The 56,700-nt window shown below is 70.6% G+C and carries 52 protein-coding genes, 4 tRNA genes and 1 pseudogene (1 of these 57 only partly in view); 26 read left to right on the plus strand and 31 right to left on the minus strand.

Annotated elements, in window-relative coordinates; genetic code table 11:
- Positions 1-63 precede the first annotated feature (63 nt).
- The 4 genes from BFN33_RS34420 to BFN33_RS34435 all read left to right on the plus strand — a co-directional run bounded on the left by BFN33_RS34420 (position 64) and on the right by BFN33_RS34435 (position 3,092).
- Positions 64-837: a hypothetical protein gene (locus tag BFN33_RS34420; protein WP_069764294.1), complete on the plus strand. Its 774-nt coding sequence runs from the start codon at positions 64-66 to the stop codon at positions 835-837.
- Positions 838-950: 113 nt separating this feature from the next.
- A complete protein-coding gene (locus BFN33_RS34425; protein ID WP_069764113.1) occupies positions 951-1,730 on the plus strand; it encodes an HAD-IIA family hydrolase in 780 nt (259 codons plus the stop codon).
- Positions 1,731-1,838: 108 nt separating this feature from the next.
- A complete protein-coding gene (locus BFN33_RS34430; RefSeq protein WP_069764114.1) occupies positions 1,839-2,384 on the plus strand; it encodes a hypothetical protein in 546 nt (181 codons plus the stop codon).
- 6 nt (positions 2,385-2,390) lie between these two features.
- Positions 2,391-3,092 (plus strand): class F sortase, encoded by a 702-nt coding sequence (locus tag BFN33_RS34435; protein WP_069764115.1) that lies wholly within the window; start codon positions 2,391-2,393, stop codon positions 3,090-3,092.
- Positions 3,093-3,364: 272 nt separating this feature from the next.
- On the opposite strand, the gene BFN33_RS34440 is transcribed toward BFN33_RS34435, so the two are convergent.
- Positions 3,365-4,144 carry an ANTAR domain-containing protein gene (locus tag BFN33_RS34440; RefSeq protein ID WP_069764116.1) on the minus strand — a complete coding sequence of 260 codons (780 nt, stop codon included), beginning with the start codon at positions 4,142-4,144 and terminating at the stop codon, positions 3,365-3,367.
- A 164-nt stretch (positions 4,145-4,308) separates the two neighbouring features.
- Between BFN33_RS34440 and BFN33_RS34445 the strand changes: the two genes are divergently transcribed.
- Positions 4,309-5,349 carry a glycoside hydrolase family 6 protein gene (locus BFN33_RS34445; RefSeq protein ID WP_069764117.1) on the plus strand — a complete coding sequence of 347 codons (1,041 nt, stop codon included), beginning with the start codon at positions 4,309-4,311 and terminating at the stop codon, positions 5,347-5,349.
- A gap of 61 nt (positions 5,350-5,410) precedes the next feature.
- Here the strand turns inward: BFN33_RS34445 and BFN33_RS34450 are convergent, their stop codons facing one another.
- From BFN33_RS34450 to BFN33_RS34460, 3 genes are all read right to left on the minus strand, one after another.
- Positions 5,411-7,348: a kelch motif-containing protein gene (locus BFN33_RS34450; RefSeq protein WP_069764118.1), complete on the minus strand. Its 1,938-nt coding sequence runs from the start codon at positions 7,346-7,348 to the stop codon at positions 5,411-5,413.
- Complete coding sequence (locus tag BFN33_RS34455) at positions 7,345-9,342, minus strand: glycosyltransferase family 2 protein (RefSeq protein WP_069764119.1); 1,998 nt, start codon at positions 9,340-9,342, stop codon at positions 7,345-7,347. Before BFN33_RS34455 ends, BFN33_RS34450 begins: the two co-directional genes overlap by 4 nt.
- Before the next feature lie 787 nt (positions 9,343-10,129).
- Positions 10,130-10,203, minus strand: a tRNA-Lys gene (locus BFN33_RS34460).
- Positions 10,204-10,370: 167 nt separating this feature from the next.
- Here BFN33_RS34460 and BFN33_RS34465 point away from each other — a divergent pair.
- The 5 genes and pseudogenes from BFN33_RS34465 (at position 10,371) to BFN33_RS34485 (ending at position 15,980) form a co-directional block, all read left to right on the plus strand.
- Positions 10,371-11,705 (plus strand): peptidoglycan-binding protein, encoded by a 1,335-nt coding sequence (locus BFN33_RS34465; RefSeq protein WP_069764120.1) that lies wholly within the window; start codon positions 10,371-10,373, stop codon positions 11,703-11,705.
- A gap of 122 nt (positions 11,706-11,827) precedes the next feature.
- The gene (locus BFN33_RS34470; protein WP_069764121.1) at positions 11,828-12,937 is read left to right on the plus strand and encodes an SPFH domain-containing protein; all 1,110 of its coding nucleotides are present in this window, start codon (positions 11,828-11,830) and stop codon (positions 12,935-12,937) included.
- A gap of 96 nt (positions 12,938-13,033) precedes the next feature.
- Positions 13,034-13,639, plus strand: coding sequence for a lytic polysaccharide monooxygenase (locus tag BFN33_RS34475; protein WP_062049695.1), 606 nt, complete (start codon positions 13,034-13,036; stop codon positions 13,637-13,639).
- An 84-nt stretch (positions 13,640-13,723) separates the two neighbouring features.
- Positions 13,724-14,158 (plus strand): hypothetical protein, encoded by a 435-nt coding sequence (locus BFN33_RS34480; protein WP_069764122.1) that lies wholly within the window; start codon positions 13,724-13,726, stop codon positions 14,156-14,158.
- A 41-nt stretch (positions 14,159-14,199) separates the two neighbouring features.
- Positions 14,200-15,980: pseudogene (locus BFN33_RS34485) on the plus strand (long-chain-fatty-acid--CoA ligase).
- A 99-nt stretch (positions 15,981-16,079) separates the two neighbouring features.
- Here the strand turns inward: BFN33_RS34485 and BFN33_RS53350 are convergent.
- The 7 genes from BFN33_RS53350 to ehuB all read right to left on the minus strand — a co-directional run bounded on the left by BFN33_RS53350 (position 16,080) and on the right by ehuB (position 20,467).
- A tRNA-OTHER gene (locus BFN33_RS53350) sits at positions 16,080-16,169 on the minus strand.
- A gap of 49 nt (positions 16,170-16,218) precedes the next feature.
- A tRNA-Lys gene (locus BFN33_RS34490) sits at positions 16,219-16,292 on the minus strand.
- A 161-nt stretch (positions 16,293-16,453) separates the two neighbouring features.
- The gene (locus BFN33_RS34495) at positions 16,454-17,212 is read right to left on the minus strand and encodes an IclR family transcriptional regulator (RefSeq protein ID WP_069764124.1); all 759 of its coding nucleotides are present in this window, start codon (positions 17,210-17,212) and stop codon (positions 16,454-16,456) included.
- A gap of 220 nt (positions 17,213-17,432) precedes the next feature.
- On the minus strand, positions 17,433-18,209 hold the full coding sequence (ehuA, locus tag BFN33_RS34500) for an ectoine/hydroxyectoine ABC transporter ATP-binding protein EhuA (RefSeq protein ID WP_069764125.1): 777 nt from the start codon (positions 18,207-18,209) through the stop codon (positions 17,433-17,435).
- A gap of 10 nt (positions 18,210-18,219) precedes the next feature.
- Entirely contained in the window at positions 18,220-18,870 is a 651-nt protein-coding gene (ehuD, locus tag BFN33_RS34505) for an ectoine/hydroxyectoine ABC transporter permease subunit EhuD (RefSeq protein WP_069764126.1), read from the minus strand.
- Positions 18,867-19,565, minus strand: a complete 699-nt coding sequence (ehuC, locus tag BFN33_RS34510; protein ID WP_069764127.1) for an ectoine/hydroxyectoine ABC transporter permease subunit EhuC — start codon at positions 19,563-19,565, stop codon at positions 18,867-18,869. Before ehuC ends, ehuD begins: the two co-directional genes overlap by 4 nt.
- A complete protein-coding gene (gene ehuB, locus BFN33_RS34515; protein ID WP_069764128.1) occupies positions 19,562-20,467 on the minus strand; it encodes an ectoine/hydroxyectoine ABC transporter substrate-binding protein EhuB in 906 nt (301 codons plus the stop codon). The genes ehuC and ehuB overlap by 4 nt, the downstream gene beginning before the upstream one ends.
- A 97-nt stretch (positions 20,468-20,564) precedes the next feature.
- Here ehuB and BFN33_RS34520 point away from each other — a divergent pair, with 97 nt between their 5' ends.
- Entirely contained in the window at positions 20,565-21,059 is a 495-nt protein-coding gene (locus tag BFN33_RS34520) for a DUF3830 family protein (RefSeq protein ID WP_057610926.1), read from the plus strand.
- Here BFN33_RS34520 and BFN33_RS34525 read toward each other — a convergent pair.
- Positions 21,046-22,473, minus strand: coding sequence for an amidase (locus tag BFN33_RS34525; RefSeq protein ID WP_069764129.1), 1,428 nt, complete (start codon positions 22,471-22,473; stop codon positions 21,046-21,048). The genes BFN33_RS34520 and BFN33_RS34525 overlap by 14 nt on opposite strands.
- Positions 22,474-22,493: 20 nt before the next feature.
- The gene (locus BFN33_RS34530) at positions 22,494-23,441 is read right to left on the minus strand and encodes a D-2-hydroxyacid dehydrogenase (RefSeq protein ID WP_069764130.1); all 948 of its coding nucleotides are present in this window, start codon (positions 23,439-23,441) and stop codon (positions 22,494-22,496) included.
- A gap of 198 nt (positions 23,442-23,639) precedes the next feature.
- On the opposite strand from BFN33_RS34530, the gene BFN33_RS34535 reads away from it, so the two are divergent.
- Positions 23,640-24,464: an aspartate/glutamate racemase family protein gene (locus BFN33_RS34535; RefSeq protein ID WP_069764131.1), complete on the plus strand. Its 825-nt coding sequence runs from the start codon at positions 23,640-23,642 to the stop codon at positions 24,462-24,464.
- A complete protein-coding gene (locus BFN33_RS34540) occupies positions 24,461-25,192 on the plus strand; it encodes an aspartate/glutamate racemase family protein (protein WP_069764132.1) in 732 nt (243 codons plus the stop codon). Before BFN33_RS34535 ends, BFN33_RS34540 begins: the two co-directional genes overlap by 4 nt.
- A 19-nt stretch (positions 25,193-25,211) precedes the next feature.
- Here BFN33_RS34540 and BFN33_RS34545 read toward each other — a convergent pair whose 3' ends face one another.
- Both BFN33_RS34545 and BFN33_RS34550 read right to left on the minus strand, forming a co-directional pair.
- The gene (locus tag BFN33_RS34545; RefSeq protein ID WP_069764133.1) at positions 25,212-25,745 is read right to left on the minus strand and encodes a hypothetical protein; all 534 of its coding nucleotides are present in this window, start codon (positions 25,743-25,745) and stop codon (positions 25,212-25,214) included.
- Between the two features lie 12 nt (positions 25,746-25,757).
- Entirely contained in the window at positions 25,758-26,018 is a 261-nt protein-coding gene (locus tag BFN33_RS34550; protein ID WP_069764134.1) for a hypothetical protein, read from the minus strand.
- 191 nt (positions 26,019-26,209) lie between these two features.
- Here BFN33_RS34550 and BFN33_RS34555 point away from each other — a divergent pair, with 191 nt between their 5' ends.
- Positions 26,210-27,310 (plus strand): LLM class flavin-dependent oxidoreductase, encoded by a 1,101-nt coding sequence (locus BFN33_RS34555; protein WP_069764135.1) that lies wholly within the window; start codon positions 26,210-26,212, stop codon positions 27,308-27,310.
- On the opposite strand, the gene BFN33_RS34560 is transcribed toward BFN33_RS34555, so the two are convergent.
- On the minus strand, positions 27,307-29,121 hold the full coding sequence (locus BFN33_RS34560) for a bifunctional diguanylate cyclase/phosphodiesterase (RefSeq protein WP_069764136.1): 1,815 nt from the start codon (positions 29,119-29,121) through the stop codon (positions 27,307-27,309). The genes BFN33_RS34555 and BFN33_RS34560 overlap by 4 nt on opposite strands.
- Positions 29,122-29,436: 315 nt before the next feature.
- Between BFN33_RS34560 and BFN33_RS34565 the strand changes: the two genes are divergently transcribed.
- Entirely contained in the window at positions 29,437-30,690 is a 1,254-nt protein-coding gene (locus BFN33_RS34565; protein ID WP_069764137.1) for a M6 family metalloprotease domain-containing protein, read from the plus strand.
- A 356-nt stretch (positions 30,691-31,046) separates the two neighbouring features.
- On the opposite strand, the gene BFN33_RS34570 is transcribed toward BFN33_RS34565, so the two are convergent.
- From BFN33_RS34570 to BFN33_RS34600, 9 genes are all read right to left on the minus strand, one after another.
- Positions 31,047-31,120, minus strand: a tRNA-Lys gene (locus tag BFN33_RS34570).
- Positions 31,111-31,701, minus strand: coding sequence for a bifunctional DNA primase/polymerase (locus tag BFN33_RS34575; protein WP_069764138.1), 591 nt, complete (start codon positions 31,699-31,701; stop codon positions 31,111-31,113). Before BFN33_RS34575 ends, BFN33_RS34570 begins: the two co-directional genes overlap by 10 nt.
- Before the next feature lie 119 nt (positions 31,702-31,820).
- The gene (locus BFN33_RS34580; RefSeq protein WP_069764139.1) at positions 31,821-32,189 is read right to left on the minus strand and encodes a hypothetical protein; all 369 of its coding nucleotides are present in this window, start codon (positions 32,187-32,189) and stop codon (positions 31,821-31,823) included.
- 136 nt (positions 32,190-32,325) lie between these two features.
- The gene (locus tag BFN33_RS53355; protein ID WP_176742532.1) at positions 32,326-32,499 is read right to left on the minus strand and encodes a hypothetical protein; all 174 of its coding nucleotides are present in this window, start codon (positions 32,497-32,499) and stop codon (positions 32,326-32,328) included.
- On the minus strand, positions 32,496-32,669 hold the full coding sequence (locus tag BFN33_RS53360) for a hypothetical protein (RefSeq protein WP_176742533.1): 174 nt from the start codon (positions 32,667-32,669) through the stop codon (positions 32,496-32,498). The genes BFN33_RS53355 and BFN33_RS53360 overlap by 4 nt, the downstream gene beginning before the upstream one ends.
- The gene (locus BFN33_RS34585; RefSeq protein ID WP_069764140.1) at positions 32,666-34,003 is read right to left on the minus strand and encodes an AAA domain-containing protein; all 1,338 of its coding nucleotides are present in this window, start codon (positions 34,001-34,003) and stop codon (positions 32,666-32,668) included. The genes BFN33_RS53360 and BFN33_RS34585 overlap by 4 nt, the downstream gene beginning before the upstream one ends.
- Entirely contained in the window at positions 34,000-35,592 is a 1,593-nt protein-coding gene (locus BFN33_RS34590; protein ID WP_069764141.1) for a hypothetical protein, read from the minus strand. The genes BFN33_RS34585 and BFN33_RS34590 overlap by 4 nt, the downstream gene beginning before the upstream one ends.
- Complete coding sequence (locus BFN33_RS34595) at positions 35,583-36,707, minus strand: hypothetical protein (protein WP_069764142.1); 1,125 nt, start codon at positions 36,705-36,707, stop codon at positions 35,583-35,585. Before BFN33_RS34595 ends, BFN33_RS34590 begins: the two co-directional genes overlap by 10 nt.
- Entirely contained in the window at positions 36,658-37,611 is a 954-nt protein-coding gene (locus tag BFN33_RS34600) for a phosphatase PAP2 family protein (RefSeq protein WP_069764143.1), read from the minus strand. The genes BFN33_RS34595 and BFN33_RS34600 overlap by 50 nt, the downstream gene beginning before the upstream one ends.
- Before the next feature lie 209 nt (positions 37,612-37,820).
- Here BFN33_RS34600 and BFN33_RS34605 point away from each other — a divergent pair, with 209 nt between their 5' ends.
- A complete protein-coding gene (locus tag BFN33_RS34605) occupies positions 37,821-38,417 on the plus strand; it encodes a histidine phosphatase family protein (protein ID WP_069764144.1) in 597 nt (198 codons plus the stop codon).
- A gap of 97 nt (positions 38,418-38,514) precedes the next feature.
- Here BFN33_RS34605 and BFN33_RS34610 read toward each other — a convergent pair whose 3' ends face one another.
- A complete protein-coding gene (locus tag BFN33_RS34610; RefSeq protein ID WP_069764145.1) occupies positions 38,515-39,921 on the minus strand; it encodes a tetratricopeptide repeat protein in 1,407 nt (468 codons plus the stop codon).
- 264 nt (positions 39,922-40,185) lie between these two features.
- Between BFN33_RS34610 and BFN33_RS34615 the strand changes: the two genes are divergently transcribed.
- Together BFN33_RS34615 and BFN33_RS34620 are read left to right on the plus strand one after the other, a co-directional pair.
- Positions 40,186-40,566: a hypothetical protein gene (locus BFN33_RS34615; RefSeq protein WP_256122931.1), complete on the plus strand. Its 381-nt coding sequence runs from the start codon at positions 40,186-40,188 to the stop codon at positions 40,564-40,566.
- 70 nt (positions 40,567-40,636) lie between these two features.
- On the plus strand, positions 40,637-41,488 hold the full coding sequence (locus BFN33_RS34620; protein WP_069764146.1) for a spermidine synthase: 852 nt from the start codon (positions 40,637-40,639) through the stop codon (positions 41,486-41,488).
- A 24-nt stretch (positions 41,489-41,512) separates the two neighbouring features.
- Here BFN33_RS34620 and BFN33_RS50425 read toward each other — a convergent pair whose 3' ends face one another.
- The gene (locus tag BFN33_RS50425; protein WP_079141151.1) at positions 41,513-42,013 is read right to left on the minus strand and encodes a hypothetical protein; all 501 of its coding nucleotides are present in this window, start codon (positions 42,011-42,013) and stop codon (positions 41,513-41,515) included.
- A 98-nt stretch (positions 42,014-42,111) separates the two neighbouring features.
- On the opposite strand from BFN33_RS50425, the gene BFN33_RS34630 reads away from it, so the two are divergent.
- From BFN33_RS34630 to BFN33_RS34665, 8 genes are all read left to right on the plus strand, one after another.
- Positions 42,112-42,816 (plus strand): response regulator transcription factor, encoded by a 705-nt coding sequence (locus BFN33_RS34630; RefSeq protein ID WP_069764148.1) that lies wholly within the window; start codon positions 42,112-42,114, stop codon positions 42,814-42,816.
- Positions 42,813-44,222: a HAMP domain-containing sensor histidine kinase gene (locus tag BFN33_RS34635; RefSeq protein ID WP_069764149.1), complete on the plus strand. Its 1,410-nt coding sequence runs from the start codon at positions 42,813-42,815 to the stop codon at positions 44,220-44,222. The genes BFN33_RS34630 and BFN33_RS34635 overlap by 4 nt, the downstream gene beginning before the upstream one ends.
- 74 nt (positions 44,223-44,296) lie before the next feature.
- Complete coding sequence (locus tag BFN33_RS34640; protein ID WP_069764150.1) at positions 44,297-45,709, plus strand: cellulose binding domain-containing protein; 1,413 nt, start codon at positions 44,297-44,299, stop codon at positions 45,707-45,709.
- Between the two features lie 202 nt (positions 45,710-45,911).
- A complete protein-coding gene (locus BFN33_RS34645) occupies positions 45,912-47,216 on the plus strand; it encodes an ABC transporter substrate-binding protein (protein WP_069764151.1) in 1,305 nt (434 codons plus the stop codon).
- A gap of 13 nt (positions 47,217-47,229) precedes the next feature.
- Complete coding sequence (locus BFN33_RS34650; RefSeq protein ID WP_069764152.1) at positions 47,230-48,210, plus strand: carbohydrate ABC transporter permease; 981 nt, start codon at positions 47,230-47,232, stop codon at positions 48,208-48,210.
- Entirely contained in the window at positions 48,207-49,100 is an 894-nt protein-coding gene (locus tag BFN33_RS34655) for a carbohydrate ABC transporter permease (protein ID WP_069764153.1), read from the plus strand. The genes BFN33_RS34650 and BFN33_RS34655 overlap by 4 nt, the downstream gene beginning before the upstream one ends.
- A 26-nt stretch (positions 49,101-49,126) precedes the next feature.
- A complete protein-coding gene (locus BFN33_RS34660) occupies positions 49,127-50,440 on the plus strand; it encodes a glycoside hydrolase family 36 protein (protein WP_069764154.1) in 1,314 nt (437 codons plus the stop codon).
- Positions 50,437-52,425 (plus strand): beta-galactosidase, encoded by a 1,989-nt coding sequence (locus tag BFN33_RS34665; protein ID WP_069764155.1) that lies wholly within the window; start codon positions 50,437-50,439, stop codon positions 52,423-52,425. The genes BFN33_RS34660 and BFN33_RS34665 overlap by 4 nt, the downstream gene beginning before the upstream one ends.
- A gap of 89 nt (positions 52,426-52,514) precedes the next feature.
- Here the strand turns inward: BFN33_RS34665 and BFN33_RS34670 are convergent, their stop codons facing one another.
- From BFN33_RS34670 to BFN33_RS34685, 4 genes are all read right to left on the minus strand, one after another.
- Positions 52,515-53,954 (minus strand): GH1 family beta-glucosidase, encoded by a 1,440-nt coding sequence (locus tag BFN33_RS34670; protein ID WP_069764156.1) that lies wholly within the window; start codon positions 53,952-53,954, stop codon positions 52,515-52,517.
- 100 nt (positions 53,955-54,054) lie between these two features.
- Positions 54,055-54,963 carry a carbohydrate ABC transporter permease gene (locus tag BFN33_RS34675; protein WP_069764157.1) on the minus strand — a complete coding sequence of 303 codons (909 nt, stop codon included), beginning with the start codon at positions 54,961-54,963 and terminating at the stop codon, positions 54,055-54,057.
- Between the two features lie 11 nt (positions 54,964-54,974).
- Entirely contained in the window at positions 54,975-55,991 is a 1,017-nt protein-coding gene (locus BFN33_RS34680) for a carbohydrate ABC transporter permease (protein WP_069764158.1), read from the minus strand.
- 5 nt (positions 55,992-55,996) lie between these two features.
- A protein-coding gene (locus BFN33_RS34685) for an ABC transporter substrate-binding protein (protein ID WP_069764159.1) crosses the window boundary here: on the minus strand, positions 55,997-56,700 show its 3' portion. Its footprint extends 616 nt past the window's final position; only the last 704 of its 1,320 coding nucleotides appear in the window; its start codon lies off the right edge, out of view; it ends in the stop codon at positions 55,997-55,999.

Genomic DNA, 56,700 nt, shown 5'->3' on the forward strand with positions numbered 1-56,700 from the left:
GGGCCCGGGCCCGCGGCGGTGGCCCTCCGAGCCTCAGCGCCCCCGGCGGCAGCCGCGCCCGCGCTGTTCCCCGCACCCACGGCTGCGGCCCTCCGAGCACCCGCACCTCCGGCGGCCGCCGTTCGAGCCCCCGCCGCTCCCGCCACCCCCACCCCCGCGGTCCCCCTCGGTGACCCCTGCGCCCCCACCGGCCGCTCCTTCCCTCTCACCACCCGCATCCACGGCGGTCCCGCCGTCTATGAGGCCGGGGGCGGCTACAGCGTCTGGTACCTGGACCTCACCAACACGACCCGGCACACCTGCGCCGACGTCCACCCCGTCGTCGTCCTCGTCGACGAGCGGCACGTCCTGAAGCCCTCCCAGCCCCGCCTCGAGTTCTACGACGGCCCCCGCACCCGTGCCGTCCGCTTCGAGCGCACCGACGAGGACGAACTCGTCGGGGCCTTCGGAGGAGCCGGACTCACCGTCGGCCCCGGAAAGACCCTCACCGTGAAGGTGCGGCTCGCGCTCACCCAGGACGCCGCGCCGAACGAGGTCACCGTCAACGCGGCCGTCGTCCAGCGGCACGGTGACGACGGCGACTGGGTGGGGCAGTCCAACGCCTACCGCTTCGGCATCGACACCGATCCGAACCCGAACTCGAACCTGAGCCCGAGCCCGAACCCGAACTCAAGCCCGCACCCCGACCCGGCCACCACCCCGGAAGGCCTCCCCTTCACGGACGCGGTCGCGGAACTCGCCAGCACCGGCCCCGGCGTGGCCGCCGCCGTCCTCGCGACCGTCTCCCTCCTCCTGGTCACGGTGGGCGCGATCCTGCGAGCCCGCGGCCGCCGCTGACCCCAAACCTTCCGAGACCTGTCCCGAACCGGCCATTCCCCCAAGATCGGGCCACTGTCTAGGCTGGGGCCGACGCAGCACGGCGTACACGCGTACGGCAGGAGACTCAGCACATGGCAGACCGCAGGCCCATCGATTCGTGGCTCACCGACATGGACGGTGTGCTCATCCACGAGGGCGTGCCGATCCCCGGCGCCGACGCCTTCCTGAAGAAGCTCCGCGAGTCCGGCAAGCCCTTCCTGGTGCTGACCAACAACTCCATCTACACCCCGCGCGACCTGCACGCCCGCCTGCGCCGCATGGGCCTGGACGTCCCGATCCAGAACATCTGGACCTCCGCCCTGGCCACCGCCCAGTTCCTGGACGACCAACGGCCCGAGGGCACGGCGTACGTCATCGGCGAGGCGGGCCTGACCACCGCGCTGCACGACATCGGCTACATCCTCACCGACCACGAGCCCGACTACGTCGTTCTCGGGGAGACCCGCACCTACTCCTTCGAGGCCATGACCAAGGCGGTCCGGCTCATCAACGACGGCGCCCGTTTCATCTGCACCAACCCCGACGAGACCGGCCCCTCCGCCGAGGGCGCGCTGCCGGCCACCGGCGCCGTCGCCGCCCTGATCACCAAGGCGACCGGCAAGCAGCCGTACTTCGCGGGCAAGCCCAACCCGCTGATGATGCGCACCGGACTCAACACCATCGGCGCGCACTCCGAGACCAGCGCGATGATCGGCGACCGCATGGACACCGACGTCCTGGCCGGCATGGAGGCCGGCATGCAGACCTTCCTGGTGCTCACCGGCCTGACCCGCCCCGAGCAGGTCGAGGACTTCCCGTACCGGCCCTCGAAGGTCGTGGACTCCATCGCGGACCTCGTCGACCGGATCTGAGACCGACCCGAGCGGACCTGAGACGGACCCGAACGGAGCAGCGCGGCGCCTCCCCGGGATGCGGACCCGGGCGCCCCGGGAGACCCTCCAGGTATCTGGAGGTTCACGATGGGTTCAGCACGCCTCACTCTCTGTACCGCGGTCCTGGCTGTCGCCGCCCTCGCCCCGGCCGCGCAGGCGGCGGACGGCGGCAGCGTCTCGGTGACCCCGTCGTCCCCCGCCGCCGGCGCCGACCTCACGCTTCGGGTGACCGGCTGTGCGGGGAAGACGGCCACCGCCGCCTCGGCCGCGTTCGTCGCGGACGCCCGGCTGACGGGGGCCGACGGCAGCCTCGCCGGCGAGACCCGCGTCCGCTCCTCGATCGAACCCGGCCCCTACGACGTGGAGATCACCTGCGCCGACCTCCAGGTGAAGGGCCGCATCACGGTCGTAGCAGCGAACGGCGCCACCGCCAACGCGACCGCCACCGCCCTCGCGACCCCCGCCGCCCCGGTGAACGCGGGCGGCGGCTGGACCGCCACCCACCTCTCCGCCATGCAGCCCCAGCCCACCGGACCCGGCACCGGGCAGGCCGTGACCGGGCTGGTGCTCGCCGGGGTCGCGGCGGTGGCCGTGGTGCTGCGCCGCAGCCGCCGGAGTCGCGGGACGGGCTGACCGGAGATGTCCGACCGTTTCTCCGACCAGGAAGGCGGTCCCGCCCACCGCGGACACGTCTCCGGGACCGGACGGCTGCTGGCCGGTGTGACCTGGGCGGTGCTGCTGCTCGGGCTGTGGCTGTGGGGCCGTGCGGTGACCGACGTACGGCACGGTCTGTCCGCGCCGACCAACGGTGACGTGGCCGCGGTCGGCCGCCCGCCCGAGTCCGTCGAACTGCCGCCCACCGCCCGGCCCTTGAAGGGAGCGCGGCCGCAGCGCCTGGACATCCCGGACCTCGGGGTGCAGGCGCCAGTGGTGGCCCGCGGCCTGGACGCGCGGGGCGCCCTCGACCCGCCGCCCTTCGACCAGCCCGGAGTCGTCGGCTGGTACGCGGCCGGGGCGAAACCGGGGGCCGCCGGGACCGCGCTGATGGTGGGACACGTCGACACCGAGACCCGGCCCGCGGTGTTCTACCGGATCAGCTCCCTGAAGCCGGGCGAGACGGTCCGGGTGATCCGCGACGACGGCAGGGTCGCCGAGTTCACCGTCGACGACGTACGGACCCTCACCCGCGAGAGCTTCGACGCCCACCAGGCCTACGGCCCACGGGAGTCGGGCCGTGCCGAACTGCGCCTGATCACCTGCGGCGGCACCTTCGACCGGGCGACCCGCAGCTACACGGCGAACGTGATCGTCTCGGCGTACCTGACGGGCACGGGCCTGTAGGCCCCGGAGGCATCACCTGGCCCGGTCGGCGACCCGCTCCCCCCGAAGTCGCCGACCGGGCTGGTCCTCGACCACGCGCGCTCGGGCTGCGGGAGTAACCCGGCGACGGCGCGGGAGGCCTGGGAGGCGCGGTGGTGCTGACTGCGGCCAGGGGCTGGGGCCGTGTACGTATGAGGAGACTTTAGAACGTATGAGCGCCTGGGCCTAGAGGCCGGTTGACGCCAAGTCCCGTGCTCGTGGCTCTCCGTCATACGGCCTGGTGGTACAGGGTCCTACGCGGGTCCGTCGGCGCTTGTGCCGCTCTCCCGGCGCAGCTCGGCGTCGTCCGCGACGCCCTCGATGACCGCGCTCGCCACCTGGTCCAGGGGCAGCCGGTGTCGTCGCGCGTACTGCCGCAGCGCCATGAAGGCCTGGTCGGCGTGGACGCTCCAGCGTTCGGCGAGCCTCCCCTTGGCCTGCTCGATGCGGACCCTGCTCGAGAGGGCTTTCTGCAACTGCCCGGACAGGGCGCGGTACTCGGCGTAGGTGCCGCGGTTGTGCAGGCCGAGGGCGGCGGCGTCGGCGAGGGCCTGGGCGACATGGAGTTCGGAGGTGACGTCGTCGGCCGCGGTGGCGTCGGGCAGCGTGGGCACGAACACGTTGAGGGCGCCCAGCAGGTTCTCCCGGCGGCGCAGCGGGACTGCGAACGTTGTCACGATGCCGTGCCTGAGCGCCCGTTCGGTGAAGTCCGGCCAGCGGGCGTCCGCGTGGGCGGTCCGTATGGAGACCGGCGGTACGGGCTCTCCCGAGCCGTAGCTGTCCAGACAGGGGCCGCCGCCGTGCTGCGCCTCCAGCAGGTCGAGCGCCACCTGTTCGTGCCGGCTGCTGGTGGCCAGCGACACCGACCGGCCGCCGTCGACGAGCATCACCCCGGCCGCCCGGGCGTTGAGCAGTTCCACGCAGTGGTCGGAGACCCGTTGTAAGTACCGGGGGGCCTCGAAGCCCTCGACGAGGGTGTCCGCCGCCTCCACCAGTGCCGAGGCCAGCCGGATCTCCCTGGTGGCGTCCCGCATCGCTGAGCACTCCCCTTCATCGACGAGCGCCCCCGTACGGCGCGCTCGATACCCCGACCTTCGGGCCTGTAACGGCTCGTGGACAAGGCTCCGGCGACCTCGTGGGCCGCGCGACGGGTGTGTCACGATTGGGACTTGCCACGGTGCACCCAGGGGGGAATTGGATGTACGTCAGCAGGGGGGCCAGGAGGGCGACCCGCGCACGGGTTTCCGCGGCGGTGCTGGGGGCGGCACTGCTGCTCGCCGCGTGTTCGTCCTCGGGAGACGGAGACAAGGAGGGCGAAGGCGCCAAGGCCGGTGCCGCGATCACCCAGCAGCCCAAGGAGGCCGACCCGTTCTGGGTCAACCCGGACAGCAACGCGGGCAGGCAGGTCGCCGCGTACGCGAAGAGCGGCAAGGACGACGAGGCCGAACAGATCCGCAAGATCGCCCAGCAGCCGACCGGCGAGTGGATCGGCCCGGAGAACCCGGAGCAGGAGGCACGCGGTTTCACCGAGGCCGCGGACAAGGCCGGCCGTACGGCCCTTCTGGTCCTGTACAACATCCCGCACCGCGACTGCGGCCAGTACTCCCAGGGCGGCGCCGCCGACGGCAACGCCTACCGGGCCTGGATCGACGGTGTGGCGGCGGGCATCGGCGACCGCTCGGCGACGGTGATCCTCGAACCGGACGCGGTTCTGCACCTGGTCGACGGCTGCACCAAGGACGAGTTCCACGAGGAGCGCTACGACCTGCTCACCGGCGCCATCGAGAAGCTCAAGTCCCTGAAGAACACGAAGGTCTACCTGGACGCGGGCAACGCGGGCTGGGGCCACCCGGACGAGATCTTCGAGCCCCTGAAGTGGGCCGGCATCGCCAAGGCCGACGGTTTCTCGGTGAACGTCTCCAACTTCTACTCCACCCAGGACTCCATCGCCTACGGCAGGCAGCTCTCCGCCAAGGTCGGCAACAAACACTTCGTCATCGACACCAGCCGCAACGGCAACGGCCCGTACAAGGACGGCGACGAGAACGAACGCTGGTGCAACCCACCGGGCCGGGCCCTGGGGGAGACGCCGACGACCAAGACGGCAGACCCCTTGGTGGACGCCTACCTGTGGGTCAAGCGCCCAGGCGAGTCGGACGGCGAGTGCAAGGGCGGCCCGAAGGCGGGCGAGTGGTGGCCGACCTACGCATTGAAGCTGGCGCGAGGTTCGGACACCTAAGGGCCAGGCCCGCCAAAACGCTCCCGCACCCAAAAGCAAAGGTGCGGGAGCGTCTTTGGTACTACGGCACTCGAACCCACTGCGCCTTCGACGGCGTCCCTTGGTCATCGTCGACGAACAGCATGTACCACCCCGACTGCACCAGGTTCTTGTTCTCCGGCACAGTCACCTTCACCTTGTCCCCGGAGACCGTGTACTTCAGCTCGATGGACCGCTGATCCACATCGGTCACATGAGTTGACGCACTCGGCCGGATCAACCGCACCTTCTTGATCGCAGAAGCCTGCGGAGACGTGAACGTCCCCGAAGCCCCCCGGGCGATCGTCTGCGGCCCCCCGGACAGTGACGGCCGGGAATCCCGGTACAGATACGGCGGGGTGTAGATCTCGATCCGCTGCTCGAAGACACCCGGCTTGGTGTTCGCCTTGTCCCCGTACAGCGAGTCCGACCCGAAGAACATCACCCGCCCGTCCGGCAACAGCAGTGACCCTGAGTGGTAGTTGCGCCCCACCAGAGGATCGGCCACCGACTCGAAGCTGTTCGTGTCGGGGTGGTACAGCCGCGCCTGAAGGATGTTGGAGTCACCGCGCCCGCGATAGTCCTCCGACCCGCCGGACACCAGCACGCTGTCGTCGGGAAGGATCGACGCCTGCGGATACCGCGTCCCCTTCTCCAGCGTCGGCCCGTCCACGAACTTCGGGCTGTCCGTCTTCATGTCCACGATCCGTGTCCTGTTGCTGGACAGCTTGGACTCGCCGACCCCGCCTCCTCCGATCACCATGAACTTCTCGCTCTGCGCCGGCGGCAGCAGAACGGTCCCGGAGGTCTCCATCTTGTTGGCGTCGCTGAGCCCCGGGATCTTCGTGAACTTGTTGCTGTCCACGTCCCAGATGCCCGGCACCCGGCCCACGTTGTCCGGCCCGTACCCCGCGTTCGACCCCGAGTAGAAGACCTTGCCGTTCTGCATGAGGAACAGCGCCGGATAGGTCGGGAACTGACGGGTCTTCGACAGGTACGTCCACTTCTTGGTCTTCGGGTCGAAGACCTCGTTCTTGCCCGGCACCAGCTGCCCGATGTCGTCGAGCCCGGAGACACTGAGGACCTTCCCGTCGCTCAGGGTCGTGAGCGTCGGGTACCAGCGGGCCTCCTTCATCGGGTCGACCTTGATGTACTTCTCCGCGATCGGATCGAACTCGAAGGCGTCCCGGATCCCCTGGAAGTCCTTCTTGTCGAGCGCGAGCTTCTGCGCGATGCCGTAGGTGTTACGGGCATCAGTACCGGTCAGACCCTGGATCCGGTAGTTGTCCTGCGTACCCGTCTCGTACTTGGCGCCGCTCTTCTGCGCCTCGACGTAGATACGCCCGAGGCCGGGATCGTTGCGCAGGAACTTCCCGGTCTTCTTGTCGAAGACCTTCGTGGCCCGCTCCACGACGACCGGGTCCTTGGAGACGAAGGTCTTGCCGTTCTCCTTGCCGGTGAACTTGGTGCCCGCCGGCAGGGTGATCGGCTGGTCCGGGTTCTCGTTGTGGACGATCATCAGGCCGCCGGCCTTGGTGACGTCACCCTTGAGCTTCTCGTACCGCTTGGTGCCACCCGCGATCAGCAGATTGCCGTTCGCGAGCTGCGTGTGCCCCGTGCAGAACAGGTCCTTGGGCGTCGGGATCTTCTTGATGGTGCCCTTGACCGGGTCCCAGATCCGGGTGTCGAACTTCTTCGCGTCGAAGTTGTCCTGGTTGTTGCCCGAACCCGCCACCAGGAGCACCTTCCCGGTGCGCAGCAGCGCCGCGTGGATGGTGTTCTGCCGGTACTTCTCGGGGAACTGGACGATCTCCCACTTGCCGTTCTCGGCTTTGTACTCCGGTCTGTTGATCTGGTACTGGTGGTATTTCTCGGTCCCGAAGCGGTACAGCCACGGCCCGTTCATCCCGGCCAGCGCGAGCACCACCGCCGTACCGATCGCGAGTCGACGGGCGCGGCGGCGGCCTGCACGGTCGTTCATTCCTTACGTCCCCCAAGTCCACCAAGGGCGATCTGCATGGTCTGGTCGTTGCCCCCGTCGCCTGCGGTGCCCGGGTTCGAGGCAGCGGCCCAGGTCGGCTTGTGGGCCGGGGCGTGCGGCGCCTGGGTGTGCTGGGCAGGCAGCGGCTGCGGCTGGTACTGAGCCGGGATCACCGGCCCCCGGGGCTCCTCGGCCACCGCGGCGGGCTTCTTCTTCGCCTGGCGCAGCATGTGCCGCCAGGTGATGATCGGTGTCGCGGTGATCAGCAGGGCGAACGTCGCCCAGATGATCATCGCGGGGTGCGAGTGCCCGAGGGCGACGCCGGCACCGATCGAGCCACCGAAGATCAGGATGAAGTACCAGTGGTAGCGGAAGGTCGCGAACCACCTGTCCGGGCTGGCCGAGTCGCCCTTGGGCGTCACCACGAACTTGCTCTTGCGCCGCAGCAGCGAGTCCACCAGCGCCTTCGCGTACAGCGGGGCGGACAGCGCCGACATCACCATGCCCGCGACCCCGCCGGAGCCCTCGGGCTCGTGCGGTGAGACGTTGTGCCGGCGGTTCCAGATGTACAGGCCGATCTGGAGCGCGGAGGCGTTGCCGTAGAGCATCAGCCACACGGTCGGGTCGATGTTCACACCCGAGGCGCCCAGGCCCAGGAACAGCGCGCAGCTCAGGGCCGCGAGGATCCAGTTGAGGGCGGACATCGGGTAGAAGATGATCATCATCGTGTAGTTGAAGAGCTTGCTCGGCGGCAGCGAGTACCAGCCCTTCCAGTACTGCTTGAGGATCGTCTCGTACGTCCCTCGCGACCAGCGCATCTGCTGGGTGAAGAAGTCGGTCCAGGCGCTGGGGCCCTCACCGACCGCGAGCACGTCCGGGGTGTAGACCGAGCGCCACTTCCTGCCGGTGGCAGGGTTCTTGGCGCGGTGGATCTCGAAGCCGGTGGCCATGTCCTCGGTGATCGAGTCGTACAGCCCGCCGATCTGCTTCAGCGCCTTGATCCGTACGGCGTTGGAGGTGCCCACGAACATCGGGGCGCCGTACTTGTTGCCGGCGCGCTGGATCAGCGCGTGGAAGAGGAACTGCTGGGACTCGGCGGCCTTGGTGACGAAGTTGTCGTAGTTGCCGTAGACCTGCGGGCCGATCACGAAGCCGATGTCCGGGTCGCGGAAGTAGCCGAGCATCCGCTCCAGGTAGTTGGGCAGCGGCACGTGGTCGGTGTCCACGGAGGCGAAGTAGTCGTACTGGTCGCCGTGCGCGTCGAGCCAGGCGTTGTAGTTGCCGTGCTTGGTCTTGGCGCGGTGCGGGCCCTTGGGCCGGTTCCACTTCTCGACGCCCTTGCGGGAGAAGTGGTGCACGCCGAGCCGGGCGCACACCTCCTTGACCGCCGGGTCGTCGCCCTCGTCCAGGAGCCAGACATGCATGAGGCCGCGGTGGCGGATCTTCACCGCGGCTTCCAGGGTCTTCGTCACCATCTCCAGCGGTTCCTTGCCGGGCACGAAGGAGGTGAGGAAGGCGACTCTGGTGCCGGTCTCGGGAACCACCGGGATCGGGTCGCGGGCGACCAGGGTGGCGTGCGCGTTGGACAGGACGTTCATGCAGCGGAAGAACTCGATCAGGCCGATCGAGACGAGCATGACGATGTCCAGCGCCGGCAGCCAGGAGAAGGCCGGGTAGTCCCGCTCGGTCCAGTGCTCGGGCTGCAGCAGCCAGGCCAGCAGGACCAGCGAGAGCAGCGGCGCCGCGGCGAGCATCAGGGCGACCCGGATGCGATGCGGTTCCTGCGAGATCAGCGAGCGGTACTGCACCTTGTAGGGCTGGCCCGGGTCGGGCTGCGTGAGGGGACCGGCCAGTCTGCTGTAGTGCTCGTAGTCGTACTTCGGAAGCGTCTTCTGTATCCGGCGAAGTGCGCCGGTCCGATGCGAAGGCAGCCTGAGCTGAGTGGTGTCGGACGGGTCGAAGTTCTGCCGGGCGCCCGTCGGCGTCGACGTCATGAGTCATCCCCCCACACGCGAACGAGCCGCGTGTCGTCGTTTCCTTACGGCTGCTCCGGTCCCCCTCGACCTTCACAGACGTATCAGTGGTGGGCCGCAGTCACCACAATCTTCATAACATTAGACAGGTAACAGCGGCCTTCCGGTTGCAGACGCCCCCCTCGGCGTCCTCCGAAGCGGGGCCCCTTTCCCCGCAACACCGGCAACCGGATCCTTGCCCCCCAACTGCCGCGTATCCGCAGCATCTTGAAGAACCAGGGTTCTACGGTGCACATCATGATCGCAAGATGCGAAACGCGGTGTTTACCGGTCATACGCGTTCAATGTGGCGCCTGTCATACAAGAAGACCCTCCGCCTTGGCGAGGGGCCTTCCGTGTTTCAACTGTGAAGACACCTCACTGTCGCGGCGAGGTTTTCGATCGTCTGTGCGCCGGAATTGCCCGGCTCAACAGCGAAGGCCCCCCACTTTGGCGGGAGGCCTTCGATCGTCTGTGCGCCGCCAGGGACTCGAACCCCGGACCCGCTGATGCTGTGTCTTCCCGGGGGCGACCCCCGGACCCCCGGCCGCCGCCGTGCGCCGGAGCAACTCGCCTCAACGTCGAAGGCCCCCCACTTTCGCGGGAGGCCTTCGATCGTCTGTGCGCCGCCAGGGACTCGAACCCCGGACCCGCTGATGCTGTGTCTTCCCGGGGGCGACCCCCGGACCCCCGGCCGCCGCCGTGCGCCGGAGCAACTCGCCTCAACGCCGAAGGCCCCCCACTGTCGCGGGAGGCCTTCGATCGTCTGTGCGCCGCCAGGGACTCGAACCCCGGACCCGCTGATTAAGAGTCAGCTGCTCTAACCAACTGAGCTAGCGGCGCCTGACTGACCTGCACGACTCTACCGGACGCGGGAGGGTGCTCCGGACCGCTCCCGGGGGGTGCCGTACATCATTCGGACCGTCAGCATGCGCGTGCGGGCGACAGTTGAGAAACTGACGGATGTGCACACTTGTGGACATATCTACCTGGAGCGTGAGGGGCGTCGCATGGAGACTCCGGTATTCGAGGAAATCGATCCCGCGAGCGACTGCGACTGCCCCGGATGCGTCCACTGGCGTCGCGTTCTCCCACGATCGACCGGAGGTCACCCGGCGGCCACCCGAGTCGTGATCGTGGCCGCCGCAGCAGCCGCCTCCACCGCATTCGGCGCGGCCCACGCGGCCCCCGCCTTCGCCGCCCCCCAAGCCCCCGCCCGTCCCGGCGTTCCCGGCGTTCCCGCGGGTGACGAGCCCGACACCCCGCAAGGCCGCAGGGCCCCGCTGCACGGCCCCGGCGGCAGGCCGGTGGTCGCCAAGGCGCCGACGACGACCCGCGCCGACATCATCAGCCGGGCCAAGCAGTGGATCGCCGCGAAAGTGCCGTACAGCATGTCCGATTACTGGAGCGACGGCTACCGGCAGGACTGCTCGGGCTTCGTGTCCATGGCCTGGAACCTGCCGGGCAACGAGTGGACAGGCAGCCTCGGCCAGTACGGGATCAAGATCGCCAAGGACGACCTGCAGCCCGGCGACATCCTGCTCTTCCACAACCCGGACAACCCCGAGCAGGGCTCTCACGTCGTCATCTTCGGCGGCTGGACGGACGACACGCGCACCTACTACGTCGCCTACGAGGAGACCCGCCCGCACGCCCGCGAGCTGGCCACCCCGTACGCCTACTGGAGCAACTCGGACCGGTACGTCCCCTACCGGTACAAGGGGCTCATGGGCGGCACCGCGGGCGCCGTGGCGGACCCCGCCGAGCCCGACAACGACAAGCCCAGAACACCGGACCCGACGCCCTATCCGGGGAGCGCGTACTTCGGGCCCGGGGCCAACAACAAGTACGTCACCCAGCTCGGCCGGATGCTCGCCGCACGCGGCGCCGGGCGCTACTACCCCTCCGGTCCCGGCCCTCGCTGGACGGACGCGGACCGCAGGGCCACCCGGGCGTTCCAGCAGGCGCAGGGGTGGCGGGGCAAGGACGCGGACGGGCTGCCCAGGGCGCGGACCTGGAAGCTGCTGGTGACCGGCGGCGGCAAGGACGTCGAGGCGGGCGGTCGGACGGGGGCGGCGGGTCCGCCGGTGCCCTCCTCGCACGGCGTTCACGGTTACCCGGGGCGCGCGATGTTCCGGCCCGGCGCCACCAACGAGTACGTCACCCAGCTCGGCAGACAGTTGGTGAAGAAAGGGTTCGGCAAGCACTACACGACCGGGCCGGGGCCGCGCTGGGGCGAGCCGGACCGGCGGGGCGTCGAGGCCTTCCAGCGTGCCCAGGGCTGGCGGGGCGGCGCGGCGGACGGCTACCCGGGCCCGGAGACCTGGCGGCGGCTCTTCTCGTAACCACCCGCGCGTCATCACCGGGCGCGTCATCTCGTCATCCCTGGCTCGTCATCCCTGGCTTGTCATCACCTGGCTCGTCATCACCCGTTGTGACGCATCTGGCGCGGAGGCTGGAGGCACTCATGAGTACGACCACTTCACATACCCCCGAGTCCGAGGGGCCGGCACGGCCCGCCCGGCTCATCCAGAACGAGGCGACCACCGAGATCCCCGTCCATCTGCTCTTCCGTGACGACCCGGACCCGGTGTCGGTCCCGCTGAAGCCCGCGGTGGTGGCCCGCCGGCAGGGCACCGGGGAGCAGCCCCGCCTGCGCAGAACCGGCCAGGTCACCCCGCGCCCCGCCCTCGACGTCGACCCCGAGTTGTCCGAACGCCCCGCGCGCGTGCTGCCGGGCTCGGCGGGCGTCCTCGCCGGCGCCTGCGGACTGGCCGGGTGCGCGGTCACCTCGTGGTGGGCGGGAGTGCTGCCGCCGCTCGCCCTGAAGGCCCTCAGGGTCCCGGAGTTCGCGGGAGCGGGCCTCGGCCCGGCGCAGTGGGCGGCGTACGCCGGAGCCGGTGCCCTCGGCCTGTTCGGATTCGGCGGACTGGCCCGCGGCCGTACCGGACGCGCCTGGGTGCTCGGGCTGTTCGGCCGCTACCGGGGGACCGTCCGGCGCACCGGCCTGATGTGGGTCAACCCACTGCTGCTGCGCCGCCGGGTCGACGTACGGCTGCGGCACTGGCGCGGCGAGCCGATGCCGGCCGCCGACGCGAGCGGGGTCGCGCTCCGGGTCGTCGTCCTCGTGGTGTGGCGGGTGCGGGACACCGCGCGGGCCACGCTGGGCGTCGACGACCACGAGACGTTTCTGCGCGAGTGCGTCGAGGCCGCGCTCGCCCGGGTCCCGGTGGAGGCGCCGGGCTCAGGTCGCGGCTCGGTCGACGCGGCGGGGGAGGCGCTGACCCGGCTGGTGGCCGCGGAGACCGCGCCCGTCGGCGTCGAGGTCTTCTCGGTCCAGCCGCTGCGCGTCGAGTACGCCCCCGAGGTCGCCGCCGCGATGCACCGCCGCCGCATCGCCGCGCTGGACGCCCAGCACCGGGCCACTGTGCTCACCTCGGTCGTGGACTCGGTGGAGGACACCGTGACTCGGCTGACCATGCGGGGCCTGGTGGAACTGGACGACTACGAACGCAAGGCACTGGTGAAGGACTTGACGGTGGCGTTCTGCGCGGGGCGTGGAGAACAGGGCGCGTGACTGGTATGGACACGGTCAACACACGGTAATAATCTGGGACTTGGTCTAGACCTGCAAGCTCACTGAACTTCCCCCACGTTCTCCAGGAGCGGCAGCATGCGCAAAAAGACCAAGTGGTACGCCGCCGTGGTGGGCCTCGCCACCACCGGAGCCGTCGTGCTCTCCTCCGGCGGCGCCAGCAGCCACGGCTACACCGACCTCCCCATCAGCAGGCAGAAGCTCTGCCAGAACGGCACGGTGGCGAACTGCGGCTCGATCCAGTGGGAGCCGCAGAGCGTCGAGGGTCCTAAGGGCTTCCCGGCCTCAGGCCCTGCCGACGGGCAGATATGCAACGCCGGCCTGAGCCAGTTCAGCCAGCTCAGCGCGCCGAAGACCCCGTCGGGCAGCGCCTGGCCGGCGACCAAGGTGACGGGCGGCCAGAGCTACACCTTCCGCTGGCAGTTCACCGCCATGCACGCCACGACCGACTTCAAGTACTACGTCACCAAGGCGGGCTGGAACCAGAACCACAACCTGGCCCGCTCCGACCTCAACCTGACCCCGTTCCTGACCGTCCCCTACAACGGCCAGCGGCCCCCCTCCACCCTCTCGCACAGCGGCACCCTGCCGTCCGGGCTCAGCGGACGGCATGTGATCGTCGCGGTGTGGACGATCGCCGACACGGCGAACGCGTTCTACGCCTGCTCGGACGTCACGTTCTGAGCATCGCTTGAGACAGTCCAGGCGTCCCCCGGGGTAGCTTCCCCACACGATCACACGATCGGCGCTGACCTCGGGGGATCTGTCATGAACGCCTTCTTCTACATCATTCCCGTCCAGATCATGGCCGTGGTCCTCTTGGCCGCGTACGTCGTGGTGCGGCGCTGGCTGCGGATGCGCAGCGCCTGGCGGAGCGGGCTGACCGCCGAGGGGCGGTGCCTGCGGGTGTACGCGGTGGCCCACGGGGGCGGCGACTCACGGGTGCGCACCGCGCTGCGCCATGTGTACGAGTTCAGGGCCCGTGACGGCCGGGTCGTCCGTTTCGAGGAGGAGGGCGGTCCGGGGACGGTACTCGAGGGCGACATCGTCACCGTCCACTACGCCGACGGCCCGGACGTCGTGGCGACGGCCCGCCCCGGCCGTGGCGGGAACGGGTGCGCCGCCTGCGCGGTGCTCGCCATGGCCGTCGTGGTCGTGCTCGTCTGCGCGGTCGTCATGGTCGCCCTCACCGCGACGTCCTAGCCCCTCCACATCTGACGGTCCGTCAACTACCGTACGCCTCCATGGACTCCAGGAGGCGTACCGTCGCCGAGCTCGTCGCCGGGCGGTGGGGCGACCACCGGCCCGGGCTGTGGTTCGAGGGGCGGGCGCTCACCCACCACGAGGTCGTCGCCGGCGCCGCCGCCCGGGCGGCACTGCTGACCGACCTGCTGCCGAGCGCCGGGGCCCACATCGGTGTGCTGCTCGACAACACCCCCGAGTACCCGCTGTGGCTGAGTGCCGCCGCCCTCGCCCGTGCCGCCGTCGCCGGCATCAACCCCACCCGGCGGGGCCCCGAACTGGCCCGCGACATCCTGCACACCGAGTGTCGGCTGCTGATCACCGAGGCGTCCCACCTGCCGTTGCTGCGGGGCCTCGACCTCCCCGGCGTCCGGCTGCTGGTGACCGGCACCGAGGAGTACGACACCCTGCTCGCGCCCTACGCCGACGCCGAACCCGACGCCTCCCGCGCGACGCCCGACGACCGGCTGCTCCTCTACTTCACCTCCGGCTCGACGGGTGCCCCCAAGGCCGCGCTCTGCTCCCAGGGGCGCCTGGCCGCGGCGGGGAGGTCGCTGGCCGACCAGTTCCGGCTCGGTCCCGACGGCGTGCACTACCTCTGCATGCCGATGTTCCACGGCAACGCGGTGATCGCCGACTGGGCGCCCGCGCTGGTGAGCGGGGCGGGGGTGGCGCTGAGGCGGCGGTTCTCGGCGTCGGGGTTCCTCGCGGACGTACGCGCGTACGGGGCGACGTACTTCACCTATGTAGGCCGGGCGATCCAGTACGTCCTGGCCACCGAGCCCCGCGAGGACGACCGGGACAACCCGCTGCGGCTCGGCTTCGGCACCGAGGCGGGGGCGGTGGACGCGGCGGCGTTCGAGCGGCGGTTCGGGGTGCGGCTGGTCGAGGGGTACGGGTCCTCCGAGGGCGGCGCGGCGATCCAGTGGGCGCCCGGCACGCCGGAGGGCGCGGTCGGTCGGGCGGGGCCCGGGCTCGTCGTACTCGATCAGGAGACGGGGGAGGAGTGTCCGTCGGCGCGATTCGACACGGCCGGGCGGCTGCTCAACGGGGACGAGGCGATAGGCGAGCTGGTGAACCGGGCTCCGAACCCCTTCGAGGGGTACTGGCGCAACGCCGAGGCGGAGGCCGAGCGCCGCCGGGGTGGCTGGTACTGGACCGGGGACCTCTTCTACCGGGACACCGACGGCTACCTCTACTTCGCGGGCCGTACCGACGACCGGCTGCGCGTCGACAGCGAGAACCTGGCCGCCGCGATGATCGAGAACATCCTCGCGCGCTACGAGGGGGCGGTGGCCGTCGCCGTGTACGCGGTGCCGGATCCGGTGACCGGGGACCAGGTGATGGCGACCGTCGCGGGGACCTTCGATCCGGAGACCTTCGCGGACTTCCTGGAGGCCCAGCCCGATCTCGGGACGAAGATGGCGCCCCGGTTCGTGCGGGTGGTCGAGCGGATGCCGGTCACCGCGACGAACAAGATCCACCGGGCGCGGCTCAGGAAAGAGGGCGTGCGCTGCGCGGACCCGGTGTGGTGGCGCCCACCCGGGACGCGGACGTACCGAACACTGGAAAACACCGAAGGATCCCTCGCGGGGGCGACTCCAGGCCCCCCAGCCGCAACCGCCCTTCGCGGCACCGTGGAAACGCCGAAGGATCCCTCGCGGGGGTGACCCCCAGCCGCAGCCGCCCTTCGCGGCACCGTGGAAACCTCGAAGGGCCCCTCGCTCCCACGAGAGGCCCTTCATTGGTGCGCCGCCAGGGACTCGAACCCCGGACCCGCTGATGCTGCATCTTCTGGGGGATAACCCCCAGACCCCCAGCCGCCCTTTGCGCCACCGTGGAAACCTCGAAGGGCCCCTCGCTCCCACGAGAGGCCCTTCATTGGTGCGCCGCCAGGGACTCGAACCCCGGACCCGCTGATGCTGCATCCCCTGGGGGATAACCCCCAGACCCCCAGCCGTCTTCGCGGCACCGTGGAAACCTCGAAGGGCCCCTCGCTCCCACGAGAGGCCCTTCATCGGTGCGCCGCCAGGGACTCGAACCCCGGACCCGCTGATTAAGAGTCAGCTGCTCTAACCAACTGAGCTAGCGGCGCATGACCCTCGCCGTCCGCCTTTCGGCGGCTGGCGACGAGAAAATACTACCCGGTCCGCAGGGGTGCTTCTGACCACCACGAGCTGGACCCACTCAGGGGCGCGGGGCTGTATCGATGTGCCCCGCGGACCCGCGGGCGACCGACGACCTCCTGCTCCGCTCCTAGATCGCCAGGGACAGCAGTACCGGTGCCGCCCCCCTGTTCAAGCGGTCCGTCGCCTGGCGGAGTCGATGTGCCTGGTCGAGCGGCAGGGACAGGGCAAGGCATCCCACCGACGAACCCGCCGTGATCGGCACCGCCGCGCACACCGTGCCCACCGCGTACTCCTGAAGGTCGAGATGGGGGACCGTGGGCGGCTGGGCCTCCAGGCGGGAGAGCAGCAGCTTGTCGTTGGTGATGGTCCGCGAGGTGAGCCGGGTCATACGGTGCCGGGAGAGGTGGTCACGGCGGCCGTTGTGGTCGAGCTGGCTGAGCAGGCTCTTGCCGAGGGCGGTGGCGTGGGCGGAGGAGCGGAAGTCCACCCACTCGTTCACCGCCGGGGTCGCGGGACCGTCGGCGTACTGGGCGATGGTGACCTCGCCGTCGACGTACCGGCTGATGTAGACGGCCGCGCCGATCGAGTCGCGCAGTTCGTCGAGAGTGTCCTGGAGCTTGTCGCGCAGGGCCTCGTCACGGTCGTGCGCGGAGCTCAGCCTGGTCAGGGCGGCTCCCGTCACATACGCGCCGTCGGCGATCTGCTCGACGTACCCCTCGCGGCGCAGCATCCTCAGGAGGGTGGTCAGCCGCTCCGGGTCGAGGCCGGTGGGACGGGCGAGTTCTACGTCGGTGACTCCGGCTGTGTGCCGCGCCACTGTCTCCAGGACGCGCAGTGCGTCCTGGGCCGAGTGGTACGGCGCGGTCGGCTCGTGCTTCAGCGCCACGGTTTTCCCCCTGCGCTCGCTCGGTCGCACTACTACTGGGCCGTAATCCAGACAGCGATCCCCTCCACGATAACCGGCAAAGGGCTTGTAGTGAGCGGCTGTTGACGAGATTCCGTCCCCGGGCCGGGCCTCTCAGCAGGGGCGCTGGCACCCTGGCATATGCCAGAGACATGACCCGGGTCCGGGACCTCGAAGGTTGAACGCTGTTCATCTTTTGGAGTCAGAGAACCGCGCTGAGAAATTCCCGGGTGCGGTCCTGCTCGGGGTCGCTGAAGATCTTCTCCGGTGCGCCCGACTCGATGATGCGGCCCGAGTCGAACATCAGGACCTGGTCGGAGATGTCCCGGGCGAAGTTCATCTCGTGGGTCACACAGAGCATCGTGATGTCGGTGGTGCGGGCGATGTCCCGCAGCACGTCGAGGACACCGGCGACCAGCTCCGGGTCGAGCGCCGAGGTCACCTCGTCGAGCAGCAGCACCCGCGGCCGCATGGCCAGCGCCCGCGCGATCGCCACCCGCTGCTGCTGGCCGCCGGAGAGCTGGGTCGGCCGGGAGTCGGCCTTGTCGGCGAGGCCCACCAGGTCGAGCAGCTCACGCGCGCGTGCCTCCGCCTCGTCCTTGGACATGCCGAGCACGGTGACCGGCGCCTCGGTGATGTTGCGCAGGACCGTCATGTTCGGGAACAGGTTGAACTGCTGGAAGACCATCCCGATCTTCTTGCGCACCTCGCGCAGCTGCTTCTCCGGTGCCGGGAACAGCTTCTCCCCGTCCACCGTGACCGTGCCCTCGTCGGGCTTGGTCAGCGTCATCAGCATGCGCAGGATCGTGGTCTTGCCGGACCCGGAGGGACCGATCAACGTCACGTGCTTGCCGGAGTCCACGGAGAAGTTCAGCCGGTCCAGGACGGTGTTCGACCCGAAGCGCTTGGTCACGTTCTCGAAGCGGATCAGCTCGCTGCCGTCCACCGGCGGGTTGGTGTTCGCGTCGGGTTCTTTCATGAGGGGAGTGTCAGCGGACAAGACGTCGCTCCAGGGATCGCAGAAGAAGGGAGGCCAGATAGGAGATGACGATGAAGGCCACGCCGATGACGGTCAGGGGCTCGGTGAACTGGAAGTGCTCCTGGGCGAACAGCCGCGCCTCGCCGAGCATCTCCAGCACCGTGATGACCATCAGCATCGGTGTGTCCTTGAGCATCGAGATCACGTAGTTGCCGAGAGCCGGCACGACCCGGCGGATCGCCTGCGGCAGGATCACCACCTGCCAGGTCCGCACCCGCGGCAGGTTCAGCGCCGTCGCCGCCTCCCACTGGCCGGTCGGCACCGCCTCGATCCCGGCCCGGTAGACCTGCATGGTGTACGTCGAGTAGTGCAGCCCGATCCCGATGACACCGGTGGCCAGTGCGGACAGGGTCACGCCCCACTCGGGCAGCACATAGAAGAGGAAGAACAGCTGGACCAGCAGCGGGGTGTTGCGCACGAACTCCGTGACCACCCCGACCGGCCAGCGCACGAACCGTGAGGGCGCGCGCATCAGCAGCGCCCACACCAGGCCGAGTACGAAGGAGATCAGCGAGCCGAGCGCGAGGGCCTGCAGGGTGACCAGCAGCCCGTCCCAGAACTGCGGCATGAAGTCGCTTACGGCACTCCAGTCCCATGTCATCCGACACCACCTCCGACGGGCTCGGGCACCTGGACCTCACGCGTGGGTTCCTTGCCGACCCCCGCCTTGAGTTTCTTCTCGAGGCCGCGCATCAACCGGGTGAGCAGGAAGGCGATCACGAAGTAGATGAGCAGCAGATACGTGTAGATGCCGGCGCTCTCCTGGAGCGCGAGCCGTACCAGGTTGCCGCTGAACGCCAGATCGCCCATGCCCATCACGGACACCAGCGCGGTGCCCTTGAGCAGTTCGATCAGCAGGTTGGAGAACGGCGGGATCATCTCCGGCACCGCCTGCGGCAGCAGGATCAGCCGGAGCCGCTGCCAGGGCGTGAAGCTCAGCGCGATCCCGCCCTCCTGCTGGGCCGGGTCGACCGCCTTGAGCGCTCCGCGCACGATCTCGGAGCCGTACGCCCCGTAGGTCAGTCCGAGGGCGAGCGTGCCCGCCCACATCGGCACCAGCTGCCAGCCGAAGGCCGGGGGCAGCACGAAGAACACCCAGAAGATCATCACCAGCGCCGAGGTCCCGCGGAACACCTCGGTGTAGAAGCCCGCGAGGAAGCGGACGATCCACAGCCGGTGGGTGCGCAGGACGCCGACCACGAAGGACACGGCGGCGGCGAGGATCGCGCTGAAGAACAGCAGCTGGACGGTGGTCCAGATGCCCTTGAGTACCAGTTCCCAGAGTCCGGAGGTCATCCGCCGCAGAGCTCCTTCGCGGTCAGGTCCGTCATCTCGGCCTGCGTGAACCCGAAGGGCTTGAGGACCCGGAACAGCTCCCCGCTCTTCTTCAGCTTCCGCAGCTCGGCGTTGAAGGCGTCCCGCAGGTTCGTCTCGGTCCGGCGGAACGCGAAGGCGCCCCCGTCGACGTGCGGCTTGCCGCCGACGGTCGGGGTGAAGGCCTTCGTGGCCTCGGCCTTGGCCGATTTCTTCACCACCTCGCGGGTGGTGAGCGCGGTCCCGGCGAACACGTCGACGCGTCCGGCCTCCACGGCGTTCAGCCCGGCGACCTGGTCCGGCACGATCAGGATGTCACTTTCCTTGTATCCCGCCTCGACGGCGTACCCGATCTCCGCGTAGCCGGTCCCGGTGGCGAACTTCGCCTTCTTCGCGACGACGTCCTTGTAGTTGTGAAGACCTTTGGGATTTCCCTTGCGCACGATGAAGGAATCGAGCATCTGGTAGTCGGGATCGGCGAAGATCACCTGTTCACAGCGTTCCGGGGTGACGTACATCCCGGCCGCCACGACATCGAACTGCTGAGAATTCAGCCCGGGAATGAGCGAGCCGAACTCGGTGGGCACGGGCTGCACCTTGTCCACCCCGAGCCGCTTGAATATGACCTTCGCGAGTTCCGGCGCCTCACCGGTCAGGTCGCCGTTCTTGTCGATGTATCCGAAGGGGATCTCACCTGCGATTCCCAGCCGTACGACGCCTGCCGCCCTGATCCGGTCGAGCAGTTCGCCGCCGCCCGTGGTCGAGGCGGTGGCCACGCGTGAGCAGCCCGCCGCGCCCAGCGCACCGAGCGCCGCTACACCCGCGAGCAGCGACCGGCGGGTGGTCCCGGATATGTGTTCGCCATGTTCCAGTGGTGGAGCCATGGCGGCGCGGCTACCCGACCGGATGCGACTTATGCCGATCGATTTGAGCCCCGTTCCGTACCGAGGCCCTCTTGACCGGCGGGGGACCATGGAATGCATGGCTGACCGCTACATCGAAGTCTCGCTGGTCAAGCGGGGAATCACCGCCACGGCAAAGCTCCTTGACGATCGGGCGCCGATCACCTGCGCGGCCGTATGGGACGCCCTCCCGCTCGCCGGTGACGTCTATCACGCGAAGTACGCACGTAACGAGATCTACGCCCTTTTCCCGCCGTTCGCGGAATCGGAACCACCCCTGGAAAATCCGACAGTTACCCCGATTCCCGGAGATCTCTGCTATTTCTCCTTCGCGGGCACCGAACTCGGCACCAAGTCCTACGGCTACGACCGCGAGGTCCGCGCGGGCACGACCGTCGTCGACCTGGCCCTGTTCTACGAGCGCAACAACCTGCTTCTGAACGCCGACGTGGGCTGGGTGCCGGGGATCGTCTGGGGTCAGGTGGTGGACGGGCTGGACGCTCTGGCCGAGGGCTGCAACGACCTCTGGCGCGCGGGCGCCCTCGGCGAGAGCCTCCGGTTCAGCCGGGCGTGACGCTCCTCGCGCGGGCCGGGGCGGGTGGCCGGATGCCCGCCGTCTCCGCCTCGTAGAGGGCGTGGGCCGCCCGCAGCACCAGGTCGTCCCGGTGCCGGGCCGCCACGATCTGCAGTCCCACCGGCAGCCCGTCGGCGTCGGTCCCCACCGGGACCGACGCGGCGGGCTGCTGGGTCATGTTGAAGGGGTACGTGAAGGGCGTCCAGCCCGTCCAGCGTTGGTGCCCCGAGCCCTTCGGGACCTCCGTGCCCGCCTCGAACGCGGTGATCGGAAGGGCCGGGGTGACCAACAGGTCGTAGGAGTCGTGGAAGCGGCCCATCCGGCGCCCGAGTTCCATCCGGACGTCCACCGCGGCGAGGTAGTCGAGCGCGCTCATGCGCGACCCCAGGCCGCGGATCGCCCGGAGCCCGGGGTCCAGCAACTCCCGCTGGTGCGGCCCGAGATGCTGGGTCACCCGGGCCGCCCCGCTGAACCACAGGGTGTGGAAGGCGTCCACCGGGTCGGCGAAGTCGGGATCGGACTCGGTGACGTACGCGCCGAGTCCGGCCAGGCTCTCCACGGCCCGCCGTACCGCCGCGGCGACCCCGGGCTGTACGGCCACCTGGCCGCCGAGGGACGGCGAGTACGCGACCCGCAGCCCGCGCACCCCGCCCGACAGCGCCGCCGTGTACGGGCCGGCCGCCGGGCCCAGCGCCGACCAGTCGCGGGAGTCGGGCACCCCGATGACGTCGAGGAGCAGTGCCGCGTCGGCCGCGTCGCGGGTCATCGGGCCCACGTGGGCGAGGGTGCCGAAGGCGCTCGCCGGGTAGAGCGGGACGCGGCCGTACGTCGGCTTGAGGGCGAAGATCCCGCAGAACGCGGCCGGGATACGGACGCTGCCCCCGCCGTCCGTGCCGAGCGCGAGCGGCCCCGCGCCGAGCGCCACGGCCGCCGCGGCGCCCCCGCTGGAACCGCCTGCGGTGCGCGTCGGGTCGTAGGGATTGCGCGTGACGCCCGACAGCGGCGAGTCCGTGACGCCCTTCCAGCCGAACTCCGGGGTCGTGGTCTTGCCGAGGAAGACCGCGCCCTGCTCGCGCAGCCGGGCGACGGACGGCGCGTCCTCGTCCCAGGCGCCGCTCTCCGGGATCGTCCTGGAGCCCTTCAGCGTCGGGGCGCCGCGCAGCAGCAGGATGTCCTTCACCGTGACCGGGACGCCGTCCACCGCGCCGAACGGCTCCCCGCGTCGCCAGCGGTCGGCCGAGGCGCGGGCCTGCGCCAGGGCCTCCTCGCCGGTCAGCCGCACGAACGCGTTCACGTCCGGCTGGATCCGTTCGGCCCGGTCGAGAGCCGCCCGGGTCGCCTCCACGGGGCTGAACTCGCCCTTGCGGTAGCCCTCCACGAGTTGTACGGCGGTCAGTTCGGTGAGGTCCTGCATGGTGCCCCTCCGCTCGACGTTCAGTGCCCCGGTACGTACCCGCGTTGCTTGTCGACCACGTTGGTGAGTGCTCTGCCGGCCTCCCAGCGGTCGTACATCTCCACGAACTGCGTGCCGAGTTCATCGCGCCAGCCGACCGTGTCACCACTCATGTGCGGGGACACGATCAGACCCGGGATGCGCCACAACGGGCTCTCGGGCGGCAGCGGTTCGGTCTCGAAGACATCGAGGGCGGCACCGGCGATCCACCGCTTGGACACCGCCTCCGCCAGCGCCTCCTCGACGACCAGCTGACCCCGGCCGATGTTGATGAACCGGGCCGAGGGCTGCATCATCCCGAAGCGGCGGGCGTCGAACATGCCCTGTGTCTCCGCGGTGAGCGGGGCGGCCGCGATCACCCAGTCGGCGCGCGCCATCAGCCGGTCCAGGTCGTCGGGACCGTGGATCCCGGTGCGGGAACGGCGGCCGACCAGGGCGGTGGTGATGCCGAGCGCCTTGAGGGTGGCGACGATCGCCCGCCCGATGGGCCCGGAACCCACCACACAGGCACGGGTTCCGGCCACCCGCTGGGACTCCCGGTGCCGCCACACGCCCTCCCGCTGCAGCTCCAGGGTCCGGGGCAGGTCCTTGGCCATCGTCAGGACCAGCGCGGCGACGTACTCGGCGATCGGCTGGTCGAAGACACCGCGCGCGTTGGTCACCCGGGTGTCGGAGTCGGCGAGTTCGGGGCACATCAGGTGGTCCACGCCCGCGCTCGCCGTGTGCACCCAGCGCGGCCGCGGTCCCTCACCCGGCCACGCCTCGCGCACCGCGGTCGAGGTGAAGTCCCAGACCAGCAGCACGTCGGCGGACGGCAGCCGCTCGGCGAGCGTGGACGCGTCCGCGTGCACGATCCGGGCCCGCCCGGTGAGGCTGCCGAGGCGCGGCGGTGGGTCGGCGTCGAGGACGAGAAGGGTGGGGACGGACATCGAGGCACCGTTTCTACGGATTATCGCGAGCGCTGCCGGGCGTCTGACATGGGCGGAAACGCCGGCGGTGACACCGGTGTGACGTGAGCGTGACATGGGCGGATTGACCACGCTCGCACCCGAACCTACCTTCGTCAACACGGGCGTTGTGTACGGTCCGCTGTCCCCCCGTCTCTCACCGTGAGGCCGGTCTCTGCCATGGACGTTTCTTTTCTGGGTGGGCCGCGCCCCCAGCGCGGTGTCGGTGTCGTCGCCCCCTTCGACTTCGCGCTGGACCGCGAGCTGTGGCGGTGGGTCCCCGACGAGATCTCGCTCCATCTGACCCGCACCCCGTACGTCCCCGTCGAGGTCAGCCTCGACCTGGCCCGGCTGGTCAGCGAGCACGAGACCCTGCACGACGCGGTGCGCACGCTCAACGCCATCACCCCCGAGGTCGTCGCCTACGCCTGCACCTCCGGCAGCTTCGTCGGCGGGATCGCCGGGGAACGCGCCATGTGCGCGGCCATGACCGTGGCGGGCGCGGTCCCGTCCCTGACCACGTCCGGCGCCCTCCTGGACGCCCTCGCCGAACTCGGCGTCCGCCGGGTGGCGCTGGTGACGCCGTACACGGTGTCGGTGACGAGGTCGCTGGAGGAGTATGTCGCCGAGGCGGGCGTCTCGGTCAGCGGGTGCGCCTACATGGGCCTGACCCGGCACATCTGGAAGGTGCCCTACCGCCAGGTCTCCGAGATGGCCCACAAGGCCGTACGGGCCGACGCCCAGGCGCTGTTCATCAGCTGCACCAACCTGCCGACGTACGACGTCATCCCGCAACTGGAGGCGGAACTGCGCATACCGGTGATCTCGGCCAACCAGGTGACGATGTGGGCCGCGCTGCGCCGACTGGGTACCCGAGCCGTGGGACCGTACCAGGCGCTGATCGATCCGGCGGCGCGGTTCGGCCCCGTGCGCCCGGAGATTCCGGGACTGCCGGAAGTCCGGGGCCTGCCGGACGAAGAGCAGCAGCAGGAAGGCTGGACATGACCGCTCTCGGATTCCTCTACCCGGGCCACTCCGCCGAGGACGACTATCCGCGCATCGAACAGCTCCTGGGCAGCGACATCCGCCTGGACGTCGTCCACACCGACATCGGCACCGACGCGCACCGCGTGGACGCCCTCCTGGAGATGGGCTCGGCCGAAAGGCTCGCCGCGGGCGTCGAGGAACTGCGCATGTCGGGCGCCGAGTCCGTCGTCTGGGCCTGCACCAGCGGCAGTTTCGTCCACGGCTGGGAGGGCGCCCACGAGCAGGTGCGCAACCTCGCGGTCACGGCCGGCATGCCCGCCTCGTCCACGTCGTTCGCCTTCGTGCACGCGGTCAAGGAGATCGGGGCCGGTCGGGTGGCGGTCGCGGCGACCTACCCGGACGACGTGGCGGGCCTGTTCGCGGAGTTCCTGCGGGCGGGCGGAGTCGAGGTCGTCCAGGTCCGCGGCGCCGGGATCATCACCGCCGCGGAGGTCGGCACCTGGGGCGAGGAGCAGGTCCTCGCGCTGGCCCGGGAGGCCGACTCGCCGGACGCCGAGGCGGTGCTCCTCCCGGACACCGCCCTCCACACGGCCACCCACATCCCGGCCCTGGAGAAGGAGCTCGGCAAGCCGGTCCTCACCGCGAACCAGGTCACCGTCTGGGAGGCCCTGCGGCTCACGGACCGCCGGGTGAACGCTCCGGCCATGGGGGAGCTGTTCACCAGGGAGCCGATCGTCCAGGTGTGAGACGCGCCTGTTCAGGGGCTCACCGCCGCCGGTCCTGGGCGGCCTCGGCGGTGAGTTCCGTGTGCATGGCGCGCAGTCGCCGGTGCTGACGGTTTCCGTACAGGACGAGCCAGCCCAGGAAGACCCCGGCGAACAGGAACATGCCGAGGGTCTGCGGCAGGCTCGCGGTCAGGGCCGTCAGCACCACACCCGCGCAGAACAGGACGGCGAGAACGATCTGGGCCGCGACCCGGTGGCGGGTGCGGTGCAGACGCTGTTCGACCAGGTCGCGCATCGCCTGCCGCTCCTGCGGCGCAGTCGGGATCTCGCCCCGGCGGAGCTTCCGGTCCAGCGACACGAGGCTGTCCACTGAGCCTCCGGCGGCCCGCTTCTCCCGGCGCCGCACGGCGAGCATGACACCGACCCCGCCGACCGAGGCGAACACCACGTACAGCAGGGCCGAGGCGATCGAGCGCTCCGGGGACAGCAGCAGGACCACGGCGCACGCGACCAGGAGGGACAGGGCGACCCGGACCCACAGGTGCCTGCCGAGAAAGGAGTTGACGCGTTCCACGGCCTGCCTCCCTCACATCCGGTCGCGGCGGCGGACGGCGCGTAACCGCATCGTCAGGCCGACGGCCAGCAGCACCAGGGCCACCGCGCAGTAGGCCCACGAGCCGGTGCCGCGCACGGCGTCGACGGTGGCCAGGATCGCCCACAGGGCGGCGACGACACTCAGCGCGGTCCACGCGATGTCGGCGATACGGATGGATAACTGGGCGCGCTGTCTGGTGCCGGGTTCGAGTGGTCCGAGTTCCGACGGCCGGGACGGGTTCTGTCGCGTCATGGCGATCCCTCCGGATGGTGGATTTGTGCGTTCTGAGTACCCGGAGCCCGGTGCGACAAGCCGTCGACGCAGGTCGGGATGCGGAAGGCGGCGCTCCAGGAATCCTCGATCCCGCCCGGGAATAAACGGAGACAGTCTCCTGTTATTACCTGACTGACAGCGCACGGCTCTTGAGCAGGAGGCACCCCACCGTGGCGGAAGACGAGATCCGAGGTACCGCACAGGGCACCGCCCCCGTACCTCTCTCGGTACTCGACCTGGTCACCGTCGGCGCCGGACGCACGGCCTCCGACGCCCTGCGCACCAGCGTCGCCATCGCCAAGCTCACCGAGTCCCGGGGCTTCCACCGCTACTGGATCGCCGAGCACCACTCCATGCCGGGCGTGGCGTCCTCGTCCCCTGCGGTGATCCTGGCCCACCTCGCCGCCCACACCACCCGTATCCGGCTCGGCTCGGGCGGTGTCATGCTCCCCAACCACGCTCCGCTGGTGATCGCGGAGCAGTTCGGCACGCTGGAGGCGATGGCCCCGGGACGGGTCGACCTGGGCCTCGGCCGGGCCCCCGGCACGGACGGCGCCACCGCGGCCGCCCTGCGCCGCAGCGACCGGCTGAACGAGGGCGCCGACGACTTCCCCCAGCAGCTCGCCGAACTCACCCGCTTCCTGGACGACGACTTCCCCGACGGCCACCCCTACCGCCGTATCCACGCCGTACCCGGCCCCGTCCAGGCGACCTCACCCGGCGGCGTCCAGTCCCCGCACCGCCCGCCGATCTGGCTGCTCGGCTCCTCCGGCTTCAGCGCCCAGCTGGCCGGCTCCCTCGGCCTGCCGTTCGCCTTCGCGCACCACTTCTCGGCGCAGAACACCGTCCCGGCCCTGGACCTGTATCGCGAGTCCTTCCGGCCCTCCGCGGTCCTCGACGAGCCGTACGCCCTCATCGGCGTCTCCGCCCTCGCCACCGACGACGAGAAGGAGGCCCGCCGCCAGGTCCGCGCCGCCGCGCTCAACATGATCCGGCTGCGCACCGGCCGCCCCGGCCTGGTCCCCACCCCGGAAGAGGCGGAGGCCTACGAGTTCAGCCCCATGGAGGAGGAGTTCGCGAACTCCTGGAACGCCAACGTCATCCACGGCACCGCCGACGAGGTCCGCTCCGGCCTCGACGAACTCCACAAGCGCACCGGCGCCGACGAGTTGATGCTCACGGGCAACGCGCACAGCGGTGACATACGCCTGCGCTCCTACGAACTCGTCGCGGACGCCTACGGACTGCCCACGGCCCCTGCGGTCTCCTAGGCCTTCACGCCCATCAGCCCGGAGATACGATCAGGCGACACCGGCCGCGAGTACAGCCAGCCCTGCCCGGTGTCGCAGCCGATCCGGCGCAGGCGGCTGGCCTGTGCCGAGGTCTCGACGCACTCCGCGGTGACGGTGAGGCCGAGACGGTGGGCGAGCTGGATCATCGCCTCGACGACGACCTCGTCGGCCGGGTTCGGGGGAACGCCCTCGCCCTCGTACTGGAAGCCGCGCACGAAGGAGCCGTCCAGTTTCAGGACGGAGACCGGGAGGCGGCTGAGGTAGGCGAGGTTCGAGTAGCCCGTGCCGAAGTCGTCGATCGCGATGCCGACGCCCATGTCGCTCAGCGCCTGGAGGGCCTGCAACGGGCGGCCCGCCGAGCCCATCACCGCCGACTCGGTGAGCTCGAGCTGGAGGAGGTGGGGCGCCAGACCGGTCTCCGCAAGGGTCTTGGCCACGTCCGCGACCAGGTCGGAGTCCCATACCTGACGGACCGCCACATTGACGCTGACGAAGATCGGCGGCTCGTCGGGGTGGTCGAGCTGCCACTGACGGGCCTGGCGGCAGGCGGTGACGAGGATCCAGCGGCCCAGCGGGACGATCGAGCCGTCCTCCTCGGCCAGTGCGATGAACCGATTCGGCGTCAGCATCCCGAACTGCGGGTGATTCCAGCGCACCAGCGCCTCGACCCCGCGCAGCCGGCCGTCCTCCATGCCCACCAGCGGCTGGTACTCCAGCTGGAACTCGCCGCGCTCGATGGCCGGGCGGAGCGTGGAGGCGAGGGCCTGGCGGGTCATGCGGTGGGCGTTGCGCTCGGGGTCGAAGAGCGTCCAGCGGTCCCGGCCGTCCGCCTTGGCCCAGTACAGCGTGGTGTCGGCGGCCTGCATCAGACCCGTCGCCGAGGTGCCCTCCGCCTGCCGCTCGACGACCCCGATCGACGCCGACACCGACATCCGGTGGCCGGAGACGTCGAAGGGCGCCTGGACGGCCTTCAGCAGGGACTCGGCGAGATCGGCGAGCTGTTCGGTGCCCGTGGAGTCCTCGACGAGCAGCGCGAACTCGTCGCCGCCCAGCCTCGCCACCAGGGGAGCGGTCGCCCGCCCCTGGCCGGCCGCGTCCGCGCAGCGCGTGAGCCGCTCGGCGACGGCGGCCAGCAGCCGGTCGCCGACCCGGTGGCCGAGGGTGTCGTTGACGGCCTGGAACCCGTCGAGGTCCAGATAGCACAGCCCGATCCTGCCCGTGCCGCCCTGCTCGTACGACTCCGGCTCCAGCGCGGCCGTCAGCCGTTCGAAGAACAGTGTGCGGTTGGGCAGCCGGGTCACCGGGTCGTGCATCTGCAAGTGCCGCAGCCGAGCCTGGAGTTCACGGCGGGCGGTGATGTCGGCGACGGACAGCAGGACGCCGGGGGAGCCCTGGGAGTCTTCGGCCAGGGGAGTGATGGTGATCTGCGCCCACATCGAGTGTCCGTCGGGATGCTTGAGCCGCCGCTTGCAGCGCAGTTTCGCCTGCCGGCCGCGCAGCACCTCGCGGTAGGAGTGCCAGGTGCGGGCGTCCGAGGCCAGATCCACCAGGTCGGCGGCCTGGGCCCCGGCCAGCTCCTCCGGCACGGCGCCGAGCAGCTCGCCGAAGGCAGGGTTGGCGTCGACGACCGTGCCCTCGCGGTCCACCACGGCCATGGCCAGCGGCGCCGCCGCGAACGCGGCACGGTGCGTCGGGGGCTCGGTACGAGCAGGTGTCGTGATGTCACTCTCTGTTACGGCCGACCCGTCGAGGTCTGCCGCGGGCGCCGGCCCTTCGGACGTTCCGTTCACCGCTAGCTCCCGCAGTGCACTCGATCGCTGTCCGCGCAGGAAAGTGTGCCGATCATAGAGGCTGCCTTCGGGCCCTTCCAGCCATTGCCCAGTCTGGAGGACCGGCAACCCCTTCTGGCAGATCGTTTCTGCCCGCAGCTGGACGGGTTCTTGGGGCCTGGGACCGGTTGTGACGTTCCGTGAGCGATTCGGGGGTGTCGGCCGGTCCGGCAGGTCACGCCGTCTCACTCGTCCGGTGCAGATAAACAGGGCGTACCCCTGCAAAACCACACAGGCTGGGTGCGGTATCCCGTGAAACCGCTCCCGGAGGTCCCGTTGCCGCGCCCGTTTCCGCGCACACTCCCGCGCCCCCGACTGCGCAGCTCCGCCGCCGTGTTCACCACCATGGCGGCCCTCGCCTCCACCTCCCTCGTCACCGGCCCCTCGGCCGCCGAACCCTTCCTGTCGGCGCCCTGCACCCTGGAACGCACCGAGGCCCACCACTCGGAGGGCCTCGACACCTGGAACACCGCCTATCCGCGCCCGGCCCGCGCCCTCGACGCGGTCATGGTCTTCCTGTCCTTCCCGGACGCCAGGCCGACGACCGCCCCCGCCCAGCTGGCCGCCGATCACTTCCCCGCCACCACCCGCTTCTTCCAGCACGCCTCCTACGGCCGCTTCACCCTGCGCCCGCACCCGCTGCGGCACTGGATCCGGATGCCACGCCCGTCGACGGCCTACGCCATACAGCGCGACTGGAGCGCCGCGGACCGGGGTGCCTATCTGCGCGACGCGCTCGCCGCGGCCGACGGGCAGGTCGACTTCTCGCGCTACGACGTCGTCTACTTCGTCGCCGACCCGGACGCGCCCGGCGTCGACTCGGACGCCACGAAGGTCGTCAACCTGGACACACCGCTGCGCGCCGACGGCACGGACATCCGCCGGGTGGTCACCGTCTTCGAGAAGCACCCGCCGGACCGGCTGGTGCTGGCCCATGAGACAGGGCACGTGTTCGACCTGCCGGATCTCTACCACCGGCCGATGGACGGCAAGGGCGACTGGGACACCTATGTCGGCGACTGGGACCTGATGGGCAGCCAGTTCGGGCTCGCTCCCGATCTGTTCGCCTGGCACAAGTGGAAGCTGGGCTGGCTGGAGCGGCGGCAGGTGGTGTGCGTACGGGGGCCGAAACCGACGCGGCTGACGCTGGAGCCGCTGGGGACCGGTCCCGGCAACGCGGGGATCTTCGGGCCGGGTCGCGGCACCAAGCTCGCGGTCGTGCGCACCGGGGCCGACAGTGCGCTCGCCTTCGAGGCCCGTGCGGCGACGGGCGACGACGACGCGGCCTGCCGGCAGGGCGTGCTGATCTACCGCGTCCACAGCGGCGCCGCGTCCGGCGGCGGCCCGATCCAGGTGATCGACGCCCACCCCCGCACCGAGGCCTGCTGGGAGAACTCCGTCTACCCACCCCTCGCGGACGCCCCCGTCGACACCGGCGAGACCTTCACGGTCCCGGGCGAACACGTACGCGTAACGGTGACGGGACGAACGGCGTCGGGGGCGTGGAATGTGGAGATCGCGCTCGGGTGACTTCCCGGCCGACGGTTCGGTGGGCCAGGGGGTGTGGGTGGCGGAGCCCCCGCAACGCGCGGCGCAGCCGCGCAGAAACGACGGTGGCGAGGCCGGTTCGCGCTCGGGTGACTTCCCGGCCGACGGCCCGGTGGGCCAGGGGGTATGGGTGGCGGAGCCCCCGCAACGCGCGGCGCGGCCGCGCAGATGCGACGGTGGCGAGGCCGGTTCGCGCTCGGGTGACTTCCCGGCCGACGGCCCGGTGGGTCAGGGGGTGTGGGTGGCGGAGCCCCTACAACGCGCGGCGCAGCCGCGCAGAAACGACGATGGCGAGGCCGGTTCGCGCTTTCCGCGAACACGCCTCGCCATCGACATCGTGCGCCGCCAGGGACTCGAACCCCGGACCCGCTGATTAAGAGTCAGCTGCTCTAACCAACTGAGCTAGCGGCGCTTGCTGACGTCGTAGACCTTAGCATCCTGATCGGCGGGGGGAAAAATCGATATCCGCACGGCGGCGCGAGCCGCCCGTACCGCCGCCCAGAGCAGGATTTCCGGGCCCGGCAGCCAGGGATGGCGGGTGTCGGGGGCGACCAGCCAGCGGGAGGCCGACGCGGATTTCGGGGTGCTCAGCGGGGCCGGAACGGTGACCGCGTCGCCGATGCCGTGGCACAGCAGCGGCGGGATCGCGGCCGTACGGCCCATCTCCTCCCACCGCAGCAGCGACGGCAGCCGCTGAGCCGTGCCGGGCGCCGCGAACAGCAGCATCCGGGCCCGGAGCATCGCCACCGGTCCCGAGCCCGGCCCCTCCTCCCACAGCCGGTCGAGCATCCGGCGCCCGAAGATCGCGGGGGCGCTGACCACGTCGAAGGCCGTGCCGCACGGCAGTACCACCGGGGCCGCGGGGCGCTCCTCCCAGAACGCCAGGGTGCTGCGCGGGTACGTCCCCGCCGAGGCGAGCCAGGCGGCCCCGTCCGCGGTGACGCCCGAGACGTCGAAGCGTGTGTCGGAGAACGGTTCCTCGCGAGTGCTCATGACGCCTACATCTACCCGGCGTGAGCAGGCAGTTCCGCAGAGTTGCGGGAAATCGGGACAGGAGGGACCGAGGAGGGGTATCTTGCCCGCCTGGCATATGCCTCTGATTGTTTACGGGCTCACACCGGGTCGGCGTGCCCCGCCCCGCCCTCCACGCCACGCAGCAGATCCCGGCCGAACTCGACCATCTTCTTGGCGTAGTCCTCGGTCCACTCGGCGCGCTCGGCGATGTCGGCCGTCGTGAGCCGGTCGAAGCGCCTGGGGTCGGCCAACTGGGCCGCGGCCATCGCCTGGAACTCCACGGCGCGGTCCGCCGCCGCACGGAAGGCCTGCGCCAGCTCGGTGGACCGGCTCAGCAGCGCGCCAGGGTCGTCGATCGACTCGAGGTCGAAGAAGTGCTCCGGGTCGTCGGCCACCTGTGCGGGCTCGAACAGCAAGGGCGCGGGGCGCAGCCGCGGTTCGTTCCGACGCGGCGTGGGCTCCGCCATGTCTTCATCCTCCTCGTACGTCGTCCGTAGCGACGGCCCATCTGTGCATGGGCCACCGTCCATTGTCCCGCGCCCGTGCAAGAGGGCGGGGCGCCTGCGGCGGTACCAAGTTCTACGGCCCGCGCGATGTTCCCGCTCACGGTCTCCAGGCCACCCGGTGCTCCGCCAGCCGTGCCAGTACCGCGTGGTTCGCCTCCCAGCCGTCCGGGCTGTTTCCATCGGCCGCCTCCGGCGGCGTGCCGGACTCCGTCCGGCGAGGGGCGGCGCTGAGCCGGATGCCCGCCGACCAGGTGCCCGGTGTGTCGATCACGACCGCAAGACCACCCGGTGCTCCGCCAGCCGTGCCAGTACCGCGTGGTTCGCCTCCCAGCCGTCCGGGCTGTTTCCATCGGCCGCCTCCGGCTGCGTGCCGGACTCCGTCCGGCGAGGGGCGGCGCTGAGCCGGATGCCCGCCGACCAGGTGCCCGGTGTGTCGATCACGACCGCAAGACCACCCGGTGCTCCGCCAGCCGTGCCAGTACAGCGTGGTTCGCCTCCCAGCCGTCCGGAAACTTCACCAGGGTCCCCAGCTGGACCGGTTCCGTCGACGGGTAGTCGTCCAGGAGCTCGCTCACGCCCGCCCGGCACACCACGACGCACGCGTGGCGGTGCCGGGAGGTCAGGACGCACAGGCGGCCCGTCTCCAGGTGGAAGGCGGTGGCGTCGGGGCGGCCGGAGAGGGGGTGGAGCACGACCGTGACGTCGTACTCGCGGCCCTGGAGCCGGTTCGCGGTGTCGACGGTGACGTCCATGACGCCGAGGTCGGCGAGCGCCGCGCGGACGGCCGCCGCCTGGTCGCGGTGGGCCGTGCCCACGGCGATGCGGTCGGCGGTGAGGGGCGCGGGGTCCGGTGAGCGCTCCGACACGGCCGCCCCGCCCCGGTCCAGCAGCCGCCGTACGACGGTCGCGACGGCCCGTACCGCCTCGGGGTCCGTGCGCGGAGTGTGCCGAGCGGACAGCTCCAGCAGGCCCCAGCCGGACTCCGCCGCCGCGTCGATCACCCGGTCGGGGCCCGAGCCGTCCGAGGGGACGCCGAAGGTGAGCCGACGGTCGCCGTGGTCCGTGCCGCTGCGGAAGGGCGTGTACGGGTAGAAGGCGTCCGAGACCAGGGGCGCGGCCGAGGCGGGCAGCCGCCAGGACACCGGCAGGCGGTGCTGCGGCAGCTGCGGGTTGTGGGCCAGCAGGGTCGTGACCGCCGAGGCCGAGGGGTCGTACGACAGCCCCGCCCACTGCTCGCTGCCCACGATCGCGAACGGATCCAGCTGTCCCGGGTCGCCCACGAACAGCGCCCGCTCGAACAGCCCCGCCACCGCCAGCAGCGCGTCCGAGCGCATCTGGTACGCCTCGTCCACGATCGCGTGCGCCCACGGCTCGTCGACCTTCACATGACCCCACTTGGCGGCCGTGGAGATCACCACGGGCAGCCCGGTCAGGTCACCCGCCTTCGCCGACTTCCGTACGTTCGCCAGCGCGTCCAGCGCCTTGTCGTACGGGTCGGCGTCACTGCTGTGCAGGCGCCCGACCGGCAGTTCGGGGTTCTTCTCGGCGAGCCGCAGGACCAGGTCGTCCACCTGGGCGTTCGTCTGCGCCACGACCATCAGCGAGCGCCCCGCGTCGGCCAGTTCCAGCGCGGCACGCACGACGAGGGTGGACTTGCCGGCGCCGGGCGGGGAGTCGACGACGACACCGCGGTGGGTGCCGCGCAGGGTGTCGTGGAGGATCGCGTCGGTGGCCCGCGCGGCTTCGGCACCGGGGTCGAAGGTCCGGGTGGTCACAGGATGTCCTCCGGGGTCAGGGGATCGGCGGTCTCCTGCACGGCCTCACCGGGCGGCCCGCCGTGCGTCCACGGCGTGTCCTCCGGGTCGGGCAGCTTCGCGCCGCCGCGCTGCTCGTGCTCGAAGAGCGTGAAGCACACCCGGTCGCCCTTCTCCGGCACGGACCCGGTCTCGGGCTCCTTGCCGCGGCCCATCTTGTCGAGGATCTTGAGGACGACGAGGGCGCCCTCCTCCTCGTACCCCACGAACTCGGCCGACTGCGGCTTCCCGCCCAGCGCGCGGTACACCTTGGCCCGCTCGCCCAGATGCGGTCGGTCGTCGGTCCGTACGGTCACCAGCGGGCGCGGGCTCGGCCGCTTGCCCTCGCCGTACGTCATCACGACGTCCGTGACCTCCCCGGCGAACGCCTCACCGGCCAGCCGCCGTCCCGCCATCACCAGCGGGTCGTCGAGCGCCTCCTGCGCCTCCAGACGGGCCTGTTCGCGCTCGCGCGCGGCGAGCTTGTTGGCGGCGGTGACCGCGTCGTCGCGGCGCGGCTGCGGGGGCTCGCCCGCCACGACCCGGTCGCGGTGGCTCGTGAACGACCAGCGGTCGCGCGTCCACCGCTCCTCGGCGTGCGCGCCCTCGGGCAGCGCCCGCAGCAGGTCGATACCCCGCCACACCGCGTCCCAGGTGGGCCGGGTACGACTCGCGGCCAGGGCGCGGATCTCCTGCTCGGCGGCCGTGAGCGCGCCGAGCCGGTCGTCGGCCTCCAGGCCGTCCTCGGCGGCGGCGAGGGCGGTACGCGCGCGGTCGTAGCGCAGGAGGGCCGGGGCGAGCAGCTTGTTGTCGAAGGCCGGGTCGGTGGCGGGCCCCGCGGGCGGGTGCAGCAGCTGGCCCTGGTCGTCCCGGGCGAGCTCGGCCTCCAGCGCGGCGTCGGCGCCCGAGCGGCCCTGCGGCGGGTCGATCCACGCGAGCAGCGCGCCCAGGTGCTGGTCCTCCAGCGTGGACTGGCCGGTGGACCAGTGCCGGCCCAGTACGTCCGTCATCGCCAGCAGCAGCGAGGAACCGGGCACCCGGGCCCGCTCCCCGAAGTGGGTCAGCCACCGGCCCAGCAGCGGCACCCGGGGCGGGGCCGGATACGGGGTCTCCGGGTCCTGCTCCGCCGTACGCCGAAAACGCATGGAGCGCCCGAGCAGCCGTACGAAATCGACACCCGCGCGGCTCGGCAGGATCAGCTGCGGGGCGTCCGCGCACAACTCGACCTCGACCTTGACCCGCTTGCCGGTCTCCGGATCGGTCTCGTTGCGCTCGGCGGCCTCCACGGCCTCGGCGTACCCGTCGACGTACGGCAGCACGACGTCCGCCAGCTCGGCCAGGAACGCGAACCTGAGGTCCCGGTCCCGCGGCTGCGCCACGACCAGGAGACGCGGCGCGTCCCGGTCGGTGCCCACGAGCGCGCCCAGCGGGGCACCGGCCTCGCCCGCGGTGGTGAGCGGGACGAGGACGAGGGGGCGGTCGGACAGGTGCCGGTGAAGGACGGTCGCGGCGGGCTGTGCGCGGCCGGTGCTGACGGCTTCGAGGCGGGCGAGGCTGGCGATCAGCGACATGCGGTCACCCCCAGCGCTTCCGCGCGCAGTTCGGCCGCCCTGCGCAGGGCGGCCACCGCCGGATCGTCCGGATCGCCGGCCTCGCCGCGGGCCGCGGCGAGGACTTCCTCGACCGTCGTCAGGCCGCCCAGTTCCGCGCGTACCGAGCGGCCCAGGGAGGTCACCGCGCCGGCCGCGCGGGAGCGGTCCCGGCAGTGGAAGGCCAGTTCGCACGCGGACAGGCATTCGGGGGCGTAGGTCGCCGGGACCGACTCGACCGCGGCGGTCAGTTCGGCGGCGGGCTGGTCGGGGGCGAAGCAGGTGCCGTCGGGAAGTGCCTCGGCGATGTCCTGGATGCGGGTGAGACGGGCCAGTTGGCGGGCGGTGACCGCGCGCTGCTTGCGGATGTCGACGGCCGAGGCGGTGGGCAGGTTGGAGAAGTCCTTGGGGCAGACCAGCAGGATCCGGTGGCGGACCTTCGGAGCCGGTTCCAGGCGGGCGGCGACCGCCTCCAGCGCCAGGACGTACACCGCGGCCTGGCGGGCGGCCGCGCCCACCTTCGACGGGTCCGCCGAACCGTCCAGCATCGGGAAGGACTTGATCTCCACGACCGTCCAGCTGCCGTCCGGGTGCACGACCACCGCGTCCGGCTCCAGGAAGGCGGGGGAGCCGGCGACGTCGAGGGCGAGCATCGGGTGGTCGAGCAGCGTCCAGGTGCCCGCTGCCGCCGTGGCCTCGCGCAGGGCCAGTGCCGTACGCGCGGTACGGCCCTCGGGGCCGATCGCGGTGAGGTCGGGGACCCGGGCGTCGGCGGGGGGCGGCGCGGTGCGGTCCAGCCGCTCGTGCACCAGCCGCAGCAGCTCCGCGCCGCCGTCCGCCTTGACCTTCGCCTCGAAGGCGTTGCCCCGCGTCAGGGCGAACTGCGACTGCCCGAACGCGGACGGCGCACCCAGCGCGCTCGCCACCGCCGTCTTGTCCACCCCGGCGCCGTCGAGGATCGCGCGCCGCTTGCACCCGGGGTTCGCGGCGAGGGCCGCGAGGGCGCGCGCGTCCAGTGCCTTGGCCGGTACCTCGGGCCCGCGCAGCTCAGCGAGCCGCTGCCGGAGCGCCGTCCCCCGCGTCCGCGGGAGAGGCACTGGGCTCGGTTCCGCTTCCGAAGCGTGACTCGCGCTGCCGTGGAATGTGCTCACCCGCGGAAGTCTGGCATCCGGCACTGACAATTGAGGGCTCTGCGTCCCGCGAGACGGCGGTGACGGGAGCTATCCGCGCCCGGATGCCCACCGTGGCACGCTCCGCGGCCCGTGTGACATACGGGGCGAGCAGGAACCCGACGCCCATCACGGCCGCGCCCGCGACCGCGTCGAGGAAGTAGTGGTTCGCGGTGCCCATGACCACGATCGTGGTGATCAGCGGGTAGGCGACGGCCGCGACCTTCGTCGTACGCGTCCTGCCGTAGCGCCACAGCATCACTCCGCACCACAGGGCCCAGCCGACATGCAGGCTCGGCATGGCCGCGTACTGGTTCGTCATGCCGCCCATACCCCGCGGGGCGCTCGCCTCGCCGCCCCACCAGCCGTACGAGCTGTACTGGGCCATCGTGTCGACGAAGCCGTGGCTCGCGGACAGGAGACGGGGCGGGCAGGTCGGCAGCAGGGTGAAGCCGATCAGGCCCATGAACGTCGACGTCATCAGCCAGGTGCGCGCCGCGCGGTAGTGCAGGGCGCGGGAGCGGAAGAGCCAGACGAGGATGGCCGGTGTGACCAGGTAGTGCAGCGAGGCGTACCAGAAGTCGGCCGGTACGCCGATCCAGGTCTGGCTGGTGAACAGCCGGTTGAGCGGATGCTCGGCGTTGAGGTAGAGGACCTTCTCGACCTTGAGGATCGCCAGGCCGTGGTCGACGGCGCCCGTCACGTCGCCCCTGGCGAGGAGCCGGCCGGCGCTGTAGCAGGCGTACACCAACAGGATCAGGGGCAGCTCGGTCCACCAGCGCAGCCGCGTCTCCGGGACTGCCTCGGTGCCTGGTGTCTCGGTCAGCGGCATCCGATCCTGTCCCCCTTCGTTTCGCGCGGCGTCCGGCGGTCGTTGTCCGGTCGTGCCACTTTACGGCGTATGTGCGGGCCCATGTGGAGTGCCCCCACGCAGCGCCTTCGGCCCTCAAAGACGCTGAGATCGCCCGTCGGGTTGCCCCTGCACAGCGTGCGCGATGATGGAGGGGTTCCGCCTCCGCTTTCCCCCGGAAAGGTCTTTTCATGGCTCCGCGCATCCTGCTGGCCCGGCACGGACAGACCGAGTGGTCGCTGTCCGGCAAGCACACCGGCAGGACCGACGTGCCGCTCCTGGAGGAGGGACGCAGCGGCGCCAAGCTGCTCGGCGAGCGGCTGCACCGGGTTCCGTACGACGGTCTTCCCGGGGTGGAGATACGCACCAGCCCGTTGACACGCGCGCGGGAGACCTGCGAACTCGCCGGGTTCGGGGAGCGGGCGGCCACCTGGGACACGCTCATGGAGTGGGACTACGGGGCGTACGAGGGCATGACCCCGGACGAGATCCAGGCCGTCCGGCCGGGGTGGCTGATCTGGCGGGACGGGGTGCCCGAGGGGGAGTCCCTGGCGGAGGTCACCTCGCGCGCGGACGAGGTCGTCGCCTGGGCGCGTTCCGCCGACCGGGATGTGCTGGTGTTCGCCCACGGGCACATTCTGCGGTCGATCGGGGCGCGGTGGCTGGGGTTGCCGATCGACTTCGCGGCGCGGGTGCGGCTGAATCCGACGTCCCTTTCGGTGCTGGGCTGGGCTTATGACGAGCCGGCGATCGAGAGCTGGAACGACTTGGGGCATCTGGGTTCGTAGTCGGGTGCCGGCCAGGCATGCCGTCACTGCACCCACTCAGGGGCGCGGGGAACTGCGCGACCAGCCCCCACCGGCCCGCAGCCGAACAACAACCCGCTCACGCCGTCCTCGGCGTCGACGCATGGCGTTCCAGGAAGGCCGAGACCCCCGCAGCCCGCCGGTGCGGCAGCAGCACCCTCGCCGTTCCCGCCAGCATCGTCTGGATCCGGGACGACTGGACCTCACCCAGCAGCTCCAGCACCCGCAGTCCCGCCGCCGCACTCTCGTCGGGGTGGCCGCCGCGGGCCAGGTCGTCGGCCAGTTCGGCCGTGTACAGCGCGATGTTGCGGGTGAAGTGCGGATCCTGGAGATCCGCCGCCCGGCCCGCGTGCCGGGCGGCCCGGCGCCAGTCGCCCAGCGTCGACCAGCACTGCGCCTCAAGACCCTCCAGCTCGGCCTCGCCGTAGAAACTCATCCACTCGGGGTCGGCATCCGAGAGGCCTCGTTCGAAGAAGGCCTGCGCGCGGGCGAGCGCCTGCTCGCATCCCGTGCGGTCGGCGAGTCCCGCCCAGCCGCCCGCCTCGCGCAGCGCGAGCAGCGACATCAGGCGGGGCGAGCCCAGGGGCCGGGCCACCCGCTGCGCGGCCTGCGCGGCCCGCACCGCCTCACGCGGCCGTCCCGCGTCGCGCGCGAGGAAGGCCGTGTTGCAGAAGGCATGCGCCTCCAGGGCGTCGTCACCGGTCACCCGGGCCGTCGCGAGCGCCTCCGCGTAGTGCGAGCGGGCGTCGTCGAAGCGTCCCGAGTCGTGCGCCAGCCAGCCCACCGAGATGGCGAGTTCGCCCGCGCCCGAGTGCAGCCGGTCCGCGGTCGTCTGCCGGGTCGCACCGGCGTCCAGCAGCGCGTAGGCGGCGCGCAGGGGAGCAGCCGCGCGTCGGTACAGACCGTCCGCGCCGTGCCGGTCGTCGAGCAACCGGATCCTGCGCACGGCCTCTTCCAGGGCGCCCGCCTCGCCCGTCCCGGCGCGGCGGACCGGCCGTCCGGCGGCCGTGGCGTCGGCGGCGAGCCCGAGGGGGCCCAGTGAGACGGCGGCCACCGTGGCGCCCCCGCCGGTCATGAATGCGCGACGCAGCACGTCGCTCTCCTCGTAGTTGTCGTACGTCTCGTCAGGGTCTTGCGTGTCTTGCGTGTCATACGGCTCGTACGTCCCCTCTGTCTCACTCGCCGGACGCGCCCGGCGTCCACGTACGGATGCGCGCGGCGCGAAGCCCAGGTCGGTGAGCGTGCGGCCGGGGAACATGTGCAGGAACACCCGTTCGTACGCGTAGTTGGGGCAGCGGATCTCGCCCGCCTCGACGCGGCCCACATAGCGTGCGTCGCAGCTGACCCGCTCGCCGATCTCGCGCGCGGCCCGCCGCACCGCCGCGGCGAACTCGGCCGGCGAGCGCTGTCCGCGCAGGTGCCGGAACGCGAGGTTGGGCTGCGGTGGGGTGGGGGACTGGGACGAGGTCACCATTGACGACGCCATGGCGGGTCCTCTCGTGCGAACCGTCGAACCATGCCGGAGGTGGGACGAGTTGACTGGTTTGTCAGTGTGACGCCCTGTTTCCGGCGGGCAAGAACGTACCTGCTGTGTCCCGGTCGCCATGCGGGGTTTGGCTACAAACCGGATATCTCATCCGGGATCTGCCATGAACTGCCATCCTTTGCGGCGTACTTCTGCCGTAGCCGTTGACGCGGGCGCGCGTTGAAATCCTCGGAGTCGGACGAGGGTTCCTTGATGGAGGCCGCGATGGAGATCAGCCAGAGCGTCGATCCTTGTACGCCGGTGTCCTGTGACGTGGTCACGGTGCCGACGCGTCACGGCCTGGAGGCCGTCGACATCCTGCGGCGGGGGGTGGGGGACGGGGTCGGGCCGGTGCTGCACGACGACGGCGGGCAGACGTTGGGGTTCCTGGTGCCGCCGGGGACCGCGGCGGGGTGGGACATGCCGGGGAGTACCTGCACGGAGACGGACGGCCGGGGTCTGCGGCTGGCTCCGGAGCCCCCGGTGGCGGGATCGGACTGGCTGCTGCCACCGGGAGACGCCGACCTGGCCACGGACCCGGCGGTGCTCCGGGCGGCACTGGGCGAGGCGGCGAGACTGATCGAGGCCGCGGACAACTGCCGGTGAGTTCACCGGCCTGAGGGGCCCCACCGGCCCGCGGACGCGTGACCCCCCGCTGACCGCGGATAATGGCGGGGTGGGAAAGTCCAGAAGGTCCGCCGAAGCCGTCGTAGAACCAGTGGACGGCGGTCTCGCCGAGCTCATCCCCGACCGCGAACGCGCACACGCGTGGACGCTGCTCATCGACGGCGCCCCCCAGTCCCACGTCGACCTGGACGACCCGACCTACCTCTCCTTCGAGTACCAGCGCCGGCTCGGCCACGTCATCGACCTCGTCGCGCCGCCCGGCAAGCCCGTGCACGCCGTGCACCTCGGCGGAGGCGCCTTCACCCTCGCCCGGTATCTCGCCGCCACCCGCCCCCGCTCCACCCAGCAGGTCGTCGAGCGGGACGCCGCTCTGGTCCGACTGGTCCGGCAGAGGCTTCCGTTGGAGTCGAACGCGCGGATACGGGTGCGGTCGCTCGACGCGCGCGAGGGTCTCGCCAAGGTGGCCGACGGGTGGGCCGACCTCGTGATCGCCGATGTGTTCAGCGGAGCCAGGACCCCGGCCCATCTCACGTCCACCGAGTTCCTCGACGAGGTCCGCCGGACCCTCAAGCCCGGCGGGTGCTACGCCGCCAACCTCGCGGACGGACCGCCGCTCGCCCATCTCCGCGGCCAGATCGCCACCGCCGCCGCCCGCTTCTCCGAACTCGCCCTCGTGGCTGACCCGACGGTCCTGCGCGGCAAACGCTTCGGCAACGCCGTCCTGGTCGCCTCCGGCACCCCGCTGCCGCTCGCGGAACTGACCCGCCGCGCGGCCTCCGACCCGCACCCGGGGCGCGTCGAACACGGCAAGGCACTCCTCGACTTCACCGGAGGGGCCGCGGCCGTGACGGACGCCGGAGCGGTGGCCTCACCCGCCCCGCCGGCCTCCGTCTTCAGATGACCGATGACCCGGTGACCCGGTGACTCAGTACGTACCGATCTCCACCCGCGGCGGCCCGTCGTGCCAGGTGCAGAACACCGACACCCGGTCCGTGCCCGAGGTGAACTCCACCCGGATCCACGACTCCGTCTTCCACACCTGCATCGACCAGCCCGTGCCCGGCGTCGCGGACACCAGGGTCGCCGACTTCTCGCCGAGGTCGAAGACCGCGCGGCCACCGTCGGTGTCGTAGCTCCTGACCTGACCGGAAGCCGTGGGCGAAGGGCTGTTGGAGGGCGTCGGCCTCGCGGACGTGACACTCGGCGTCGGTGCCGGGCTCCTCGACGGCGCCGGCGGCTTCGACGGGCTCGGTGAGGCCAGCGGCTTCGACTCCTGTGTCGTCGCCTCGGCCGCCGTGATGGGCAGGGCGCGCGGCGGATCGTAGGCCGTGCCCGCCATGACCGTGTGGACGCCCCACCACGACAGCGTGACCGCCGCGCCCGTGGCGAGCGTCCAAGCCAGTACGTGTACGAGTCCTCTGCGCATCGCGGGCCATACTGCCTCAGGCACCTCACCGGGCGCACCCGGACTGAGTTGTCCACAGGCGCCGAACGAGGTCCGCCGCATGGCGTACGGTGCGGCGCATGGCAAGTGTGCTCGTGGTCGAGGACGACCAGTTCGTCCGCTCGGCGCTCATCCGGCACCTGACCGACGCGGCACACACCGTGCGCAGTGTCGGCACGGCACTGGAGGCGCTGCGCGAGGTCGCCCATTTCCGTTTCGACGTGGTGATCCTGGACCTCGGACTGCCCGATCTGGACGGGTCCGAGGCGCTGAAGATGCTGCGCGGGATCACCGACGTCCCGGTCATCATCGCCACCGCGCGGGACGACGAGACGGAGATCGTCCGCCTGCTGAACGCCGGGGCGGACGACTACCTCACCAAGCCCTTCTCGGTCGAGCACCTCTCCGCCCGTATGGCCGCCGTCCTGAGACGGTCCCGTGCCGCCGGTGGTGACGGACCGCCGGAGACCGTCCTGCGCGTCGGCGGCCTGAGCGTCGACCCGCTGCGCCGCCAGGCCGAGCTGGACGGCGTCCGACTCGACCTCACCCGACGCGAGTTCGACCTGCTCGCCTTCCTGGCCGCCCGCCCCGGGGTGGTCGTGCCCCGCAAGGAACTCCTCGCGGAGGTGTGGCAGCAGTCCTACGGCGACGACCAGACGATCGACGTCCATCTGTCGTGGCTCAGGCGCAAGTTGGGGGAGACGGCCGCGCAACCCCGCTATCTGCACACCCTGCGGGGCGTCGGCGTGAAGCTGGAACCACCGGGCGGGGGGCTGCCGCTGTGAGATGGGCGCTGGTCAAGGTCTGCCTGGCGGTCACCACCATGGTCGTGGTCGCCTTCGCCATCCCGCTCGGCCTGGTCATCAGGGAGATGGCCCGGGACCGCGCGTTCTCCAACGCCGAGCGGCAGGCCGCCGCCGTCGCGCCGGCGCTGTCCATCACCACCGACCGCGACCAGCTGGAGCGGGTCGTCGCCTCCGCGGGCTCGGACTCCGGGATGGCCGTCCACATACCGGCCGACGGCGACCGGAAAAGCGGTCAGAAGGCGGTCGACATCGGACGGCAGCGGGCCGCCGCCGAAGACATCGCGACCGTGCGGAAGCTGGGCCGAGCCTCCACCACCGAGGTGCCCGGCGGCTCCACCCTGCTCCAGCCGGTAGCGCTCAGCTCCGGCGAGATAGCCGTCGTCGAGGTGTACGTCCCCGAGTCCGAGGTGAGCAACGGCGTCGCGACCGCCTGGGCGGTACTCGCGGGCGTCGGCGCCGCACTCGTCGTCGGCTCGGTCGCGGTCGCCGACCGGCTCGGCGTCCGGATGGTGCAGCCCGCCCAGAAACTCGTCGAGGGCGCCCATGAACTGGGGGAGGGGAAGCTGGGGTCGAGGGTGCCGGAGGAGGGGCCGACCGAACTGCGGCTGGCGGCGGTCGCGTTCAACTCCATGGCCGACCAGGTCGTACAACTGCTGGCGAACGAGCGGGAGCTGGCCGCCGATCTGTCCCACCGGCTGCGCACCCCGCTGACCGTGCTGCGGCTCAACGCGGCCTCGCTCGGGGACGGGCCCGCCGCGGAGCAGACCCGGGCCGCGGTCGCGCAGCTGGAGCGCGAGGTCGACACCATCATCCGGACCGCCCGGGAGGCCAAGCCGCAGACGGCGGCCGCCGGGCCCGGCGCCGGGTGCGACGCGGCCGAAGTGGTCCGGGAGCGGATGGGGTTCTGGTCCGCGCTCGCGGAGGACGAGGGCCGCAAGTGGCGGGTGGCCGGCACCGAGCGGCCGGTGCGCATACCCGTGGCCCGGGCGGATCTCGCCGCCGCGCTGGACGCCCTGCTCGGCAACGTCTTCCGGCACACCCCGGAGGGCACCGCCTTCGCGGTCGACGTGCACAACGGCGAGGACGCGGTGATCGTGCTCGTCTCCGACGCCGGGCCCGGCATCCGCGACCCCGAGGCCGCGATGGCGCGCGGGCGGGGTTCGGGCAGCGCCGGGTCGACCGGGCTGGGGCTGGACATCGTGCGGCGGCTCGCCGAGTCGACCGGCGGGGACGTACGGATCGGGTCGTCGGTCCTCGGCGGCACCGAGGTGCGGATCTGGATCCAGCTGGACGGGCGGGAACCGGTGCGCCGGGGACACCGGGTGCGCCGGCGCCGAACGGGCAGATTGGTCTCGACCTTTAACCGACCCCGATCCCTTCCTTAAGGGCGCCCTAAGATCCTCAACCCCCGTCCTGATCAGGCTATTTGCCCGATTCCGGCTCGCTAGCGTGCCGCGTCATGAGCATCCATCGGCGCAAGGTGAGTGGCAGGAACAAGCTGATCGGCGGGGCGGTGGCCGCCGCCGTGGTCGGAGGTGGCGCGGTCCTGGTCACCGGTACCGCCCAGGCGGCCGGGGTCGGCGTCGCGTACAGCAAGACCAGTGACTGGTCGACGGGTTACTCCGCGCAGTACGTCGTCACGAACAACAGCGGTGCGGCGGACAAGGACTGGAAGCTGGAGTTCGACCTGCCGAGCGGATCCACGCTCGGCTCCCTGTGGAACGGGGAGTCCGGAGTGAGCGGGCGGCACGTCACGGTGAAGCCGCCCCGCTGGGACACCGACGGTCTGGCCCCAGGCGAGTCGGTCACGGTCGGGTTCGTGGTCAACGGCACCGGCGATCCCACGGGTTGTCGCATGGACGACGCCGACTGCGCGACCGGCGGCAACGACACACCCACCCCCACGGCCACTCCCACCCCCACGGCCACTCCCACTCCCACGCCCACTCCCACTCCCACCTCCACCGCTTCCCCCACGGCGGGCGCCGGCTTCGCCCCGTACGTCGACACCTCCCTCTACCCCGCCTTCGACCTCCTCGCGAGCGCCGCGTCCACCGGCGTCAAGAACTACAACCTCGCCTTCGTCACCGACGGTGGCGGCTGCACGCCCAAGTGGGGCGGGGTCACCGACCTGGCGAGCGACGCGGTGGCCCAGCAGATCGGCGCACTGCGGGCGAAGGGCGGGGACGTCCGGGTCTCCTTCGGCGGCGCCTCCGGCTCCGAGCTGGCCACGACCTGCTCCTCGGCGGACGCGCTGGCGGCGGCGTACGGGAAGGCCGTGGACGCGTACGGCCTCACCAAGGTCGACTTCGACGTGGAGGGCGGGGCGCTGCCGAACACGGCCGCGAACACCCGGCGGGCGCAGGCGATCGCGAAGCTCCAGTCGCTCCACCCCGGCCTGGACGTCTCCTACACCCTCCCGGTCATGCCCGAGGGCCTCACCCAGGACGGCGTGGACCTGCTCGCGAACGCCAAGTCCAACGGCGTGAAGATCGACACCGTCAACATCATGGCGATGGACTACGGGCCCTCGTACAGCGCAGACATGGGCACCTACGCCGAGCAGGCCGCCACCGCCACCCAGGCTCAGGTCAAGGGCGTCCTCGGGCTGTCCGACAGCGCGGCCTGGAAAGCGGTCGCCGTGACGCCCATGATCGGGGTCAACGACGTGGCCACGGAGATCTTCAAGGTCGACGACGCCTCCCAGCTCGTCACCTTCGCCAAGGCGAAGGGCCTGGGCGGGCTGTCGATGTGGTCCGCCACCCGGGACAAGCAGTGCTCCGGCGGTGCGAAGCCCACCGCCGACGCCACCTGCAGCTCGATCGTCCAGGACGCGTTCGCGTTCTCGAAGGCCTTCGCCGCCTACAACTGAGCCCCTCGGCGACGCGGCTCCCGGGTCACCGGTAGGCAGGGATGTCGGTCACGTTTCGACAAATCGGGTCGATAGCTATTGACGCATGACCTGACATAACGCTGTCATTGCGCCACCGTGTTCGGTCAAGTTGGTTTCTGGTCGATTACGACTGGTCTCCGAATCCCTCCATGATCCGAACCCCTGCCTTCAGGAGCCGTCCATGCGTGATCTCTCGTCTTCCCTTCCCTCGCCCAGCCGTCGTGGTCTGCTCAAGGGGGTGGGTGGCGCCGCCCTCCTCGGCGCGGGTATCCCGTTGCTGTCCGCCTGTGGCAGCAGCGGCAGCTCCAGCGACCCGAAGACCGTGAGTCTGGGGTCGAACGCGTCGGACGCGGTGCCGAAGAAGGCGTTCGCCGAGATCTACGCGGCCTTCAAGAAGCAGTCCGGGATCACGGTGGACGTGAACACCAAGGACCACAACACGTTCCAGGAGCAGATCAACTCGTACCTCCAGGGCACGCCGGACGACGTGTTCAACTGGTTCGCCGGGTACCGGATGCAGTTCTTCGCCGCGAAGAACCTCGCCTCCCCGATCGACGACGTGTGGGAGAAGATCGGGGGCAACTTCCCGGACGCCATGAAGAAGCTGTCCAAGGGCGCGGACGGCAAGTACTACTTCGTGCCGCTGTACACGTACCCCTGGGCGATCTTCTACCGGAAGAGCGTCTTCGCGCAGCACGGCTACGAGGTGCCCACCACGTGGGACGCCTTCGTCACCCTGTGCAAGCAGATGAAGAAGGACGGCCTGGTCCCGATAGCGTTCGGCGACAAGGACGCCTGGCCGGCGATGGGCACCTTCGACCAGATCAACTTCCGCCTCAACGGTTACGACTTCCACGTCGAGCTGATGGCGGGCAAGGCCGCGTGGACCGACGCCAAGGTCAAGGCCGTCTTCGACCACTGGGCCGAGCTGCTGCCCTACCACCAGGACGGTTTCATGGGCCGCACCTGGCAGGACGCCGCCCAGACGCTGGTGTCCAAGAAGGCCGGCATGTACGTGCTGGGCTCGTTCGTGGGGCAGCAGTTCACCAACAAGGCGGACCTGGACGACCTGGACTTCTTCGCCTTCCCGGAGATCAACTCCGCGTACGGGCAGGACACCGTCGAGGCTCCGACCGACGGCTTCATGGTCTCCAAGGCGCCGAAGAACAAGGCCGGTGTCAGCAAGCTGCTCGAGTACCTGGGCACCCCGGCGGCTGAGCAGATCTACCTCAAGGCCGACTCCAGTGTGGTGGCCGCCTCCAGCAAGGCCGACACCTCCTCCTACACGCCGCTGCAGAAGAAGGCGTACGAGATGATCTCCGGCGCCAAGAGCCTGACCCAGTTCATGGACCGCGACTCGCGCCCCGACTTCACCTCGACGGTGATGCAGCCCGCGCTGCAGAAGTTCCTCCAGAACCCCAAGGGCGTCGACAGTCTGCTGTCCTCGATCGAACGCCAGAAGAAGACGATCTTCGCGTCCTCCTGAGCTGAGCGGCTAAATGACTACCGACACGAACATGAAGAGCCCGGAGGCGGCCGCCGTGCCGCCTTCGGGCCCTGCCCCTGTCAACAAGCGGGTCCCGCGGGGGCACAAGCGCCTGCTGACCCGCCGTGACCGCATCACGCTCGGCTTCATGGCCGGCGTGCCCACGATCCTGCACGTGGCCCTGGTCTGGGTCACCGCCCTCGCGTCGATCGCGCTGGCCTTCACCAGCTGGGACGGCATCGGCTTCGGCTCCATCAAGTGGGTCGGCCTGGACAACTTCCGTCAGCTGTTCACCGACAACCCGCAGTTCTGGCCCGCGGTCGAGCACAACGTCATCTGGTTCGTGGTGCTCATCCTGATCCCGACGCCGTTCGGCCTGTTCCTGGCCGTGCAGCTGGACAAGAACATCCGCTTCTCCCGGGTCTACCAGACGGCGTTCTTCCTGCCCGTGGTGGTCTCGCTCGCGGTCACCGGGTTTGTCTGGCAGCTGGTCTACAACCCGGACACGGGCCTGATCAACAGCCTGATCGGGGCGAACAAGCCCGGCCACTACATCGACTGGATCGGCGACCCGCACCTGAACCTGTGGGCCGTGCTGATCGCCGCGTCCTGGCGGCACACCGGCTACATGATGATCCTCTACCTGGCCGGGCTGAAGGGCGTGGACCCCTCCCTCAGGGAGGCCTCGTCACTGGACGGCGCGAACGAGTGGCAGACGTTCAAGAACGTCATCTTCCCGACGCTGCGCCCGACCAACACCGTCGTCCTGGTCGTCACGATCATCGAGGCGCTGCGCGCCTTCGACCTGGTGTTCGTCTTCAACAAGGGCGCCCAGGGCACCGAGCTGCTGTCGATCCTGATCACCAACAACATCATCGGTGAGTCCAGCCGGATCGGTTACGGCTCGGCGATCGCGGTGGTCCTGCTGGTCATCTCCCTCGCGGTCATCATCCCGTACCTGATCTCGACCTTCCGCAAGGAGCGCAGCGCATGAGCACCCCCACCGTCGCGCTCGGCGCCAAGCAGCGCACCCCCCTGCGCCCGGCCCGGATCCTGCTCCACGTGTTCCTGGCCGGCACCGCACTGGCCTGGCTCGCCCCGCTGCTGTGGGCGGTCTTCGCGGCCCTGCGCCCCTACAGCGAGACCAGCACCAAGGGCTATGTCTCCTGGCCCGACACCCTCAACTTCGACAACTTCAAGAACGCCTTCACGCAGTCCGACATGTTGCACTACTTCGGCAACACGCTGCTGATCGCGGTGCCGGCCGTGCTGGTCACCCTGTTGCTGTCGTCGATGGTCGCCTTCTACGTCGCGCGCTTCGACTTCCGCCTCAACATCGCGCTGCTGCTCGTCTTCACCGCCGGCAACCTGCTGCCCCAGCAGGTCATCATCACCCCGCTGTACCGGATGTACCTGCTCATCGACCTGCCCGGCATCACCATGAGCGGCAAGCTCTACGACTCCGCGCTCGGCCTGGTCCTCATCCACATCGCCTTCCAGTCCGGCTTCTGCGCCTTCGTGCTCAGCAACTACATGCGGATGCTGCCGCACGAGCTCACCGAGGCCGCGCTGGTCGACGGTGCCTCCGTGTGGCGGATGTACTGGCAGATCGTGCTGCCGCTGTGCAAGCCGGCGATGGCGGCCCTGGGGACGTTGCTGTCCATCTGGATCTACAACGACTTCTTCTGGGCCATCGTGCTGATCTCCACCGGCGAGAACATGCCGATCACCTCGGCTCTGAACAACCTCTCCGGCCAGTACTTCACCGACCCCAACCTGGTCGCCGCCGGTGCCCTGCTCACCGCGATCCCCACCCTGATCGTGTACTTCGTGCTCCAGCGCCAGTTCGTCAGCGGACTGACCCTCGGCGCCAACAAGGGCTGACCGCCCTCACCTGAGAGAGAACCACCGTGCCCCACCCCTTCACCCCGCTCGCCTCCGTGCCCGTGGACCCCCGAAAGGCCCGCGTCCACGAGGAGGGCTGGCAGTCCTGGAGCCCCAGCGGCGCCTACGCCCTCGGCGACAAGCCGTACCGCCCGACCAACGAGAACTGGGCGACGGTCTGCTACCGCCCGGGTGTCACCGTCCCCGAAGGCGCCTTCCAGGGCGAGGGGCTGCTGGCGCTCGACCCGGGCGACGGGTCACCGGTACGGCTGTGGGCGGCGGCGGACCCGCTGCACGAGGTCCCGTCGATCCGCCTGGTCGCCGAAGGCTCCGTGGCGGAGGTCTCAGCCGACGGCCCGGTGAAGGAGTTCACGGGTACGGACATCCAGTCGGTGCTGGCCGAGTGGGCCGCCGGACTCGGGGTCGAGGCACCCCGCCCGGCGCCCACGGTCTGGTGCTCCTGGTACGAGTACTTCACCGGCGTCACCGAGGACGACATCCACGAGAACCTCCGTGCGATGGACACCCTCGACCTGCCCATCGACGTGGTCCAGATCGACGACGGCTACCAGAAGGCCCTCGGCGACTGGCTCACCCTCTCCGGCCGCTTCCGCTCCCGCGCGGGCATCGCCGACGCGATCCGGGCCAGGGGCCGCCGCGCCGGCATCTGGACGGCCCCCTTCCTGGTCGACCCGGCCAGCGACCTGGCCGCCGAGCACCCCGACTGGCTGGTCGAGGACGCCGGCGGAGGCTTCCTGCACGCCGGCCACAACTGGGGCCACGACCTGTGCGTCCTGGACACCACCCACCCCGAGGCGGCGGAGTACCTGGCATCGGTCTTCAGGACCCTGGTCTCCGAGGGCTACGACTACTTCAAGGTCGACTTCCTGTACGCGGGTGCGCTGGAAGGCGTACGGCACTCCTCCGTGGACGCGCTCACCGCGTACCGCTCCGGGATCGAGCTGATCCGCGAGGCCATCGGCGAGGACTCCTACCTGCTCGGCTGCGGGGCGCCCGCCCTGCCCTCCATCGGCCTGTTCGACGCGATGCGGGTCAGCCCCGACACGGCCCCGCACCGGCGCCCCGAGGCCGACGACTACAGCCAGCCCGGCCAGGACCCGGCCGAGTTCACCGGCGTCGGCCGCCAATGGCAGCACGGCAGGCTCTGGGTCAACGACCCGGACTGTCTGATGGCCCGCCCGGCCGTGGAGACCCGCGAGCGCTGGGCGGCCCATGTGGAGGCCACGGGCGGCCTGATGGCGTCCAGCGACCGCCTGCTGTCGCTCGACCAGTGGGGCGTGGAGACGACCCGCCGCCTGCTCGACGGAGGTGCCCGATGATCCCGGAGGGCATCGCCTACGGCGGCGACTACAACCCCGAGCAGTGGCCCGAGGAGGTCTGGGCCGAGGACGTACGCCTCATGCGTGAGGCGGGCGTGAACATGGTCAGCGTCAACATCTTCGCTTGGGCGCTCCTCGAACCCCGCGAGGGCGAGTACGACTTCTCGCGCCTCGACAAGATCCTCGCCCTGCTCCACGAGAACGGCATCGCCGCCGACCTGGCGACACCGACCGCGGCCCCGCCCGCCTGGTTCTTCCGCAAGCACCCGCAGGCGCTGCCGGTCGACCGGGACGGCAGAAGACTGTCGTACGGCAGCCGCCAGACGTTCTGCCCGTCGAGCCCCGCCTACCGGGAGGCGGCCCTGCGGATCGCCCGGGTGCTCGGAGAGCGGTACGCCGACCACCCCGCGGTCGTGATGTGGCACGTCCACAACGAGTACGGCTGCCACAACGCGGAGTGCTACTGCGACGCGAGCGCGGAGGCGTTCCGGGTGTGGCTGCGGTCGCGGTACGGCGATCTGGAAGCCCTGAACCACGCCTGGGGAACGGCCTTCTGGAGCCAGTGGTACTACGACTGGGACGAGATCATCCCGCCCCGCGCCACCGGCGCCGTGCCCAACCCGACCCACCAGCTGGACTGGCGCCGCTTCTGCAGCGACGCACTGCTGGCGCTGTACAAGGCGGAGCGCGAGGTGCTGCGGGAGGCCGCCCCCTCGGTACCGGCCACCACCAACTTCATGGTGATGTACAACTTCGAGGCGCTGGACTACTGGCGCTGGGCACCGGAACTGGACGTCGTCTCCAACGACCACTACCTGCGTTCCACCGACCCCGAGTCGCAGATCGACATCGCGCTCAGCGGCGACCTGGTCCGTTCGCTGGCGGGCGGCCCGTGGCTGCTGATGGAGCACTCGACGGGCGCCGTGAACTGGCAGCCGGTCAACAGGGCGAAGAACGCGGGCGAGTTGCGCCGGAACGCCCTGGGGCACGTCGCCCGGGGTGCCGACGGCATCGCCTACTTCCAGTGGCGGGCCGCGAAGGCGGGTGCCGAACAGTGGCACTCGGCGATGCTCCCGCACGCCGGCACCGACAGCCAGATCTGGCGTGACGTGGTGGCGCTGGGCGCGGACCTGAAGGCACTGGCGGAGGTGCGGGGCAGCACCAGCCCCGCCTCGGTCGCCGTCGTCTGGGACTGGAACGCCCGCTGGGCCCTGGAACTCCCCTCCCAGCCCAGCGAGGCGGTCCGCTACCTCGACCTGGTCCGCTCCTGGTACGAGCCGCTGTGGCGCTCCGGCGTGGCCGTGGACTTCATCCACCCGTCGGCGGACCTGTCGCGGTACCGCCTCGTCCTCGCCCCCGCCCTCTACCTCGTCGACGACGAGGGCGCCCAGAACCTGACCGGCTTCGCGGCAGGCGGCGGCACCCTGGTCGTCGGCTTCCACAGCGGTGCCGTCGACGCCAACTGCCATGTCCGCCTGGGCGGTTACCCGGGCGCCTTCCGCGAGGCACTCGGCGTCAGCACGGACGAACTGTTCCCGCTGCTGCCCGACGAGACGGTGACCCTCGACGGCGGCGGTACGGCGTCCCTGTGGTCGGAGCGCGTGCACCTGGCCGGCGCGGAGGCCGTGACCTCGTACACCGAAGGCCCCTTGACCGGCGTCCCCGCGGTGACCCGGCACCCCTACGGCGAGGGCGTGGCCTGGTACCTGGCCACCCACCCGGACCCGACGACGCTCACGGCTCTGCTGGACCGCATCCGCACCGAGGCGGGCGTGACGCCGGTACGCCAGACACCGGCGGGCGTGGAGACGGTGCTGCGCAGGGGCGAGGACGCGGACTACCTGTTCCTCATCAACCATGGTGAGCGGGACGCCGAGGTACAAGTGGCCTCGCGGGCAACCGAGTTGCTGAGCGGGAAGCACGTCGACGGCGGCCGGGTGACAGTGGCGCCGGGCGACGTCGTGGTCGTACGGGAAGCACGCTGACACGACCTGCCCCGCGGTGAGACGCGGCGGGGCGCGGCACCCCCCTCGGCTGCCGCGCCCCGTTCCCCCGACCCCCGTCTCCGTGATGGCTACGGGATGCTCCGGACCTCCGGAAGCGTGCCCGTGCGGGCTGCCTGGCCGTACCAGAGGGCGCTGGACTTGGGTGTCCGTTCCAGCGTCGCGTAGTCCACGTAGACCGCGCCGAAGCGCTTCTCGTAGCCGTACGCCCACTCGAAGTTGTCCAGCAGGGACCACAGGTAGTAGCCCCGCACGTCCGCGCCGTCGGCGATCGCGCGGCGGACCGCGGCGAGGTGGCCCTGCAGATAGGCGATCCGCTCCGGGTCGTGGACGCGGCCGTCGGGGTCGGGCTTGTCGTCGTAGGCCGCGCCGTTCTCCGTGATGTACAGCGGCAGCCCCGGGGCCTCGCGCGTGTAGCGCATGATCAGGTCGTGCAGGCCCGTCGGGTCGATCGTCCAGCCCATCTCCGTGCGCTCACCGGGGGTCTGGTGGAACGTGACGTCGTCCGCCCCGGGCCACGGGGAGTGCGCGCTGCTGCCGTGACCGTCGGCGCGTGGCCCGCTGGTGTCCGCGTCGGCGGCCGACACCAGTGCCGGCGTGTAGTAGTTGAGGCCCAGCGCATCCAACGGCTGGTTGATCAGGGCGAGATCGCCGTCCTCGACGAACGACCAGTCCGTGATCAGCTCCGTCGCCGTGAACAGCGTCTGCGGATACGCCCCGTGCAGGATCGGCCCGTGGAAGACACCGTTGGCCAGGTCGTCGATCTTCTGCGCCGCCGCCAGGTCCGCCGCGTCCTGCGAGAAGGGCCTGACCACCGAGGAGTTGAGACTGAGCGCCACCGAGTTGCGGGCCGGCATCGACGCGCGCAGCGCCGAAGTGCCGAGCCCGTGCGCCAGGTTCAGCGTGTGCGCCGCCTTCAGCGAGGCCGCGGGGTCCGTACGGCCCGGCGCGTGCACCCCGGACGCGTAGCCCAGGAAGGCCGCGCACCACGGCTCGTTGAGGGTGATCCACTGCTCCACCCGGTCGCCGAGTGCCTCCCCGACGATCTGCGCGTACTCGGCGAAGCGGTAGGCCGTGTCGCGCTCCGGCCAGCCGCCCGCGTCCTCCAGCTCCTGCGGCAGGTCCCAGTGGTAGAGCGTCACGGCCGGCTTGATGCCGTGCGCGAGGAGCTCGTCCACCAGCCGGCGGTAGAAGTCCAGACCCCGCTGGACCGCGGGACCGCGGCCGGTCGGCTGCACCCGGGACCAGGAGACCGAGAAACGGTACGCCGTCAGGCCCAGGTCGGCCATCAGCGCCACGTCGTCGCGGTAGCGGTGGTAGTGGTCGACAGCGATGTCACCGTGCTCGCCGCCGGCCGTCTTGCCCGGAGTATGGCTGAAGGTGTCCCAGATGGAGGGCGTACGGCCGTCCTCCCGCACCGCCCCCTCGATCTGGTAGGCGGAGGTCGCGGCGCCCCACAGGAAGGCGGGGGGAAAGGTCACCGGGGTCGCCGGCGATTCGGACTCAAGCATGGAAGCGCTCCCATTGGGGGTCGTGAGACCTATTGGTAGAGGGGAGGGGGAGAACGGGGGGCCGGGGCGGCGATGACCCGGCCCCCAGGGCGTCAGGAGCTCAGCCCTTCACGGCACCCTGCATGATGCCGCCCACGATCTGCTTGCCGAAGATCGCGAAGACCAGCAGCAGCGGCAGCGTGCCGAGCAGCGCGCCCGCCATGATCAGGGACTGGTCCGGCGTGTAGCCGCGGCCCAGCTGTGCGACCGCGACCTGCACGGTCGGGTTGCCGTTCTGGGTCAGCACCAGGAACGGCCACAGGAAGTCGTTCCACGTCTGCACGAACATCAGCATGCCGAGGACGGCCATCGCGGGCCGGGCGGCGGGGAACACGACGTGCCACACCACCCGCCAGCTGCCGGCACCGTCCACCCGGGCCGCCTCGATGATCTCGTCCGGCAGCGCCTGGATCAGGTACTGCCGCATGAAGAACACCCCGAACGCGCTCACCAGCGACGGCAGGATCACCGCCTGGAGCTGGTCCGTCCAGTCGAGCTTGGCGACCATCATGTACAGCGGGATGACGCTCAGCTGCGGCGGCACCATCATCGTGCCGATGACGATCAGCATCATCGCGCCGCGGCCCTTGAAGCGCAGCTTGGCGAAGGCGAACCCGGCGATCGTGGACAGGAAGACGATGGTCAGCGCCGACACACCGGCCACGAACGTGGTGTTGATGAACGCCTTGCCCAGGTTGGCGTCGTTCCAGGCGATGTCGAGATTGTGGAAGAGGTTGCCGCCGAACCAGAACGGCGGCGGGGTCTGCGCCAGCCGCTGGTTGTCGCGCGAGGCGGCGATCGCCGTCCACACCAGCGGCAACAGCGAGCCGATGGTGAACAGGGCGAGGATGACGTACGCGATGGGCCCCGCGTGCATCTGCCCGCCCGCGCGCGCCGACTTGGGCCGGCGCAGGCGCTTCGGAGGCTGGGAATCCGCGTCCGCCGCGGGTTTCGTCAGGGTCGTCGTCACGGCCGGTCTCCTTAACTACTGGCGCGCAGCCGGCGCGAGATGACGTAGTTGACGATCCCGATCAGGATGAGGATCAGGAACATCGTCCAGGCGATCGCGGAGGCGCGGCCCAGGTGCATGTTCACCCAGCCCTGCTCGTACAGATACAGCCCGAGCGTCTGGAACTGGTGCTCGGCGCCGCCGGACGCGCCCTTGTTGGCGTCGAACAGCAGCGGCTCGCCGAACACCTGGCTCGCCCCGATCGTCGAGACGACGACGGTGAACAGGATCGTCGGCCGCAGCGAGGGCAGGGTGACGTGGAGGAACTGCTTCCAGCGGTTGGCTCCGTCCAGGGCCGCCGATTCGTACAGGTCCTGCGGGATCGCCTGCATCGCCGCCAGGTAGATCAGCGCGTTGTAGCCGGTCCAGCGCCAGATGACGATCGACGAGACGGCTATCTGCGAGGGCCACTTGTCGTTCTGCCAGTCGATGGCGTCGATACCGACGAAGTGCAGAGCCCAGTTGATCATGCCGTAGTCGCGGCCGAAGAGCAGCACGAACACCAGCGAGGCGGCGGCGATCGAGGTCGCGTACGGCGCGAGCATCACGACCCGGTAGAAGGTCGACGCGCGCAGCTTGTAGTTGAGGATGTGCGCCAGGCCCATCGCCATCGCCAGCTGCGGGACGGTGGAGATGATGCCGATGGTCAGGGTGTTCTTCGCCGCGTTCCAGAAGAAGTCGTCGTCGAAGATCCGGGTGTAGTTGCGCAGTCCCGCCCACTGCATGTCGGTGGGATCGGTCAGCTCCACCGTGTGCAGCGAGGCCCAGCCCGTGTAGATCAGCGGGAACAGGCCGAAGGCGAGGAACAGCAGGAAGAACGGCGAGACGAAGGCGTACGGGCTCCAGCGCATGTCCCGCTGCCAGCGGCGGGACAGCCGCGCCCGGCGCCGCTGGTCCTTGTCATCGGGTACGGCGTCCGCGGGCGGGCGGCCCGGGGCCGCGCCCCCCTCCTTGAGGGGGAGCGCGGCGGTGTCGTGCCGGGTGGCCATACCGGTCACTTCTCCAGGTTGTTGTCGATGGTCTTGGTGGCCGTCTCCCAGGCTTCCTTGGCCGACTTGCCCTTGGTGACGAGGATGACGCCGTTGTCGGTCAGACCCTGCTGGATGATCTGGTCCTTCGGGCCGATCACCTGCGTCGGGATGGCCTTGGCGGCCTCGGCGAAGATCTTGCCGATGGGCGCGTCACCGGTCATCGTGTTCTTCGCGTCGGTGACCAGGGGCAGGTCGTAGGCGGCGGACGAGCTCGGGAAGCTGCCCTGCACGCTGAACAGCTTGGCCTGCTGCTCCGGCGCGGTCAGCCAGGTGATCAGCTTCTCCGCCTCCTTCACGTGCTTGCCGCTCTTGGGCACGGACAGGAAGGTGCCGCCCCAGTTGCCGGACTTGGGCGCGGCGGCCACGTCCCACTTGCCGGCGGACTCGGGGGCCGACTTGCCCTTGAGGTAGCCGAGCATCCACGGCGGGCAGGCGATCGCGGCGAACTTGCTCTTGGCGATCGTCGTGTCCCAGGCCGGCTGGAACTGCGTCTGCGCACCGACCAGCCCGTCCTTGGCGGCCTTCGCCGTCAGGTCGAAGGCGTTCTTGATGGCCGGGTTCGACTTGTAGATGACCTCGCCGGACGCGTCGTAGTACTTGTCCTTCTCACTGCTGACGATCGCGTTGAGCAGACCGCCGGGCGAGTCCATGAAGGTGGTGCCCGCGG

This window comes from Streptomyces sp. LUP47B, from assembly GCF_001746295.1.
In the GTDB taxonomy this organism is placed as follows: Bacteria; Actinomycetota; Actinomycetes; order Streptomycetales; family Streptomycetaceae; genus Streptomyces.

Coding starts and splice junctions, on each gene's coding strand:
- BFN33_RS34440 (WP_069764116.1), bottom strand. CDS start 4,144: ATGCGGGACGCCACCAGGGAGATCCGGCTGGCCTCGGCACTGGTGGAG.
- BFN33_RS34605 (WP_069764144.1), top strand. CDS start 37,821: ATGGCTCCGCGCATCCTGCTGGCCCGGCACGGACAGACCGAGTGGTCG.
- ehuD (WP_069764126.1), bottom strand. CDS start 18,870: ATGACATGGGACTGGAGTGCCGTAAGCGACTTCATGCCGCAGTTCTGG.
- BFN33_RS34535 (WP_069764131.1), top strand. CDS start 23,640: ATGGACGTTTCTTTTCTGGGTGGGCCGCGCCCCCAGCGCGGTGTCGGT.
- BFN33_RS34680 (WP_069764158.1), bottom strand. CDS start 55,991: ATGGCCACCCGGCACGACACCGCCGCGCTCCCCCTCAAGGAGGGGGGC.
- BFN33_RS34435 (WP_069764115.1), top strand. CDS start 2,391: ATGTCCGACCGTTTCTCCGACCAGGAAGGCGGTCCCGCCCACCGCGGA.
- BFN33_RS34470 (WP_069764121.1), top strand. CDS start 11,828: ATGAGTACGACCACTTCACATACCCCCGAGTCCGAGGGGCCGGCACGG.
- BFN33_RS34465 (WP_069764120.1), top strand. CDS start 10,371: ATGGAGACTCCGGTATTCGAGGAAATCGATCCCGCGAGCGACTGCGAC.
- BFN33_RS34445 (WP_069764117.1), top strand. CDS start 4,309: ATGTACGTCAGCAGGGGGGCCAGGAGGGCGACCCGCGCACGGGTTTCC.
- BFN33_RS34430 (WP_069764114.1), top strand. CDS start 1,839: ATGGGTTCAGCACGCCTCACTCTCTGTACCGCGGTCCTGGCTGTCGCC.
- BFN33_RS34450 (WP_069764118.1), bottom strand. CDS start 7,348: ATGAACGACCGTGCAGGCCGCCGCCGCGCCCGTCGACTCGCGATCGGT.
- BFN33_RS34480 (WP_069764122.1), top strand. CDS start 13,724: ATGAACGCCTTCTTCTACATCATTCCCGTCCAGATCATGGCCGTGGTC.
- ehuA (WP_069764125.1), bottom strand. CDS start 18,209: ATGAAAGAACCCGACGCGAACACCAACCCGCCGGTGGACGGCAGCGAG.
- BFN33_RS34425 (WP_069764113.1), top strand. CDS start 951: ATGGCAGACCGCAGGCCCATCGATTCGTGGCTCACCGACATGGACGGT.
- BFN33_RS34655 (WP_069764153.1), top strand. CDS start 48,207: ATGAGCACCCCCACCGTCGCGCTCGGCGCCAAGCAGCGCACCCCCCTG.
- BFN33_RS34530 (WP_069764130.1), bottom strand. CDS start 23,441: ATGTCCGTCCCCACCCTTCTCGTCCTCGACGCCGACCCACCGCCGCGC.
- BFN33_RS34540 (WP_069764132.1), top strand. CDS start 24,461: ATGACCGCTCTCGGATTCCTCTACCCGGGCCACTCCGCCGAGGACGAC.
- BFN33_RS34475 (WP_062049695.1), top strand. CDS start 13,034: ATGCGCAAAAAGACCAAGTGGTACGCCGCCGTGGTGGGCCTCGCCACC.
- BFN33_RS34650 (WP_069764152.1), top strand. CDS start 47,230: ATGACTACCGACACGAACATGAAGAGCCCGGAGGCGGCCGCCGTGCCG.
- BFN33_RS34525 (WP_069764129.1), bottom strand. CDS start 22,473: ATGCAGGACCTCACCGAACTGACCGCCGTACAACTCGTGGAGGGCTAC.
- BFN33_RS34520 (WP_057610926.1), top strand. CDS start 20,565: ATGGCTGACCGCTACATCGAAGTCTCGCTGGTCAAGCGGGGAATCACC.
- ehuC (WP_069764127.1), bottom strand. CDS start 19,565: ATGACCTCCGGACTCTGGGAACTGGTACTCAAGGGCATCTGGACCACC.
- BFN33_RS34610 (WP_069764145.1), bottom strand. CDS start 39,921: ATGGCGTCGTCAATGGTGACCTCGTCCCAGTCCCCCACCCCACCGCAG.
- BFN33_RS34575 (WP_069764138.1), bottom strand. CDS start 31,701: ATGAGCACTCGCGAGGAACCGTTCTCCGACACACGCTTCGACGTCTCG.
- BFN33_RS34580 (WP_069764139.1), bottom strand. CDS start 32,189: ATGGCGGAGCCCACGCCGCGTCGGAACGAACCGCGGCTGCGCCCCGCG.
- BFN33_RS34630 (WP_069764148.1), top strand. CDS start 42,112: ATGGCAAGTGTGCTCGTGGTCGAGGACGACCAGTTCGTCCGCTCGGCG.
- BFN33_RS34665 (WP_069764155.1), top strand. CDS start 50,437: ATGATCCCGGAGGGCATCGCCTACGGCGGCGACTACAACCCCGAGCAG.
- BFN33_RS34550 (WP_069764134.1), bottom strand. CDS start 26,018: ATGACGCGACAGAACCCGTCCCGGCCGTCGGAACTCGGACCACTCGAA.
- BFN33_RS34615 (WP_256122931.1), top strand. CDS start 40,186: ATGGAGATCAGCCAGAGCGTCGATCCTTGTACGCCGGTGTCCTGTGAC.
- BFN33_RS34455 (WP_069764119.1), bottom strand. CDS start 9,342: ATGACGTCGACGCCGACGGGCGCCCGGCAGAACTTCGACCCGTCCGAC.
- BFN33_RS34640 (WP_069764150.1), top strand. CDS start 44,297: ATGAGCATCCATCGGCGCAAGGTGAGTGGCAGGAACAAGCTGATCGGC.
- BFN33_RS34600 (WP_069764143.1), bottom strand. CDS start 37,611: ATGCCGCTGACCGAGACACCAGGCACCGAGGCAGTCCCGGAGACGCGG.
- BFN33_RS50425 (WP_079141151.1), bottom strand. CDS start 42,013: ATGCGCAGAGGACTCGTACACGTACTGGCTTGGACGCTCGCCACGGGC.
- ehuB (WP_069764128.1), bottom strand. CDS start 20,467: ATGGCTCCACCACTGGAACATGGCGAACACATATCCGGGACCACCCGC.
- BFN33_RS34670 (WP_069764156.1), bottom strand. CDS start 53,954: ATGCTTGAGTCCGAATCGCCGGCGACCCCGGTGACCTTTCCCCCCGCC.
- BFN33_RS34645 (WP_069764151.1), top strand. CDS start 45,912: ATGCGTGATCTCTCGTCTTCCCTTCCCTCGCCCAGCCGTCGTGGTCTG.
- BFN33_RS34590 (WP_069764141.1), bottom strand. CDS start 35,592: ATGTCGCTGATCGCCAGCCTCGCCCGCCTCGAAGCCGTCAGCACCGGC.